Raw genomic sequence first — 51,207 nt, 5'->3', positions numbered from 1 at the left:
CCAGCTTTTTGGCGACCAGGGTCTCTCCCTTGTTCCCCCCTTCCCCCGTGTGCCCTTTGTCCCTTTGGGTGGCGCCGGCCCCGGTGTTCACCCCGGCACTGCCCCCGGTACAGGAGCCGGTGACCGCATTCGCCACCGCGCCGTCGTCACGGCTGCGGGGCACTGCGGAACCGGCGGGCCCCGCGGAAGGTGCCGAACGCGCCGGGCGTGCGGCCCCGTTGGTCTTCGGCCCTTCCTCCGCCGCACGCGCCATCGCCTTGCGCTGACGCGGCGGCACCGGGTCCTCCCCGCGCTTGATCCGCGCACGGACGTCCCAGACGGTGGAGATGGAGATACGGGCTTCCTGCGCTATCACCCGCAGCGGCATCTCGGGGCTGCGGATGAGCAGCTTGTGGGCGCGCAGCCGGCCGACGGCTCCGTCGAGCGGCCGGACCCGGCCGTCCTTGCCCAGCCTGCTGTTCGACTGCGGGTTCTCCTCGGTCGAACGCCTGCGCACCCCCGCGACCGTCTTGGCCGTGACGCCCACCGCATCCGCGATGACCCGGTCCGACCAGTGCGGATGCGTTCCGATGATGCGTCGGGCGGCCGCCGTGCGCTCGGCGGTCAACAGCGGAAGTCCATGGGTGATGTTCGACCGTACGGCGAGGACGAACGCGTCCTTGGCGTCCCCCTCGAAGTACCGGACATCGATGTCCGTCTCGCCGCGCAGCTGCGCCGCCCGCACCCGGTGCGTGCCGTCGATGACCCGCATGGTCTCGCGGTGCACGAGTATCGGGGGTAACTCGGCGTCGGTTCCCGCCAGCAGGCGTACGTGCTCCTCGCTGGTGCGCGTCAGCCGCGGCGAGTCGGCCATCCGGAGTGCTTGTACGGGGACTCTTTCCACCGGGGACTCCGGCAGCAGACCGGCCCAGCGCGACTGCTCCGCGCCGCCCGGTGCCTCCTGGATGCCGTCGGTCGAACTGTTCTGAAGTGGACTCCCCATGGCCTCTCCCCCGCGTGTCCCGATGTCCCGGTACTGGCATCCTTCCATCGCTTCGCGCGCGCCACACCCTACGAAAGGACGAGAGGAGGGGTAGTCAAGTGACTGAGCCGGGCCACGCTCCAAGGGAGTCATGCCCCACCACACCGGACCGGCTATCCTAGGAAAACCGCTGGTCAAAGCGGTGCCCAAGCGCGCTCACCGGCGGCGGAACGAATCGCTCCGGGCAGCCGGGCGGCGGCTTGGCCCCGCCCCGGGAGCCGGGCGGTGTGGGCCGATTAGGCCGTTCCCAGACGTAAATCGGCCTGAATGAGGCGTTCGTACGCCGGACGGCACTCTGTCCCCCGACCATGTTCTGCGTCGTAGCGACGTCGTGGGAGGGCACATGGGCAAGCAGGTCAAGTGCAAGTCGACCAGGACCGTGACCGGGAAGCCGTGCCAGAAGCCGGCGATGATCGGGTACTCCCGCTGCCAGAAGCACCGCGGGGAGTGGACGCCGCCGCAGAAGCGGAAGCAGAAGAAGCGCTGACCGAGGGGCCTGGGGTGGGGCTAGCCCCCCTTCCGATCGGCAGGGTCACACCATCCTCTTCGGGGCCCGGTTCCGGGATCGTTCTCGGTGACAGCACAGAACGTTGCGAGACGTCCCCACCGCGATGATTCGAGGCCCCGCCATGACCGCCACCGCCACCGCCACCACCGACTTCCGCACCCCGTCCGTCGGTTTCCTGCACGGGCCGTTCGCCTCGGCGACGTACCGGGAGATCGGCTACACGCTCACCTCGCTGCCGGTGGCGATCGTCGGATTCGTCTTCGCGGTGACGATGTTCTCGCTCGGCGCCGGGCTCGCGGTGACCGTGCTGGGGCTGCCGGTGCTGGCGGGAACCCTCGCCGCGGCGCGCGGGCTCGGGGCCGCCGAGCGCGGGCGGGCCAGGCACGGGCTCGGGCTGTACGTGGAGGGCCCCGGCCCGGTGGCGGACGACGACGGGCGGACCGGGTTCTGGGCGGCGATGTCGCGGCGGCTGACGGACTCGGCCGGGTGGAAGTCGCTGCTGTTCCAGGTCCTGATGTTCCCGTGGCGGGTGCTGAGCTTCGTGCTCTCGGTGACGTTCCTGACCGTGGGCTGGGTGGTCGCGCTGCTGCCCGCGTACAACTGGGTCTTCCCCCGGTTCGTGGACGGCTGGGCGGGCTACCGGGTCTTCGACTACACCTCGGGCGGTGTGCACCACGTCTACGAGATCACCTCGGCGACCCAGCTCGCGGCCGTGTCGCTGCTCGGCCTCGTGATCGTCTTCCTCACCCCGAAGCTGGTCCGCGCGCTGACGAACGTGGACCGGGCGGCGGTCCGGGGGCTGCTCGGGCGGTGAGCCCGTACCGTCATCGCGCCCGTCGCGTCGCGGGACAGACGCAGCAAGCGGGGCCCGTACCGGATCAACTCCGGTACGGGCCCCGCTCGTTGCCTTGCTCACTCAGTCAGGCGAGCATCAGCCCTGCTGGTCCGCCTTGCGACGGCGTACGACGAAGACCGCACCCGCGCCCAGGACGATCGCGGCACCGGCCGCGAGGCCGATCTGCGAGGTGCCGGAGGAACCGGTCGAGGCCAGGTTGCCGGAGGCGTCCGTGGTGACGGGGGTGGTGCCCGCGCCGCCCTGCGGGACCGGCACCTGGGTGGCGTCCTTCACCTTGGCGGGCTTGGAGTCGTCGACCTTGCCGGGCTTGCTGCCCGCGGCGAGGATCGAGAAGGCGTACTCCTTGAGGTCGTTGCCGCCGCAGGAGCCGTTGTCGTTCCAGTAGTCGCCGGCGATGAAGGCGATGCCGTCGGCGGCCGGGGTCTTCTTGTCGATGATCAGCCGCAGCTTCAGGTCGGCGGAGGCGCCGGCCTTCAGGTGGGTGATGGTGCCCGCGTACTCGTTGTCCTTGACGTCCTTGAAGGAGTTCGAGCCCGCCGGGGCCGACTGGAGGCGCAGCAGTCCGCTGATGTCCTTGTAGTCGCTGGCGGCGGTGCCGGCGCCGTAGACCGTGGCGAACGGCTTGACCTCGTCGATCTCCTTGCCGGTGCCGTTGGTCACCCGGAGCGTGAAGTCGACCGTGGTGCCCGCGACGACCTTGGACGGCAGGCCGTTCAGGGTCGTGGAGAGCGCCTCGTCCAGCTTGCACTCCTCGTCGACCGGCGGCTCGGTCGGGTCGACCGGCGGCTTGGTGGGGTCGACGGGGGGCTTGGTCGGGTCGACCGGCGGCTTGCTCGGGTCGGGCTTGGCCGCCTCGGCCTTCGCGTCGGCGAGTGCCTTGTCGGCGGCGGCCTTGGTGGCCTTGGCGTTGGCGACGGCGCCTTCCGCGGAGTGCAGCGCGCGGAACGCGTCGACCCGGGAGTCGTCGGACGCCTTGACGGCGGCCTGGTAGGCGCCGTCGGCCTCGGTCTTGGCGATGGCCTTGGCGGCGACGTCCGCCTCGGCGTCCGTGACGGCCTTCTCGGCGGCGGTCTTGGCCTCGGCGGGGGCGTCGGCGGGCAGCGCGGCGAGCGCGGCCTTCGCGTCGACGAGGGTCTTGTCCGCGGCGGCCTTCGCCGTACCTGCGGCCTCGGCGGTCTTCTTCGCCTCGTCGGCCTTCACCTTGAGCGGTGCGGTGGCCGACGTGGCGGCCTCGACGGCGGCGGTGGCGGCGGTGTGGGCGGCGACGGCGTCGTCGTACGCCTTCTTCGCGTCGGCGGCGGCCTTCGCCAGCGCCTCCAGCTGGGCCGGGGTCGGCTTGGCCTTCTGGCCCTGGACCTGGGCGCTCGGCGTCGGGTCGGCGGCGAACGCCGAACCGGCCGAGAGGAGGACGACGGGCGTGGTGACGGCGGCGGCAACAGCCGTCGCGAGCATGCGGCGAATTTTCACGCGAGCCCTTATCTGGGAGGAACGAGAAAACGAACGAAAAGAAAAAGCAGAAGGGGCGAGCCGCCGCGGAGCCCTGCCTCACGCGGGCGACTGCCCCGAGATCGTATGGCCGGAACACGAGCCGAAGAAGGGAGATTTTGCCGCCCGTAGGCCCGGCACCTTGATAAAGGGAAGGTAAAACGGGACATTATGGGGCAGTTGCCCATGGTTCCGATGTTTTCTCTGTGATCTAATTCATAGCCAATACGCAGGATGGGCACAGTGAACACACCGCATTCACAGGGCGGCGGACTTCCCCCGCGGAATCGCGGCCTTCGCGAGCCGCATCTCGGGCCGCGTCTCGGGCAGATTCCGCGCCACCTCCGCCGCCGTACGCGCGAAGGCCCGCAGCGCCGGTGTCTCGTCGCCCGCCCGCCACACCAGACCGTGCCCGACCGGCGCCGCGTCGTCGAGGGGTACGTAGGCCACGCCCGGCCTCCGGTAGTACGTCGCCGCGTGCGCGGGCGCGAGCAGGGCGCCCTTTCCGGCCGCCACCAGCACCAGCGCCTCCTGCATGTTGGTCACCGCGGGGCCGCGCGGGATCTCCCGCCCGGCGGGCGTACGCGTCGGCGCCAGGTATTCCTGCCAGTAATCCGGGAGCGTGCCGGTGGCGAGGACGGGCATCAGCGGGACGTCCGCCAGGTCTTCCAGCGAAAGGGAAGTACGGGCGGCCAGGGGATGCCCGGCGGTGACGGCGAGGACGCGTTCCTCGGTGAGCAGCGGCCCCTTGCTCGTACCCAAATCGGCTTCACGGGAGGGGAATTCCGTCAGCTGGACGTCGAATTGCCCGCTGCGCAACGATCCGTACGGGTCGGAAAGCGGAATTTCGCAGATTTCGACCGCCATTTCCGGATGGATTTCCCGTAGCGCATCTGCCGCTTTCAGGACGATTTCCCCGCCGAGCGGGCTGGAGAACCCGACGAGCAGCGTCGACTCGATCCCGCGCGCGGTCTCCACCGCCCTGACCAGCGCCGCGTCGATGGCCCGGTGGTGCGGCTCCAGGTCGGCGCGCAACTGCCTGCCGAGGGCGGTGAGCCCGACCCGGCGGCTGGTCCGTACGAAGAGGGGCGCGCCGACCCGGCGCTCCAGCCGCTGCACCAACTGGCTGACGCGGGCGCGGGAGAGCCGCATGCGGTCGGCGGTACGGCCGAAGTGGAGTTCGTCGGCGAGGAGGAGGAAGCACTCCAGTTCGTCGCGTTCCATCGTGCGTGCACCTCGGATGCGTCGGTATCGGTAAGCCCAGTTGAACGAACGTTGCGTTCTTCGCCGTTGTTCCGCCCCTGGCCCCGGACGAGGGTTGCCGCATGACCGAGCAACCTTCCGCACCCACCGCTTCAGGCATCCCCGGCTCCGGCATGACCGGCATGACGCTCCGCCAGTGGGGCGTCCTCCTCGTCCTCTGCGGCGCGATCTTCCTCGAAGGCATCGACATCGGCATGCTCAATGTCGCACTGCCCACCATCCGTACCGAACTCGGCCTGGAGACAGGTGAGTTGCAGTGGGTCGTGAGTGCGTACGTGCTCGGCTACGGCGGCTTCATGCTGCTCGGCGGACGGGCCGCCGACCTGCTGGGCCGACGCCGGATGTTCGTGCTCGCGCTCGCCGTCTTCATCGGCTTCTCCGGACTCGGCGGGTTCGCCACCGAGAGCTGGATGCTGCTCGTCTCGCGCTTCGTGACCGGCGTGTCGGCCGCCTTCATGACCCCGGCGGGGCTGTCCATCATCACCACCGGGTTCACCGAAGGGCCGCAGCGCACCCGGGCGTTGCTCTTCTACTCCGGCACCGGCGCGGCCGGATTCACGGTCGGCCTGGTGGCGGGCGGGCTGCTCACCTCGTTCGGCTGGCGCTGGGTGTTCTTCGCGCCCGTCGTGCTGGCGACGGTGATCCTCGTCGCGGCGCTCACCCTCGTACCGAAGACCGCCAGGCCCGACCGGACGGGGCAGCGGATGGACCTCGCGGGCAGTGCGGTGCTCACCACCGCGATCGTGCTGCTGGTGCTCGGCGTCGAGCGGGCCCCGCACGCGGGGGCGGCGGTCACGGTCGTGACGATCGGCGGCGCGCTCGCCCTGCTGGCCGTGTTCACCGTGGTCGAGCGCCGCCTGGAACGCCGTGGGGCGATGCCTCTCGTACGGCTCGGAATCCTCCGCTCCGCCTCGCTGATCAGGGCGAACGTCTCCGCGATGCTCTTCGTGGGCGGCTTCTTCGCCTTCCAGTTCCTGGTGGTGCTCTACCTCCAGGAGGTACGCGAGTGGTCCACCCTCACCACCAGCCTCACGATGCTCGCCACCGGCCTCGACGTCATCCTGGCCCCGACGCTGACCCCGCTCCTGGTGGCCCGGTTCGGCAACGCCCGGGTGATCCTCGGCGGACTGCTCTCGGCGGTCCTGGCGTACGCGCTCTTCCTGCCGCTCGGCGCCGACTGGGCGTACTTCGCGATGCTGCCGAGCCTGGTGCTGGTCGGCATCGCCTTCGCGCTGGCGTACGGCCCGCTGACGATCGCCGCGACGGAGGGCATCGCGGCGAAGGAACAGGGCCTGGCGGGCGGTCTGCTCTACACGAGCTCGCAGTTCGGTGCCGCCCTCGGCCTGTCGACCGCGAGCGCGGTCAACGTCGCCGCCACGCACGGCACTTCGACGGCCGCCCTCCTGGAGGGCTACCGCTCTGCCCTGTGGGTGCCGCTGGTGGCGGTGGTCCTGGCGGCCCTGGTCACCGGCTTCGGCCTGAGGCGTCGCGCAGCGGTACGGGGACACGGGACGGGCGGCTCCGTCGCGGGAGCACCGGCCACGGCACCGGGCACCGCACTCGACCCGCAGGCGGCCCAGGCCCCGGCCCAGGCCCCTGCCGCGGCTCCGACCCCGGCCACGACCCCGGCTACGACCCCTGCCCGCCACTGACCTCGCACCCCAACTCCCGGCACACACCCCCCGAGTGACACAAGAGCTCCATTCGGCCGCCTGCCCACGCCGCTGCGCTCACATCCCTCCACACTCGGTCACACGAGTTATGGCACAAGCATTCCCATAATCCTCGCGAGTCGCTAGTTTCCCCTCACATTTGTTCGCACCGAGAGGATCCCTGTGAACGCTTCATCCCGCAGTCGCAGAGCCATGGCCGCCGTCGCGTCCCTGGCCATCGCCACCCCGCTCCTGCTCGCCGCCGCCTCTCCGGCCACCGCGCAGCGCGCCGGGTCCGATCCGGCCAAGGACGCCGCCAAGCTGGCGAAGAAGCTGGTGCAGGATTCGTCCGGCGAGGGCGCCTACCAGCACCTGAAGCAGTTCCAGGCCATCGCGGACTCGGCCGGCGGCAACCGCGCCGCGGGCTCGCTGGGGCACGACGCGTCGGGGGCGTACGTCTTCAGCCTGCTGAAGAAGGCGGGCTACGACGTCCACTACGAGACGTTCGACTTCACGTACATCGAGACGCAGCACGAGACGCTCAAGGTGGTCTCGCCCGCGCCCCGGGACGTGAACATCATCGCGATGTCGTACACGAAATCCACGCCCGCCGGTGGCCTGAACGCGCCCCTCGCCGCCGTCCCGCTGGACGACACCACCGGTTGCGAGGCCGCCGACTACGCGGCCGGGTTCACCGGGAAGGTCGCGCTGATCAAGCGCGGCGGCTGCTCGTTCGCCCAGAAGCAGGCCACCGCCGCGGCGGCGGGCGCCGTGGGCGCGGTGATCTACAACAACGTGGACGGCGCCCTCAACGGCACCCTCAACTCCCCCGAGGAAGGCAAGATCCCCACCGGCGGCATCACCCAGGCCGACGGCGTGGCACTGGCCGCCGAGCTGGCCAAGGGCCCGGTGAACATCAACCTCGACATCCGCCAGCTCCAGCAGAAGAAGACCACCCGCAACGTCATCGCCGAGACCAAGGCGGGCAACGCCGCCAACACCGTGATGCTCGGTGCCCACCTGGACTCCGTCGCCGACGGCCCCGGCATCAACGACAACGCCTCAGGATCGGCCGGCCTGATCGAGGTCGCCCTCAAGCTGGCCAAGGCCACCAAGGAGGGCAAGAAGCCCGCCAACAAGGTGCGCTTCGCCTGGTGGTCGGCGGAGGAGCTGGGCCTGCTCGGCGCCAAGGACTACGTCGCCAAGCTCGCCCCCGACAAGCTCAAGCAGATCAAGCTCTACCTGAACTTCGACATGATCGCCTCGCCGAACTTCGGTCAGTTCGTGTACGACGGCGACAACTCGGACGGCGTCGGCGCGGGCGCGGGCCCGGAGGGCTCCGCCCAACTGGAGAAGGGCATCAACGACTTCCTCGACAGCCGGAACTTCCCGCACGAGGGAACGGACTTCGACGGCCGCTCGGACTACGGCCCGTTCATCGCGGTCGGCGTCCCGTCGGGCGGTACGTTCACCGGCGCCGAGGGCGTCAAGACCGCCGCCCAGGCCGCCAAGTTCGGCGGCACGGCGGGCGTCGCGTACGACAAGTGCTACCACTCCAAGTGCGACGACCTCTCCAACGTCAACAAGAAGGCGCTGGACATCAACGTCGACGTGATCGCCCACTCGGTCGGCATCTACGCCCACGACCTCTCGTCGCTGACCAAGCCGGTCGTCTCGAAGCCGACCACCGGCGGCGACAGCGGCACCGGCGGCATGCACGGCCACGACGACGCCCTGAAGTCGTAACGGTCACAGCCCCGTTGGAGGGTGGCGCGGTCCCGCACAGCCCGGGCCGCGCCACCCTCCCCTTAATTCCACCATACGGAAACACCTTTCCGCCTGTCGGTACTATGATCACTGCCTGCACCACCGCAGTGACCACACACGCCCCAGGAGGACCCCATGAGCGAGAGCCGCGTCGCCCTGATCACCGGATCGTCGTCGGGCATCGGTGCCGCCATCGCCAGACGGCTCGCCTCGGAGGGCCTGCGCATCGTCCTCAACTCGGCGCGCAGCGAGGCCGCGGGCCTGGAGCTGGCGGCCGAACTCCCGGACGCCGTCTACGTGAAGGGCGATGTGTCCGACGCCCAGGACGTCCAGCGGATCGCGCGGTGCGCGATCGACACCTACGGGCGGCTGGACGTGCTCGTGAACAACGCCGGCACCACCCGGTTCATCCCGCTCGACAACCTGGAGGCCGCCGACGCCGAGGTCTGGCGGGAGATCTTCGAGGTCAATGTGATCGGCGCCTGGCAGATGATCACGGCCGCCACCCCGTACCTGCGGGACTCCGGGGCCGCGTCCATCGTCAACATCTCGTCGGTCTCCGGCTCCCGGGCCATGGGGAGTTCCGTCCCGTACGCCGTCAGCAAGGCGTCGCTGAACCACATGACCCGGCTGCTGGCCGCCCAGCTCGGCCCCGCGATCCGGGTGAACGCCGTCGCCCCCGGCCTCATCGACACCCCCTGGTACCAGGACGCCGAACAGGCCTGGGAGAGCTCCCGGGAGTGGATCACCGCCCACACCCCGCTGCGCCGGGTGGGCACGCCCGAGGACGTGGCCGAGGCGGCGCTCTACCTGGTCAACGGCGCCGCCTACACGACCGGCGAGGTACTGACCGTGGACGGCGGCCGCCACCTCGTCTGACCGGCCGCCGCGCCGTCCCGTGCCCTCCCGCGCCGTCCCGTCCCTCAGGCAGCCAGGCCCAGCGCCAGCGCCCCCACCACCGGTGCCGCGTACACCAGCGGGAACGGGATGTGCGCGTACCAGCGGGCCCGGACCACGGTGACCACCGCACCGGTGAAGTACAGGACCAGGGCGACGGCGGCCACCGTCCCGACCACCGGCAGGAACAGCCCCGCCAGCAGCCCCAGCGCCCCCAGCGCCTTCGCCGTGCCGAGCCACGGCATCCAGGCCTGCGGCACGCCGTAGTCCTTCATCGGCTCGACCGCCCACTTGGCACCCAGCAGTGCCGAGGCCGCCGAGAAGGCGGTCATGGCGGCGGCTACGGCGGTGACGACGACATGGGTGGTCGACATGGCAGGACTCCTCATCAGGCGTGTCCGGGACGGATCCGGTCCGCTCCGGGGGCCCTTCCGGGCCCGTCACCCCTATGACGCGCGGGCCGGCGGAAGTGTGACCGCCTCCCGCGAAGGAATTCCGGAGCGCGCCGGACACAGGTCGAAGTGGCTGATGCGGCAGGTGTCGGCCGGTATCGCCGACCCCAGGTTGACCGCCGTACCGTCCCCCGCGATCCGCCACCGCTTCCCCGCCGGTACGGACCCCACCGCCCGCTCCCCCGGTTCGATCAGGATCCACTTCCCGCGCACCGTGCGGTGCCACTCCGCCGACGCACCGCACCTCTTGCACGACGTACCGCCGGCCGGCGCACGCGGATCGGGCACCGCCCGCAACTGCCTTGCCGCCGAACCCAGTTCGATGGCGGTGCTCGCCAGCACCTCCGCGAGCTGCACCGGCTCCCGCCCGCCGTCGGCCCGCTCGCAGGACGCGCACACCACGCGGCCCAGCACCGATCGCCACCTGCCGTGCGGCCCGCCGCACGCGTCACATCCGTACGAAGCAATCATGACCCCCACCCGCAAACCACGTCGTTTACAGCTGACACCCAGAATGCTTCCACAGGGGTCTGACAATCACTCCTGACGCCGCCATCCCCGCAGGTCAGGCCCCTCCAGCCGGGCTCCTCGACCCTCCTGACAACTCCACGAACCACTCCCGTCCCAACACCGCCGCGAACACCCGCACCGGCATCCGCACCAGCGCCCGGAACGCCCCCGCACTGCCGCCCGTCCCCCACACCTGCGACCGGTGCGCCGCCAGCGCGGCCTGTTTCCGGGCCGCGTAGCGCCGCCCGTCGATCGCGTGCGTGATCGCGGAGCGCGGCGTGTACGTGACCTTCAGCTGCGCCGACCGCCAAGCCCCCGGCTTCAGCAGTACGCCGGGGCGCCGCAGCAGCGCGGACAGCCGGAGCACCCTGATCGGCGCCCTGCGCGCGATGGCCGCCACCAACACCCTTCGTACGCCCGCCAGTTCGGCCGCCCGTACGCCCACCTCATGGGCCCGCACATGGTCCCGGTGCCCGTACCCGCCCGCCGCGTCGTGCGTCACCAGCAGGGCCGCGTGCTCCTCCCGCAGCACCGCCGCCAGCCGCTCGGCCGCCTCGTCGAACGGCGCCCGCATGAAGCGCACCCGGTCCGGCGGGTCCGGGTAGAGGTCCCGGCCGTGCCCACTGTCCGCATACCCGAGGTGTACGACCCGGGAGGCACGCAATTCCCTTGCAGCGGACCGCAGTTCGGTGATGCGGTGGGGTTCGCCGGGCCCGGCGGGACCCATCTCCCCGTCGGTCGCGGTCACGAGCACCACCCGGTGCCCCTCGGCCGCCGTACGGGCCAGGGTCGCCCCGGCGTGCAGGACCTCGTCGTCGGGATGCGCGAAGAAAGCCACCAAAGTTGCCATGCCACCGGAGTGAACCACCAGGGCCCTGATTCACGTCAGACACTGTGGACGGCTTTATGCGGACCCTACCGACCGGCACAGACCAAAGTCGTTCCGCCGACGACTGTCGGCCGATACCTCCCGGAGCGCCCGGTTACTAGGCTCCGAACCTGACCGGCCAGGACCACCGGTCACTCCAGCCACCGACCGACCCGCGGGGGACACAGAAATGAGCGACCACACACCGTCGAACTCGACGCACGCGCCGGACGCGACGCACGCGAAGCACAGCACCCACGCGACCGTGCTGGGCTACCCCCGCACCCGCCTCCTGCGCATCCTCCTCGGCTTCCCCGCCCTGGGCCTGGCCCTCGGGTTCGCGCTGCCGCCGGTCGCCCGCCGGCTGGACGGGATGTCGGTGCTGCCGCTTCGCAACGTGTTCGCGTTCGTCGGTGACATGGAGGCCACCTGGCAGACCGTGTCGTTCGCCTCGGCCGTGACGCTGCTCGGGCTGCTCGCCGCGTTCGTCGCCGTGGCCGACTCGGTGAAGGTGACGGTCGACGACGACACGCTGGGCATCGAGTTCGGCGACCGGCAGAAGCCGCTGTCGCTGCGCAGGGAGCGGGTGGCCGCCGTGTTCGTCGAAGGCAAGGACCTCGTCGTACTGGACTCGGCGGGCCGGCCGCTGGCCCTCGCCCCGCACCGCGCGTCCCGCGCCGCCCTCGCGCAGGCGTTCCGCGCGCACGGCTACCCGTGGCGCGACTCCCGCGCGCAGGCGGGCCCGGCCGCTCGTACCGCCGAAGCGGCAGTCGCCGCCGCTGCCGCTGCCGTCGCCGCTCAGTCCTCCGCGAGCGCTTCCGCGACCGCCTCCGCACCCCTGTCGGCCTCCGCCGCGTAACCCCGCGCCCACGCCGTCAGCAGCGCCTCGAACTCCCGCGCCGCCGCGCTCCGGTAGGCCGACTCGCGGCACAGCAATGCCGCCGTCCGCACCGGCAGCGCGGGTTCGACCGGTACCCGCCGCAGCCGCTCCTGCCCGGCGGCGATGGGCTCCGGGAGCACGGTCACCGGACCGCCCCGCCCGACCACTTCCGCCAGCACGCCGATCGAGTTCGCGGCGAGGGCGACGGCGGGCCGCACCCCGTTCTCCCGCAGGTACGCGTCAATGTGGCGGCGGGTCGCGAAGTCCCCGCTGAGCAGCGCCAGCCGCTGCCCGGCCAGCTCGCCCACACGCACCGGATCCGCCGCGTCCCCCCGCTCCGCCCACGCGTGCCCTGCCCCCACCACCAGTGCCAGCGCCTCCTCGAAGAGCGGCACCGCCACCACTCCCGCCGCGCCGCGCTCCCCCGCGAAGGCGATGCCCAGGTCCAGCCGGTCCGCGAGGAGTTCGGCCTCGATACGGTCCTGGGTCAGCTCGCTCACCTCGACGGTGATGCCGGGGTGGCGGGCATGGAAGTCCGCGACCAGCGGCCCCACCAGGTACGTCGTGAAGGTCGGCGTCATCGCCACCCGCAGCGTCCCGCGCGACAGGTCCCCCACGTCCAGCACCGCCCGCTCGCCGGCCGCCAGGTCCTGGAGCGCACGGCGCGCGTACGCCACGTAGGCCTCGCCCGCGTCCGTCAGCCGCACTGACCGCCCCGACCGGTCGAGCAATTGCACCTTCAGCCCCCGCTCCAGCTGCTTGACCTGCTGGGACAGCGTCGGCTGCGAGATGTGCAGGGCCTCGGCGGCGCGGGTGAAGCTGGCGTGCTCGGCGACGGCGAGCAGATAGCGGAGATGCCGGAGTTCCAGAGCCATGCCGCCAACTATAGATGAGCTCAATAAAAGGTATCGAAACCAACTCTTGGACTCTATAGACCCAGGTCATGCATGGTGAATCCAAGGCACCGGACCGTCCGGTCCGGCCGTAAGGAGTGCTCACATGGAACTGGAACTCTCAGCAGGAATCACGCGCTTCCGGCGCGAGGCCTTCCCGCCCAGAGCCGAGCTCTTCCGCCGGCTGGCCACCACCCACGCCCCGGACGCCCTGTTCATCGGGTGCTCAGACGCCCGGGTCGTACCGGAGCTGATCACGCAGCGGGAGCCCGGCGAGCTGTTCGTGATCCGTACGGCAGGAAACCTCGTCCCGCCGTACGGGCAGAACGCGGACGGCATCGCCGCCAGCATCGAGTACGCGGTGAACGCCCTGGGGGTCGCCGACATCGTCGTCTGCGGCCACTCCGCCTGCGGCGCGATGACGGCGCTGGCCTCCGGCACCGACATGTCGTCGCTGCCCGCCACCGCCAACTGGCTGCGCCACGCGGACGCCTCCCAGGCCCTGCTCGACGCCACGGCCCCGGACTCGGCCTCCTCCGAGGACCGCCTCTCCACCCTCATCCGCCACAACGTCGCCACCCAGCTCACCAACCTCCGCACCCACCCCTCGGTGGCCCGCGCCCTGGCCCGCCAGGCACTCACCCTCCACGGCTGGATCTACGACATCGGCTCCGGCCACATCACCAAGACCACTGACCACTGACCACTCACTCACTCACTGAACGGATCTCCCATGAACCACCTCCACGCCCAGGCCGACCAGTCCTCGCGCCAGCAGCTGACCCTCACGGCCATCGAGGCCAAGACCCGCCGCGACCTCTCCTGGAAGGAGATCGCCGAACCGACCGGCCTCTCCGTCGCCTTCGTGACGGCGGCCCTGCTCGGCCAGCACCCGCTGCCGGCGGACGCCGCCCGCACGGTCGCGAACCTGCTCGGCCTCGACGACGATGCCGTACTCCTCCTCCAGACCGTCCCGATGCGAGGCAGCATCGTCGGCAACGGCGGCATCCCCACCGACCCGACCATCTACCGCTTCTACGAGATGCTCCAGGTCTACGGCACCACCCTGAAGGCCCTGGTCCACGAGGAGTTCGGCGACGGCATCATCTCCGCCATCAACTTCAAGCTGAACGTGGAAAAAGTCGCCGACCCCGAAGGCGGCCACCGAGCCGTCATCACCCTGAACGGCAAATACCTCCCCACCAAGCCCTTCTAATCCCCCCCCGCCCCCTCGGACGCGGGGCTACGCCCCCGAGCCCCCTTGGGCGGCGGGGCCGCCCCCCGGGGGCGGAACGGGCGGGCAAGGGGGCGGCCCCCGGCGGAGCCGCACCCCTCGCCCCTGCCCCAGCTCCGCCATGGCCCCCGCTCCACTCACGAGTGGTCCGCTGCGCGGGGCTTCACCCCACCCCGCCCCTTCCCGAAACCGGGGCTCCGCCCCGGACCCCGGGCCCGTGTGGGCGGGCAGGGGGTGGGTGGGTTGCCGGGGCTGCGCCCCGGGCCCCGGGGTGGCAGCCCGGTTGGGGTGGGTGGGGGAGGTGCGGGTGCGTCGTGGCTGGCCGCGCAGTTCCCCGCGCCCCTAACGGGGCGCACCCCCGCGCGGGGGTGGGCGGGGACGCGGTACCCCTGCGAGGAGGGAGCTGGTCGCGCCCGCGCGGCGGAGCCGCACAGCGTTACAGCCCCGCGCCCCTGAAGGGGCGCACCCCTGCGCGGGGGTGGGTGGGGGCGAGGTACCCCTGTGAGGGGGGAGCTGGTCGTGCCCGCGCGGCGGAGCCGCACAGTGTCACAGCCCCGCGCCCCTGACGGGGCGGTCAGGAACGACGGACCCCATCCAAGGTGGGTGGGGCACGCAAGGCCGACCGCGACCGCGCGGCACGTTGCACGACCGGTCAGGCCCACCTTCCTCCGCCCCCGGAACTCATCGCCGCCGCCGCGAAGTCCCGAAGATCGATCGGCTGATCTCCCGCCCCAGCTGCGTCCCGATCGACCGCGCCAGCGACTTGAACATCCCGCTCCCCACCACCTGCTCCACCAGCGACGGGTCGTCCCTCTCCGCCTTCTCCGGCGCGGCCGCCGCCTCCGCCTCCGACGCCACCTGCAACTTCTCGTACGCCGACTCCCGGTCCACCGCATCCGCGTACCGCCCGTACAGCAGCGACGCCTTGACCGCCCGGTCCAGCACCTCCTCCCCCACCGGACCCATCAGCGACTCCGGCGCCCTCAGCCGGGTGGCCGCCACCGGGGTCGGCGCGCCTGTCTCGCTCAGCACCGTGACCACCGCCTCGCCCGTCCCGAGCGCGGTCAGCAGTTCCTCCAGGTCGTACGGCGAGTGCGGGAAGGTCTTCACGGTCGCCTTCAGCGCCTTCGCGTCGTCCGGGGTGAACGCCCGCAGCGCGTGCTGCACCCGGTTGCCGAGCTGGGCCAGCACATCCGCCGGCACGTCCTTCGGCGTCTGCGTCACGAAGAAGATGCCGACCCCTTTCGAGCGAATCAGCCGCACGGTCTGCGTGATCGACTCCAGGAAGGCCTTCGACGCCCCGCTGAACAGCAGATGGGCCTCGTCGAAGAAGAAGACCAGCTTGGGCCGGTCGAGATCGCCCACCTCGGGAAGGTCGTTGAAGAGGTCGGCGAGCAGCCACATCAGGAAGGTCGAGAAGAGCTGCGGCTTCTGCTGTACGGCGGGCAGCTCCAGCACCGACACCAGCCCGCGCCCGTCCGGCGCCTGCCGCAGCAGCTCGCTCGTGTCGAACTCCGGCTCCCCGAAGAACTCCCCCGCCCCCTGCTGCTCGAAGGCGGTCAGCGCCCGCAGGATCACCCCCGCCGTCACCGAGGACAGCCCGCCGATCCCCTTCAGCTCGGGCTTGCCCACGTCCGACGTCAGGAAGGCGACCACCGCTCGCAGGTCCTTCAGATCCACCAGCTCCAGGCCCTTGGAGTCCGCGTAGTGGAAGATCAGGCCGAGCGACTGCTCCTGCGTCTGGTTGAGCTGGAGGACCTTCGCCAGGAGTACGGGGCCGAAACTGGTCACCGTCGCCCGCAGCGGAATGCCGGGGCCGATCCCGCCCAGTGCGTAGAACTCGCACGGGAAACCCCGCCCCTCCCACTCCTGCCCGACCGCCGCCGCCCGCTCCCGGACCTTCTCGCTGTCCTCGCCCGGCGCGGAGATGCCCGAGACGTCGCCCTTGATGTCGGCGAGGAAGACGGGGACGCCCTGCGCGGACAGCTGCTCGGCGATCAGTTGCAGGGTCTTGGTCTTTCCGGTGCCCGTCGCACCCGCGACGAGCCCGTGCCGGTTCAGTACGGCGAGGGGGATGCGGATCTGCGCCCCGGGCAGACAGGTGCCGTCCCACAGCAGCGCACCAAGATCCAGAGCGGGCCCGGTGAAGGCGTACCCGTCCGCAATCGTCGCCGCGGCGTCACTCATGTCACCGGAGGGGGTACTTCCGCTCATCGTTTGCTCCCGTTCTGGCGCTGAATACGACCTTTGCATCCCTGCCTCATGGCTGCGCCCGGAGCCCCATGCCCGGTAGGCTTTCCGTGTGATCTTCAAGCGCATCGGAAACGGCCGGCCGTATCCCGACCACGGCCGGGAAAGCACCCGGCAGTGGGCGGATGTCGCGCCGCGCCCGGTCCGCCTCGATCAGCTCGTCACCACCAAGGGCCAGCTGGATCTAGAGACCCTCCTCGCCGAGGACTCCACCTTCTACGGCGACCTCTTCGCGCACGTCGTGAAGTGGCAGGGCGACCTCTACCTGGAGGACGGACTGCACCGCGCGGTCCGCGCCGCCCTCCAGCAGCGCCAGGTGCTGCACGCCCGCGTCCTCGAACTGGGCTGACCCACCGGGCCCACCCCGACGACCGGTCCGTGACCGAGGGCTTCGTACCTCAATGTCCCATTGACCCTTTCGGGTTGGGCATGGCCGGTCATTGACCCATTCGTTGATCATTTAGTACGCATTGCTGCCGGTCGGCACTACGCTGCGCCCATGAGCATGCTGACTCCCCCCGGCATGGGCGGAAAGTACCGCATCACGGGTAACGCCTACCCTCGGATGCGCCGTCCCCGTAACCGCCGCCGGATCATCCTCCTGGCGACGGCCTGCATCGTCGCCCTGGGCCTGGTCGGCTGGGGAACGCTGCAGCTCATCGACGTCTTCACGGGCGGTGAGAAGAAGGCCGTGGCGGGCGGCAAACAGCCCGACTGCAAGCCCGCGCCGACCACTCCTCCGGTCGCCGCGGGCAAGCTCCCCAAGCCCGCGACGATCAAGGTCAACGTCTACAACGCGACCGCCCGCAGCGGCCTCGCCAGGCAGGTCGGCGACGAGCTGAAGAAGCGCGGCTTCCAGGTCGTGAAGTTCACCAACGCGCCCAAGGAGTACGACAAGAAGGTCAAGGGGGCCGCCCTGCTGGTCGGCGCCCCCAAGTCCCTCGACAGCTCGCTCCCGGTCCTCGGCACGCAGGTCAAGGGCGCCGAGAAGAAGGCCGACACCCGCGCGGGCCAGGACGTCGACCTGATCATCGGCAACGCCTTCAAGTCCCTGGACACGAAGAAGGACGCGGACACGGCCCTGGCCTCCCTGGCCAAGCCCGCACCCGCGCCCTCCGGCGACAAGTGCTGATGACGGACTGCTACTCCGCGGTGCCGTACATCCGGTCGCCCGCGTCGCCCAGACCCGGCACGATGTAGCCGTTCTCGTTGAGCCGCTCGTCGACCGAGGCCGTCACCACCGTCACCGGCGTACCGGCGAGCTCGCGCTCCATCACCTCGACGCCCTCCGGCGCGGCCAGCAGCACGACCGCGGTGACGTCGTCCGCACCGCGCTTGATGAGCTCCTGGATGGCCGCGACCAGCGTGCCGCCGGTCGCCAGCATCGGGTCAAGCACGTACACCTGGCGGCCGGAGAGGTCCTCGGGCATCCGGGTCGCGTACGTCTCCGCCTGGAGGGTCTCCTCGTTGCGGATCATGCCGAGGAAGCCCACTTCGGCGGTCGGCAGCAGCCGGACCATGCCGTCGAGCATGCCCAGACCGGCCCGCAGGATCGGGACGACCAGGGGGCGCGGGTAGGACAGCTTGACGCCCGTGGTCGGGGTGACCGGCGTCTCGATGTCGACCTGTTCGGTGCGCACGTCCCGGGTGGCCTCGTACGCGAGCAGGGTGACCAGCTCGTCGGCGAGGCGACGGAAAGTAGGGGAATCGGTGCGCTTGTCGCGCAGCGTGGTGAGTTTGTGCGCCACCAGCGGGTGGTCGACGACGTGTATCCGCATGTTTCCACAGTAACCGGGCGCGGCCTCCGGCTGCCCGCCGCAGGCCCCCGCACGGCAGCCACCGGCGCTCCGCTCGCATCATCCCGGCGACCGGAGGGAAGGTGAAGACGTATCCATCCGCCTCTTCAGGACGGTGCGGCCCATGACGCAGCAGCCAGAACAGGACACCGCCGGTCAGCAGGCGGCGGAGAGCGACGCGGCCCGCAGGCGACGACGCGCCCAGTTCCTGCGCGAACTGAACGAGGCCAAGGAGCTGCGGGACCGCGTCCAGCCGAGGCGGGCCAGGGCCGCCAGAATGCGCCAGCAGATGCGGATGCGGACCTTCCGTTGGTAGCCCCGACAGCGCTTCTCGGCCACTGCCGAACATCTCACCCACCGGACTGATGCACGACGCAAGAGCGGAAGACCTCTCGCTCGGCCCAGGTTTCTGCCACGATTCCGAGTGGGCGGGGCCGAGCGGAGCACCGCTGAATCGTCACACCTCTGATCAGTGGGAGAGTCACGGTGTACATCGCCGCACTGCTCGCGCGCACCGAAGACGGTTGGCAAGCGAGCGACACAGAGCTCGACGACGTGGAAACCCTGTCGGACCTCGTCGAACTGGCCCGTGAGGGCTCGGTGGACGACGACACTGTCCTCGTCTTCATCGAGCAGGAGGACGCCTGGTTCGGCGTCGTCCGCGTGGAGGACCTGGAGGACCCGCGGATCTACGTCTCCGACGCAGCCGCCGCGGCCCGCTCCAGCTACGGAGAGATCCTCACCAACGAACTGCTCGGCGGGGAGGGCGACGACCTCGCCGCCGACCTGGACTCGCTGGACCTCGACGGCACCGAGGACGGCGAGGACGAGGAGAACAGCGACAACGGCGACCTGGCCGAAGACCTGGGACCCGACCCCGGCACGAAGACCGCCGCCCCGGCGGGCCCGGCGGGCGACCGGCTGATCCTGGCCGACCTGGGCATGAGCGAGAAGGAGCTGCTGGCGCTCGGCGGTGAGGCACTCTCGGAGATCACGGACGCGCTGGGCGCCGCGGAGATCCTGGAGGCAGTCCGCTAGTGCACCACCAGCACCACCAGCACCACCAGCACCCCCGACAACAGCCTCCACAGCAGGACCCGCCGGATCCCCGGGGCCCGGTGGCTCACACCTACGACCTCGTACGGGAGCCGTGGCAGCCGGCCATGGTTCTCGCCCTGGCCGAGGCAGCCGCGGCGGCGGCGGCCGGCGACGTGCCGGTCGGCGCCGTGCTGCTGTCCCCTGCCCGGGAGGTGCTCGCGCTCGGCCACAACGAGCGGGAGCTGCACGGCGACCCGACCGCGCACGCCGAGGTGCTGGCGATCCGGCGGGGGGCCGAGAAGCTGGGGCAGTGGCGGCTGACCGGCTGCACGCTGGTGGTCACCCTGGAGCCGTGCGTGATGTGCGCGGGCGCGATCGTCCAGTCGCGGATCGAGCGGGTCGTGTACGGGGCGCGCGACGAGAAGGCCGGGGCGGCGGGCTCGCTCTGGGACCTCGTGAGGGACCGGCGGCTCAATCACCGGCCCGAGGTGATCGCGGGCGTGCGCGAGGAGGAGTGCGCGGCGCAGCTGTCCGCGTTCTTCCGCGACCGGTAGCGCTGTCCTGCGGCTTATCGGTTTCGGAGCACTGCCCGGCGTGGGCTAGACTCTGTCTCGGTAGCGTGTCCGAGTGGCCTAAGGAGCACGCCTCGAAAGCGTGTGATGGTGCAAGCTATCCGTGGGTTCAAATCCCACCGCTACCGCCATCGGAAAGCCCCCGCCGGATCACCGGCGGGGGCTTTCCTCATGTCCGGCCGCTGCGCCCGCGCCGTACGGTGCCCGCAAAGGCCAGTAGCCCCGGGCTGGGGGAGACCGGGGCTACTGGCGGCACGGGAAAGGGTGAGGCCGGGGGAAGCGGCATCGGGGGGACAAGCCGCTTCCCCCGATGAGAACGGACCTCGAAGTCCGAGCCGCAGTCAGGGGGGATCGCGCGGCGCGGACCCCGCAGCGAGGTCCCGTTCCTCGCCCGGTGGATTCCTGCCAGATCCCTCCGGGCTCAGGGACAATCCTGCTCCCCCTGACGGCACGGCAGTGACGCCAAAGGGCCTTCATGGGCGGGCCCTTGGTCCTTAAAGGAGGAGTGAAGGACTCCGGAAGGACTCGCTGAGTGATCGGATACGGCCACTTGAGTTGTCCGGTCGTACGGTTAGACTCTCGCGACTGCTCGGCGGGCCACAGGGGAGGGTCTGGACGTGGACATCAAGAAGGCCATCCTTTACATCTTGATCGTTTTCGTGCTGTACACGATCATCGTCTCCCCCGAGAAGGCGGCGAACATGGTGGGGCTAGGCTTCCAGGGCCTGTCCGACGCGGCCCGGGGCATCGGTTCGTTCATGACCAACCTCGTGAACTGACCTGCCGGCAGGCAAACCCGCAGGGCCGGCAGAGCCCGCGGCAGGGCCGCTTCCTCTTCCCCAAGGAGTGCCCGTGATCCGCCATCTGGTCCTCTTCAAGCTCAACGAGGGCGTCGACCGCGACGAGCCCCGCGTCCAGGCTGCCGCGAAGGCCTTCTTCGAGCTCGGGGACCTCGTCCCGGAGCTGGAGTTCTGGGAGTGCGCCTGGAACATCACGGACCGTCCGATCGCGTACGACTTCGCCATCAACTCCGCCGTCGCGGACACCGATTCGCTGAAGCGGTACATCGAGCACCCGGCCCACCAGGCGGCGGCGGGACAGTGGCGCGAGTTCGCCACCTGGGTCATCGCCGACTACCCCTTCTAGTCCGGCCCCCGCAGCGAAGAAACGCCCGGCCCCGCATCTCATCGATGCGGGGTTTTTGCATCCTTATGCCCCAACTTGCCCTCAACACGGCGTTATACGGTGCTTGCACACAGTGCACATGTCTTGTGATGCTATGACCGCTTTTGACAGATGAGTGAGCGAAGTGTCCATATAGCGACTGAAAAAGGGGTGGCGTGACCGTGCCGGCCAGTACTGCTCCACAAGCGCCGCCCTCGCAGGGGACCTCCCCCGAGGGCCTGCCCGGCGGGGTCCCCCCGCTCACCGAGGCGCCGCTCACCGAGACCCCCGAGCGGATCCCCGGCGCCCCCGCCGCCCGTACCCGTGGCGCGGACACCCGGGCCCTCACCCAGGTCCTGTTCGGCGAGCTCAAAGGGCTCACCCCCGGCGACCGCGAGCACTCCCGGGTGCGGGCCGCACTCATCGAGGCCAATCTGCCGCTGGTGCGGTACGCGGCGGCCCGGTTCCGCTCGCGCAACGAGCCGATGGAGGACGTCGTCCAGGTCGGCACGATCGGGCTGATCAACGCGATCGACCGGTTCGACCCGGACCGGGGCGTGCAGTTCCCGACCTTCGCGATGCCGACCGTGGTCGGCGAGATCAAGCGGTACTTCCGCGACAACGTGCGCACCGTGCACGTACCCAGGCGCCTGCACGAGCTGTGGGTGCAGGTCAACGGGGCGACCGAGGACCTCACCACCGCCCACGGCCGCTCCCCCACGACCGCCGAGATCGCCGAGCGGCTGCGGATCACCGAGGAGGAGGTGCTCGCCTGCATCGAGGCGGGGCGCTCCTACCACGCGACGTCGCTCGAAGCGGCCCAGGAGGGCGACGGACTGCCGGGGCTGCTCGACCGGCTCGGGTACGAGGATCCGGCGCTGGCCGGGGTCGAGCACCGGGACCTGGTCCGCCACCTCCTCGTCCAGCTCCCGGAGCGTGAGCAGCGGATCCTGATGCTGCGTTACTACAGCAATCTGACGCAGTCCCAGATCAGCGCGGAGCTGGGAGTTTCCCAGATGCACGTGTCACGGTTGCTTGCCAGGAGCTTCGCGCGGCTGAGGTCCGCAAATCGGATCGAAGCGTAACCCTCGCGGGTGGAACCTGCGGGGGGCAGAAAAGCCGCACACCCCCTCTTTCCTGCATGTATTTGTCGACTTGGCGCTACAGCGTGTTGCCGACATGTGACATTCTGCTGGAACCGCGTTTGCCGCAGCTCCGCCTCCGGTATTCAGGTGGAGGCTGCTTCCTCCGACGGGAAGCGTCTGCCGCTACCGTCCGCGACCCTAAGAGGGGGTGGCATGTCCGTAGAACAGGGCAGTTCGAAGGTGCTCATCAAGGATGCGCCCGACATGCTCGACCGTGCTCCGGCGATCCAGATCCCGGTGCAGCCGGGGCCCGAGCAGGAGGCGCCCGTCCAGGCACCGCCGATCGTTTCCCAGCCGGAAGCACTCGACACCCGCACACTGTCCCGCTCCCTGTTCCTGCGGCTCGCCGTCCTTGAGAAGGACAGCCCGGAGCGCACGTACGTCCGCGACACCCTCATCGAGCTCAACCTGCCGCTGGTGCGGTACGCGGCGGCCCGCTTCCGCTCGCGCAACGAGCCGATGGAGGACATCGTCCAGGTCGGCACGATCGGCCTGATCAAGGCGATCGACCGGTTCGACTGCCACCGCGGGGTGGAGTTCCCGACCTTCGCGATGCCGACCGTGGTCGGCGAGATCAAGCGCTTCTTCCGCGACACCTCGTGGTCGGTGCGGGTGCCGCGCCGGCTCCAGGAGCTGCGGCTCGCGCTGACCAAGGCCAGTGACGAGCTCGCCCAGAAGCTGGACCGCTCGCCCACCGTGCCCGAACTGGCCGCCGTGCTCGGGGTGTCCGAGGACGACGTGGTCGACGGCCTCGCGGTGGGGAACGCGTACACCGCCTCCTCACTGGACTCGCCCTCCCCGGAGGACGACGGCGGCGAGGGTTCCCTCGCGGACCGGCTCGGCTACGAGGACACGGCGCTGGAGGGCGTCGAGTACCGCGAGTCGCTGAAGCCGCTGCTGGCCAAACTGCCGCCGCGCGAGCGCCAGATCATCATGCTGCGCTTCTTCGCGAACATGACGCAGTCGCAGATCGGCGAGGAGGTCGGCATCTCCCAGATGCATGTCTCCCGGCTGCTGACCCGCACCCTGGCGCAGCTCAGGGAAGGGCTCATCGCCGACTGAGGCGAGGGCCGAGGAAGCATCAAGGGCGGCCCGGACGGGCCGCCAAATACCGCTGTGCACTGGTCAATTGACGGTGCGTCAGACACACTGGCGCGATGCGACGTCAGCGGGTGGCAGTGGGTACCGGTGCGGTCGTGCTGTGCCTGGGCGGTCTGCTGGCCACCCTGGGCGACGGCGGCGGCGAGGACGGCTTTGTCGCGGTGGGTGCGGCCGGAGCGGGGCCCGAGGGGGCTCCGACGAGGGCCGTACCGCCCGAGGGCGGCGTCGAGTTCGTGCCGCTGGACTCACCCCGGCCGCAGGACCCGCCCGGGCCTTCCGGCTCCGCCGGGACTCCCGGTGCGACGGGGCGCGGCTCCGAGGCGCCCAACTCACCTGCCGGTACGCCGGGTTCGACGTCCGGCGGTACGCGGACCGGCTCCGCGCCGGATGGCGACGCCCTTCCCCCTCGTACCCCTGCGGGGAACTCCGGCAGCGGCGGCAGTACTCCCGGCCGGACCACTCCCCCGCCCGGCTCCGACTCCGGCCCGGGCCCCGGCTCGTCCGCACCCGCGCCCGGGCCCGCCAAGCTGTCGGTGGGCTCGCCCGTGCGCGCCAAGACGGACCGGCGGTGGTGCGAGAAGGTCACCGTGGGGCTGCGCAACTCCGGCGGGACCGCGGTGCGTTCGGGCACCGTGACGTTCGCGACGCACATCATCGGCGCGCTGGGGGTCGACTGGGGAGCACGCCTGTCCACGCACCCTCTCCCGGGCCGGATCGACCCAGGAGAGAGCAGGAGCGCGACGTACACCGTCTGCGTGGATGCCTGGCGGGTGCCACTGGGCATGCACGTGGAGACCCGATTGCGATCCTCGGCCGTCACATAGAACGGCCGCCACTAGTTGCGGACAGGGGTTAGCCGAGGGCGAGCCAAGCCACCGCGGCCAGCACGACCACGACGGCGACGATGCCGATGATCAGTCCGGTCTTCGGACCCGACGACTGCGCGGCAGGCTGCGAGCGGCGCTGCTGCTGCGCGGGCTCCTCGTCCACGAACGCGCGGAACATCTGGGTGCTGCCCGCCGGGTCGTAGTTGCCCTCGGGACCTTGGCCTTGGGGGGCGTGGGGGTTGTGTGCCATGCGCGAGACCCTAGCGAAGGTGGCCCCCCGAGCGACACCCCAGGGCCCGATCCACCGCTGAGCTGGGGCTTTACCGGGGGTACCCAGGCCCTTGACCGGCCGATCACAGAGCCTTTTGGATTCCTTTGCCCGAGAGGCCCGAAATTAATTTGTCTGAAGCAACCATCTACTCATATGGTTGCCCTAAGCAACAAGATGTCCGTGAAGGCTTCAGAAGGTTCGGGTTCAAGGAGGTGCCGTGGCCGCGAAAAGCAGTTACGAGGAACTGGCCCGCCAGCTCAGCGCCTTCGGAGCGGTGAAGCGAGGGCTGGCCCGCATCCTGCCCCTGGAGTGCCCGCCCGCTTCCGCCGCCGTACTCACCCTGCTCGACCGGAAGGGCGAGATGCGGCTCAGCCGGCTCGCCGAGCTGATGGCCATCGACATGTCGGTGACCAGCCGCCATGTCGCCCATGTCGCCGAACGCGGCTGGATCGACCGCTCGCCCGACCCGGGTGACAAGCGGTCCCGGATCCTCCGCCTGACCCCGGCCGGCAAGTCCGTCCTGGACGAGCTCTCCGGGCACACCACAGATTTCCTCGCCGACACCCTCGGCGACTGGTCCGACGAAGAGGTCGGCCGGCTCAACGCGATGCTCGCCCGCCTGCGCGACAGCTTCGGCGACTGCCGTTCCTGGACGCCCGTGCCGTTCGACTGCACCGCATCCACCGCAGCGGGCGGCCCGTCCGGCTCCCCGGACGCCGCACCCACGACTTCCGCGATACCCGCAACACCTGCGTAAAGGACAAGGATTCAATTGGCTACGACCACACCAACCGGTGTGCGGGGCGGCCACGCCAAGCACGGGGCGCCCACGTCCCCCGGCTCCGACAGTGCCGCACCGATGACGCACCGCCAGATCATGGAGGCCCTGGCCGGCCTGCTGCTCGGCATGTTCGTCGCGATGCTGTCGTCGACCATCGTGTCGAACGCCCTTCCCGAGATCATCCGTGACCTCGACGGCACCCAGTCCGCGTACACCTGGGTCGTCACCGCGGCCATGCTGTCGATGGCCGTCACCACCCCCATCTGGGGCAAGATGGCGGACCTCTTCAGCAAGAAGCTGCTGGTCCAGATATCCCTGGTGATCTTCGTGCTCGGTTCGGCGCTCGCCGGACTCTCGCAGAACACCGGCACCCTGATCGCCTTCCGTGTCCTCCAGGGCATCGGCACCGGTGGTCTGGTGGCGCTCTCCCAGATCGTGATCGCAGCGATGATCCCGCCGCGCGAGCGCGGCCGGTACTCCGGCTACATCGGCGCCACCTTCGCGGTGGCCACCGTCGGCGGCCCGCTGCTCGGCGGTGTCATCACCGACACCTCGTGGCTCGGCTGGCGCTGGTGCTTCTACGTGGGTGTGCCGTTCGCGGCCATCGCGCTGATCATCCTGCAGAAGACGCTCCACCTCCCGGTGGTCAAGCGCAAGGCGAAGATCGACTGGTTCGGCGCGTTCTTCCTGGCCTCCTCGGCCGCGCTGCTGATGATCTGGGTGACCCTCGCGGGTGACAACTACGACTGGATCTCCTGGCAGACGTACGCCATGGTCGGCGGCTCGATCGTGCTCGGCGCGATCTTCATCGTCGTCGAGACCAAGGCCGCCGAGCCGCTGATCCCGCTGCGCTTCTTCAAGAACCGCACCATCGCGCTGACCGCCGCGGCGAGCCTGTTCGTCGGTGTCGCGATGTTCGGCTCGACGGTCTTCATGAGCCAGTACTTCCAGCTCGCCCGGGACAAGTCGCCGACGATGTCCGGCGTCATGACCATCCCGATGATCGCGGGCCTGTTCATCTCGTCCACGGTCTCCGGCGCGGTCATCACCAAGACCGGCCGCTGGAAGGGCTTCCTGGTCGGCGGTGGCGTCGGTCTGGTCGCGGGCCTCGGTCTGCTCTCCACCATGGCGTACGACACCGACTACTGGCAGGTCGCCGTCTACATGGCGGTGCTGGGCCTCGGTCTCGGCATGATGATGCAGAACCTGGTCCTCGCCTCGCAGAACCAGGTCAAGCCGCAGGACCTCGGCGCGGCCAGCTCGCTGATCACCTTCACCCGCACCCTGGGCGGCACGCTCGGCGTCTCCGCACTCGGCGCGGTGCTCTCCACCCGGATCACGCACTACGTCGAAGAGGGCCTGGAGAAGGCGCACATCCAGCTCCCGCCCGGCTCCGGCACCGGCTCCGGCTCCGGCTCCGGCATCCCGGACATGGACAAGCTCCCGGCCCCGCTGCGGACCGTCATGGAGAGCGCGTACGGCGACGGCATCGCGGACCTCTTCCTGTACGCCGCTCCGATCGCCCTGGTGGGCCTGATCATGGTGCTCTTCGTCAAGGAGGTCGCCCTGAAGACCTCGCACGACGACGAGATCCCGGACTCGGCCGCCACGGCCGCCGTCCCGGCCGGCACCCCGGCCGCCGCCTCGGCCCCGGCCCCCGCGGCGACGGGTGTCGAGGGTGCTGCCGAAGGCCTCGCCGGAGTCACCGTCGGTGTCGAGGAGGCTCCCGTGACGCAGCCGCTGCCGCTGACCCCGCCCACCGGGCGGACGCTGCACGGCTCCGTCCGCACCGCCGAAGGCGTTTCGGTACGGGGAGCGGCGGTCACGCTGATCTCGCTGGCCGGCCGCCAGCTGGGCCGCTCGGTGGCCCGGCCCGACGGGCGCTACCAGGTGGACGCCCCGGCAGCGGGCTCGTACGTCCTGATCGCCTCGGCCGACGGCTTCCAGCCGCAGGCGTCGACGGTGACCGTCGGCGACGAGCCGGTCGTCTACGACATCCTGCTCTCGGGCACCAGCGGCCTCAGCGGCGCCGTGCGCAGCGCGGCCGACGGGACGGGTGTCGAGGACGCGATGGTCATCGTGACCGACGTCCGCGGCGATGTGCTGGCTACGGGCAAGTCGGGCGTGGGCGGCGAGTTCGTCTTCGGCGAGCTGGTCCCCGGCACGGTCACCGTCGCGGTCAACGCGGCCGGGTTCCGGCCGATGGCCCTTCCGGTGGAGATCGGCGGTACGGGTGTCACCCGCATCGAGGCGGTCCTGGCGGCCGGTGCGCTGGTCCAGGGCACCGTACGGGCGGGCAGCGCACGCCGTCCGCTGCCGGACGCCCGCGTCACGCTCATGGACGCGGCGGGCAACGTGGTCGCCACCTCCACCACCGGTGAGGACGGCGCGTACGCCTTCACCGACCTCGACGCGGGCGAGTACACGGTCATCGCGACCGGCTACCCGCCGGTCGCGGGCAGTCTGACGGTGGCCGGGCGCGGCGTGGACGCGCACGACATCGAGCTCGCCCACCCGGGCGAGTAACCGGAAACCTCCGGAAACCGGGCGCGTTCCGAGCGGAGGCGCTGCCCGGTTCCGGGGCTCAGGGGGGCGGCAGGCAGGGGACGGCCTGCCGCCCCCCTTCTTTTCTTTGAGCTTTCCCTTGAGCACGTACGAGAGATGCAGGCAGGTATCGGTATGGGACTTCGCGCACAGGTACGGACCCGGGACGGCTGGGCCGTGCAGCACGCGGTGGTGACCGTCACCGACATGACCGGCACGCAGGTGCTGCGGGCGGCCGCGGACGGCGACGGAGCCGTCAGCGACCCGACCGCGCTGGCGGCCGGTCCGTACACGGTCATCGTGACCGCGGTGGGCTACGCACCCGTCGCACAGACCGCGCTGGTCACGGCCTCGGGCCGGATCGAGGCGGGCAACGTGACGCTGCTGCGGCAGGGCGGCGTGGAACTGCCGCCGCCGGGCGTGTGGACCATCGACCCGGTGCACTCGACGGTCGGCGCGGTGGCGCAGCACCTGGGGATCTCCAGTGTGCGCGGGCGGTTCACCGAGTTCGGCGGGCGCATCGAGATCGCCGAGGACGTGGCGAAGTCCCGGGTGGAGGCGGTGATCTCGGCGGGCACCATCGACACCGGCAACGGCATGCGCGACGGGCACCTCAAGTCGCCGGACTTCCTGGACGTCGGGACGTACCCGGAGATCAGCTACCGCAGTACGGGACTGGAGCCCGCGGGCCCCGACCGCTGGACCGTGAAGGGCGAGCTGTCGCTGCACGGAGTGGTGCGCGAGGTCGACCTCGACCTGAGCTACCTGGGTACCGGCCCCGACCCGTGGGGCGGGGTGCGGGCCGCCTTCCGCGCCACGGCCGACCTGCGGCGCGACGACTTCGCGATGAACTACAACCAGGTCGTCCAGGCGGGCATCTCGGCGATCGGCGCGACGCTGCGGGTGGAGCTGGACGTGCAGGCGGTGCAGGGGGAGTCGCTGCCGCAGGGGTAGCGGGGTGCGGGTCGTGGTGGGGGGGGGGGGGGGGGGGGGGGGGGGGGGGGGGGGGGGGGGGGAGGGGGGGGGGGGGGGGGGGGGTGTGGTGGGTGGGGGGTTGCCTTCCCCCCCCCCCCCCCCCCCCCCCCCGCCCGCTCGTGCTAGGGACGCCGGCTGAAGTTCCCCGGGGACGGCGGGCGTCCGCCGGTCTCCAGGACCAGCTCGTGGCAGATGTCGCGGAGCTTGATGTTCCGGCCCTGGGAGGCCCGGCGCAGCAGCTCCAGGGCCTGGTCGGCCGGGCACCGGCGGCGGGCCATCACGATGCCTATCGCCTGGTCGATGACATAGCGGGAGTCCATCGCCGCCCGCAGGTCCGCGGCGGCGGCCGACTCGCGCTCGATGCGCTCGGCGACCGCGACCGCTCCGGAGGCCTGCTCGGAGAGGCGGCGGGCCAGCTCCCGTTCGTGCTGGAAGGCCTTCGGCTTCTGGGAGTAGAGGTTGAGGGCGCCGACGGTGTCGCGGCGGGACGGGGCGCGCGTGGAGGACGGGGCGCGCACCGTGACCGACAGGGGGGCCGCGAGGACGGAGCGGATGCCCTGGGCCGCGGCGAGCGAGGGGTAGGGGCCCCAGCGCTGCTCGCCGATGGTGTCGGCGACGTACTCCTCGACGCCGTTCTCCAGGCTGCAGACGCACGGCCCTGCCTCGACCTCGTACTGCATCGCGTCGAGCAGCAGCGCCTCGGTGTCGCTGCTGGCGGTCGTCACCAGCCGTCCCTTCCTGCGCATCGTGACGCTGCACGAGTCGGCACTGTCCAGCGCCGACACCGCGTACACGGTCAGTTCCTGGAGGAAGGAATCGAGTCCCCTCCAGTCGGTCAGTGCGTCGTGCACCGAGCCGAAGTCGAATCCGAGGGGTCCCCGACCGGCTCCTGTGTTCGCGTCCGTCGTCTCGGTCATGTCTCCGCTGATGCCCCCGATCGGGCCGTACACGCGGTGTGCACCGGGCGCGCGGGTGCGTGCGCCGCCGCGCACGCGGGTGTCCTTCACTCCCTCGACCGGCGGACGGAGCCGTGCTCCAATGGAGGACCGGTCAGGAAACGGCCCCACCGATCACGACGCGCACCCGCTGCCGTCGCCCTCGGACAGGTGACACCGTGCCCTTTCGCTTGACGCTCTGCGACCTCCCCCACGCCCCGCGCCGCTGCCTGGTGCTCGTCATGCCGTACGAGATCGATCTGGCCAACTACCGGGAGCTGTACGAGGCGGTGCGCGGTGCGCTGGACCGGCGGCGGGGCCGGTTAGATGTGCTCGTGCTGGACTTCACCACGACGGCCTTCGCGGACAGCCGTGGCGCCCGGCTGGTCTCCGCGACGCGGGAGTACGCGGGGCGGTCGGGCGTCACGGTGCGGGTGGCCGCGGGCGAGCACCGGCAGGAGGGCGGGGTGGTGCGGCGGGTGCTGGCGCTGACCGGGGTGCGACGGGACGTACCGCTGTACGCGACGGTGCCGGAGGCGGTGAGCGGCGTGGACGAAACGGTGTCGCGGATCGTGGAGTTCGGGGCGTGAGGGGGCGCGGGGGCGGTTACTCGGGGTGCGGGGGACGGTGGGGGGCGTCGGGGGTCTTCGTGCCGGTGGCCGGGGCCTGGGAGGTGCCTGTGGCCTGGGCGGTGCTCGCGGCCTGGGCGGTGCCTGCGGCTTCGGCGGTGCCCGCGGCCGTTGCCTCGATTCCTGCGATCAGGACGTCCAGCGCATAGGTGAAGTCGCGGCCGTACATCTCCGCCACCGTGTCGCCGCCGCGTGCCTCCATGACCGCCGCCGCGTCGCGGAACGTCTGGGAGTCCTTGATCTCGTCGGCGATCAGCCCCATCGACTGCCGGTAGAACTCGTCGGCGCCCAGTCCCGCCTCCGCCGCGCGCGCGTTGAACTGGCTCTCTCCGGTGGCGAACCCGAAGACGAACTGGAAGACGGCGGACATCACTCCACCGTGCCGCTCCATCGGCACCCCGGTCCTGCGCATCACCCCCAGCGTGGCGCTGGAGAACTCCATGAAGCGCGGCCCGATGTTGAGGAAGCGCCCCATGAGACCGGTTGCCCACGGATGGCTGACCAGCAAATCCCGGTAGCTCTGGGCGAGTTGACGCAGCTGATCCTGCCAGGCGGTGTCGTCGTCGGGGTCCGGCAGGGAGAGCTCACCGGCCACCTGGTCCAGGGCGAGTTCGAGGAGGTCGTCCTTGGTGGCGACGTACCAGTAGACGGACATCGCGGTGACGTTCAGCTCGGTGGCCAGCCGCCGCATGGAGAACTTGTCGAGGCCCTCCGCGTCGAGCAGCGCGACGGTCGCGGCGGTGATCTTCTCGCGGTCGAGGCCGGCGGCGGCGCCCGCCGTGGACCCTGCCGTCCCCGCTGCGGCGCCCGAGCCCGAGCCCGAGCCCGAGGAGGTGCCCGAACCCGAGGAGGTGCTCCCGCGCGCCTTCCGCGCGTCCATCCATACGCTGCCCCGTCCGGGCTTCTTGACGCGGTCGGCCGCCGGCACCATGGGGCACTCTCCTCGGTTCTGCTCGGTCCAGCTCCGTCGAGCGGGACGGACCGTGTTGTTCCGGTTCGTCCCGTCGATGGTATGCCGCGGGTTACTCCTGCGGTACGGGTACGGAGTGCCCGACCTGCTGGTCCTACACCTTTTCCAGTTGCTCCGCCCGCTCGGCCTCCCGCGCCTCCGTCCGCTCGGCCCGCCACAGCAGCAGTGCCGAGAGCAGTCCGCCCACCAGCACCGCGACCGCGCCGACGAGCTGGCTGGTCTCCAGGCCCGAGGCGAACGCCTCCCGGATCGCGTCCCGTTCGCCCTCGCTGCCCGCCGACGCCATCGCCGCGGGCAGCGACACCGCCCCGACGGCGGCCGGGAAGAGCGCGGCGAAGCGGGAGTTGAGCACCGCGCCCAGGACCGCGACGCCGAGCCCGTTGCCGAACTCCGCCATGGTGCCGTTGACCCCGGCCCCGACCCCGGCCTTCTCCGGCGGGATGGCGCTCATGATCGCGTTGGCCATGGCGGGCCCCGAGAGCGCGATGCCCGAGCCCATCACCACGAGGCCCAGCAGCATCCCCCCGTAACTGTGGCCCCCCAGGATCGCGATACTCGCGAGTCCGGCGGCGATCAGCGTCATACCGAGCGCGATCGTCCTCGGCGTACCGAGCTTCATCAGCAGCCGCGCCCCGACACCCGCCAGGTTGAGTACGACGACGGCCACGGCGAGCGGCGCCGTCCGCAGACCGGCGTCCAACGGCGCGTACCCGAGCACGAATTGCAGGTGCTGGGTCAGCAGGTAGAGCGAGCCGCCCATGCCGAAGGCCACCAGGATCGAGCCCGCGACGGCCCCGATGAAGCGCTGGTTGCGGAAGAAGTGCATGTCGAGCATCGGATGCGGGGCCCGCGTCTCCCACCAGGCGAACGCGGCCAGGACCACGGCGCCGACCCCGGCCGCGAGCAGCACCTGACCGGACGTCCAGCCGTGCTCGGGGCCGGAGATGATCGCGTACACGACCGAGGCCATGCCGATGGTGGAGAGCAGCGCGCCGGGCAGGTCGGGGCGGTCTCCGGCCGGATTCTTGGACTCGGGGACCAGGGTCACGACCGCGACCAGCGCGAGCACCGCCACCGGGATGTTGATCAGGAAGATCGCGCCCCACCAGAAGTGGTCGAGCATGAATCCGCCGAGCAGCGGACCGGTGGCGAACCCGAGCGAGCCGACGGTCGACCACAGGGCGATCGCCTTGACGCGCTCGCTCTCGTCGAAGATCTGCATGATCACGGCCAGCGTGGTCGTCATCAGCAGCGCCCCGCCGACGCCCATCCCCGCGCGGGCGGCGATGAGCTGGGCGGAGGACTCGGCGAGCCCGGCGACCAGCGAGCCGATCCCGAACAGGGCGAGCCCCGCCACCAGCATCTTCTTGCGCCCGTACCGGTCGGCGGAACTGCCCGCGGTGAGCAGCAGCCCGGACTGGACGAGTGAGTACGCGTTGATCATCCACTGGATGTCGGCGCTGGAGGCGTCGAGCTCGGTGGTGAGGGAGGGGATGGCGACGTTGAGGACGGTGTTGTCGAGGAGCACCGTGAGCTGGGCGAGGCAGATGACACCGAGGATCAGCCAGCGTTGGGGGTGCCTTGTGGGGTGAGGGGCGGGTGGATGCATGGCGTGAAACTCCTATACGGCGTACAGCTGGATTGCTGTACACCGTAGAGGAGTTTCTTGTACGCCGTAAAGGCGATTACTTGGCCAGGGGCTTCGTGAGGTCGTAAAGGGTGGCCTGACCTGCGGAAACCTTGGTGAAGTTGGCTTTCACCCAGGTGGCGATGGAGCTGCTGGTGCCGCCTCCGGGGCCGCCGGTGACGAGGCGGAGGCCTTCGCCCTCGGGGCCTGCTGCTCGGCCGTCGCCGCTGTCGCCGTCGATGAAGTAGTGGATCTTGCCTGCCTTCACGTACTCCTTGAACCGGGCCAGGGTCGGCGACGGATCGCTGCCGTTGAACCCGCCGATGGCCATCACGGGCTTCTCGGTGGCGAGTTGGTAGCTTGCCGCGTTCTGGGAGCCGGTGGCGGCGGCTGCCCAGGTGTACTTGTCGGCGTCGGCGGCGATGCGGGCCTTGGCGGTGGCGTCGACGCGCCGGCCGTCGAGGAGGCCGTTCATGGGGGGTTTGGCGGTGCCGTTGGGGGTGCCCTTGGGGGTGCCCTTTGCGTTGCCGTCCGTTCCCGGGCCGCCGATCCAGAGGCGGGGGCGTGGGCCGCGTTCCATGCGCAGGCCGTCCGGGCCGCCGAGGCCGCCCCGGGTGGACGGGCCCGCCGTCACGATCGAGCCCGTGTGGGCGGAGCCGACCGTCTGGGCCGCGTACGCCGCCGGGCCCGCGAGCCCGGTGGCGAGGCCCAGTGCGGCCGCGCCCACGGCCACGTACCGCACGAGCCGTCCACCGGTAAGCCGGTCCGGCAGCAGGCCGGTCGCGAGCAGCCCGAGCGCGGCGAGCGCGCCGGTCACGAGCAACGCCCAGCGCAGCCACGGAAGATGGTCGGGGGTGCGGCCCAGCAGTACGAACGCCCAGTACGCGGTGATCCCGACCGTCCCCGCCAGGGTCACGGCGGCGGCCGGGGTGCGGCGCTCCTCCCACAGGACGCTCGCGCCCATGCCGACGAGGGCGGCAACGTACGGGGCGAGGGCCACCGTGTAGTACTCGTGGAAGATCCCCGCCATGAAGCTGAAGACCGCGGCGGTCGCCAGCAGCGCCCCGCCCCAGGCCAGGAACGCGGCCCGCGCGGTGTCCGTGCGGCGGGCCCGCCAGGTCACCACGAGCCCGGCGGCCAGCAGGATCAGTGCGGCGGGCAGCAGCCAGGAGATCTGGCCGCCGACGCTCGTACCGAACATGCGGAAGACACCGGACTCGCCCCACATGCCGCCACCGGGCCCGCCCGGGCCACCGCCGCCGACGCTGCCGGCCTCGTTGCCGTTGATGCGGCCGAGGCCGTTGTAGCCGAAGGTCAGCTCCAGGAAGGAGTTGGTCTGGGAGCCGCCGATGTACGGGCGTGAAGCGGCCGGCCAGAGCTCGACGAGGGCCACCCACCATCCGGCGGACACGATCACCGCCAGCCCGGACAAGGCGAGTTGGGCAAAGCGGCGGGCCGGGCGGGTGGGCGCGCAGACCGCGTACAGCACGGCCAGCGGCGGCAGGATCAGGAACGCCTGGAGGGTCTTGGTCAGGAACGCGAACCCGACCGCGACCCCCGCCCACACCAGCCACTTCGTCCGCCCGTCCTCCAGCGCGCGCAGCACGAGGTGGACGGTGACGGTCATCAGGAGGGTGAGCAGCGCGTCCGGGTTGTTGAAGCGGAACATCAGCGCGGCGACGGGCGTGAGCGCCAGCACCGTACCGGCGATGATTCCGGCGGCGTACGAGAAGCGACGGCGGACGGCCGCGTACAGGACGGCGACCGTACCGACGCCCATCAGCACCTCGGGGACGAGGATCTGCCAGGAGCCGAGCCCGAAGAGCCGCACGGAGAGAGCCATCGGCCAGAGGGCGGCCGGGGGCTTGTCGACGGTGATGGAGTTCGCGGCGTCGGAGGACCCGAAGAAGAACGCCTTCCAGCTCTCGCTGCCGGCCTGGACGGCGGCGGAGTAGAAGGAGTTGGCGTAGCCGGATGAGGAGAGGTTCCAGAGGTAGAGGGCGGCGGTGGCGAGGAGCAGGAGGAGGAGCCCCAGGGGCACCTTGGCAGAGCTGGACCTGCCGAACTGTGCGATCTTCACGGCGAGTTGAGTTCCTCTCGGTCCTGCGGTCGGTCCTGTTGCGGGGTCTGTGGTGGGTCCTGCGGGACCCTGTGGGGCCTGCTCTTCTCCGGGAAGACCCAGGCGCGCAGCAGCAGGAAGCGCAGGACGGTGGCGGCGAGGTTGGCGACGACGAGGACGGCCAGCTCGCTGTGGTGCGAGACGCCCCCGCCCTCGGCTCCGCCGACCGTGCCGAGGGCGGCCAGGGAGCCGCTGGTCAGGGCGAGTCCGATGCCGAAGACGACCAGCCCCTGGGCCTGCTGGCGGACGGCCCTGCGGCGGCCCCGTACGCGGAAGGTGAAGCGGCGGTTGGCCGCGGTGTTGGCGACGGCGGACAGCAAGAGGGCTGTGGCGTTGGCCAGTTGAGGGCCGGAGACGTTACGCGCGAGGGAGTACAGCGCGAGGTAGAGCAGCGTACTGAGGACGCCGACGCAGCAGAATCCGATCAACTGGCGGGCCAGCCCGCGCGGTACGGCGTTGGTGCCGCCGATCTCGCGGTCCCTGGGGTCGTCGCCGAAGGGCCGGGCCAGCCGGTCCAGCGGGAGCACGCCGACCGCGAGCGCCCGCCCCACCCGCCACACCCCTTTCAGGTCCTCGACGGCGGTACGGAAGATCCGCACGCTGGAGCGGGGGTCGTCGACCCAGTCGACCGGCACCTCGTGGATACGCAGCCCGGCCCGCTCGGCGAGCACCAGCATCTCGGTGTCGAAGAACCACCCGGTGTCCTCGACCATCGGCAGCAGCCGCCGCGCCACGTCAGCCCGGATGGCCTTGAACCCGCACTGGGCGTCGCTGAAACGGGCGGCCAGGGACGACCGCAGGATGAGGTTGTACGTCCGGGACACGAACTCGCGGCGCGGCCCGCGCACCACCCGGGAACCGCCCGCGAGGCGGGTGCCGATGGCGAGGTCGGAGTGCCCGGAGACGAGGGGGGCGACGAGGGGGAGCAGCGCGTTGAGGTCCGTGGACAGATCCACGTCCAGGTACGCGAGCACGGGCGAGTCCGAACCCTCCCAGACGGCCCGCAGTGCCCTCCCCCGCCCCTTCTCCCCCATCCGCACCGACCGCACGGCGGGCAACTCGGCGGCGAGCGCGGCGGCGACGGCGGGCGTGCGGTCGGTGCTGGCGTTGTCGGCGACGGTGATGCGGAAGGTGTACGGGAAGTCCCGCACCAGATGCGCGTGCAACCGCCGCACACAAGGGCCGAGGTCGTCCTGCTCGTTGAACACGGGGACGACGAGATCGAGGAGGGGCGCACCGTGGGGCACGACGGTGGTGGGACGCCGGAAGGGAAGCGGATCGTCCCGCAAAGCGTCCCCGGACACCGCCCGGAGGGAACTTTCGGAGGTTGGCCTCATGCGAACGACGGTGCCGAAGGAGGCTGTTGGAGGGGTGTGGTGAGGCTGTGGGCGAGCTGTGAGGTGGGGTGCCCTGTCCGCCGACGGACCGGCCGCTAGCTTCCCGCTCCCGGCAAGCGCACCGTGAACGTCGTGCGGCCCGGGGTGCTTTCCACTCCTACCGTTCCGTCGTGTGCCGTCACCACCGCCCGGACGATCGCCAGGCCCAGGCCGGTCGACGCGACCGCCGTTCCCGGCGGGGCCTTGGTCAGGACGGTCGAGCCCGTTTCCCGGGTCGCCCCACCGACGCGTGTCCGTGCCACGTCCCCTCGGGCGAAGCGTTCGAAGACCCGCCCCACCAGCTCCGGCGGGATCCCCGGCCCGTCGTCGCGGACCTCGACCACGGCGTCACCGGTACCGTCACCGGCACCGCTCCCGGCCGCCTCGTCGATCCGTACGCTCGCCGTCACCCGTGTGCCCGGTGGCGTGTGCGTACGGGCGTTGCCCAGCAGGTTGACCAGGACCTGTTGGAGCCGTGCCGGGTCGCCCCGTACGACCACGGGTGCAGCGGGGAGCTCCAGCCGCCACACGTGGTCCTGTCCCGCCGCCCGTGCGTCGCTCACCGCGTCCAGTACCAGCGGCAGCAGATCAGTGCTCTCCCACGAGAGCAGCGCTCCACCGGCCGGGGCCGCGCCCGCGTCCAGCCTCGCCAGCAGCAACAGGTCCTCCACCAGGCCCGTCATCCGCGTCGCCTCGGACTCGATCCGCCCCAGCGCATGCCGCGTGTCGGGCCCGGTGGCCGCCGCCTCCTCGCCCCGCCGGGTGAGCTCGGCGTACCCCCGTATCGACGCCAGCGGCGTCCGCAGCTCATGGCTGGCGTCCGCGACGAAGCGCCGTACCTGCATCTCGCTCTCCTGCCGGGCGGCCAGCGCGGAACCCACGTGTCCCAGCATCCGGTTCAGCGCCGCACCCACCTGTCCCACCTCGCTGCGCGCACCCGCCTGCGCCTGCGGTACGCGCTCGTGGAGCGCCACCTCGCCCCGGTCCAGCGGCAGTTCGGACACCCGCGTCGCGGTCGCCGCGATCCGCCGCAACGGCCGCAGCGCCGCCCCCACCAGGGCGTGCCCGGCGAGCCCGGCGGCCACCAGGGCCGCGAGCGTCACGCAGACGACGACCACGACGAGGGTGTGGACGGTGTCCTGGACGTCCGTGAGCGGGAAGCCGAGAACGACCGGGCCGCCGGTGCCGGTGCCAGCGCCGGTGCCGGTTCCGGTTCCCGTTCCGGTGACGTTGCCCGAACCACCGCCCGGCCCCGGCCCCGGCAGCGGACCCGGAAAGTCCCCCGGCCCGACCGTCCCCAGCCTGGTGTCCCCGTTCCCCGCCTGGACCCGGTACTCGCCCAGCCCCGGCACCGTCACCGTGTGCGGCTCGCCGTCCTTGGCGACCGACTCCAGCGCCTTCACCTGCGCCGGATCCAGCGCTTTCAGGTGCGCCCTGAAACGCTGCCCCGTCCCGTCGCCGTCGTCCGTCACGTTCACGCTGGTCACACCGGAGCCGTCACGTACGCCCACGGCATCGATCGGATTCCCCGGCGCGGCCACGAAGTCCAGCCCCCGCCCGTGGGCCCGGGCCACCCCCTCGCTCAGCCGCACGTCCACCTGCCGTTCCAGGTACGACTGCAACGCGACGGAGCTCACGGCACCCACCACCACCGTCACCACGGCAACGAGCGCCACACAGCACACCACCAGCCGCGCCCGCAACGACAGCTTCCGCACCTCACCCACCAGGCTTGATCAAATACCCTGCCCCGCGCCGCGTGTGGATCATCGGCGTACGCCCCGCGTCGATCTTCTTCCGCAGGTACGAGATGTACAGCTCGACCACATTGGCCTGGCCGCCGAAGTCGTAGTTCCACACCCGGTCGAGGATCTGCGCCTTGCTGAGCACCCGCTTCGGGTTGCGCATCAGGAAGCGCAGCAGCTCGAACTCGGTCGCCGTCAGCCGCACCTCCGTCTCGCCCCGCCACACCTCGTGGCTGTCCTCGTCGAGCCGCAGGTCCCCCACGACCAGCTCCGACGCGGCCCGCGCGAGCACACCGGCACCACCGCCCGCACCACCACCCGCACTGGCCCCGCCGCCCCCACTGCGCCGGATCAGCCCGCGCAGCCGCGCCACGACCTCCTCCAGGCTGAACGGCTTGGTCACGTAGTCGTCGCCGCCCGCCGTCAGCCCGGCGATCCGGTCCTCGACCGCGTCCTTCGCCGTCAGGAACAGCACCGGCACCTCGGGCAGGTCCTCGCGCACCCGCCGCAGTACCGCAAGCCCGTCCATGTCCGGAAGCATCACGTCCAGTACGACGGCGTCCGGCCGGAACTCCCGCGCCGCCCGCACCGCCGCCGCGCCGTCACTCGCGCTCCGCGTCTGCCAGCCCTCGTACCGCAGGGCCATGCACAGCAGCTCGGCGAGCGGCGCCTCGTCGTCCACCACCAGGACGCGTACGGTGCCACCGTCGCCGGCCCCGCCCGCAGCCGCGCCCGCCCCCGTGCCGCCGCCCGCCCGGGGAGTGCTCTGCGCCGTACGCACCGGCTGGGCGATCGGCCGGGGCATCGGCCGGTCCGTCCCCTGGGGCATCGTCTGGGCAATCTCTGTCGTCCGCATGCGGCCAGCCTCGCGGGGACCCGTGAGAGCTCTCTTTCCCATTCCTGTGAATCGCCTGAGAAGACGGGCCCTCAATCGGCCGTGGCGCGGAATAGCCACAGCCACCCGCTCGTTGCTCTCCACATGACTTCCGACGCCACTCCCGCCCCGACCCTCTCCGCCACGTACGGCCGCCTCGGGATCTGGAGCAGCGCCCTCCGCGCCACCACCCCCGAGCAGCATCTCGAACTCACCGACGCGGTAACCGAGTTGGAGGACCTGGGATACGGAACACTGTGGTCCGGCGGCAGTCCCTCCCTGGACGACGTCGCTCCGCTCCTCCAGGCCACCCGCCGCATCACGGTCGCGACGGGCATCCTCAGCCTCTGGGAACACACGGCCGAGTCGGTCGCCGCGCAGTACGCCCGCTTCGAGGAGCAGTACCCGGGCCGCTTCGTGCTCGGCCTCGGAGTGAGCCACGGCGCACGCACTCCGCAGTACGCCCGCCCGTACTCGGCGATGGTCGCCTACCTGGACGCCCTCGACGCAGCCCCGGTCCCGCTCCCGGCCGGCCGCCGGGTGCTGGCGGCGCTAGGCCCGAAGATGCTGAAGCTGTCCGCGAGCCGGGCCGCGGGCGCACACCCGTACCTGGTGACCCCCGAGCACACGGCCCAGGCGCGCGAGGCGCTCGGCCCGGACGCCTTCCTCGCCCCCGAGCTCACGGTCGTACTGAACCCGGACCTGGAGCAGGCCCGTACCACCGCCCGCGACATGCTGACCATGTACCTCCAGCTCCCCAACTACACCGACAACCTCCTGCGCCTCGGCTTCACCGAGACCGACTTCGCGGACGGCGGCAGCAACCGCCTGCTGGACGCGCTCTTCGCACTCGGCGACATCGACCGCGTACGGACGAAGGCGGAGGAGTTCTACGAGGCGGGCGCCGACCACCTCGCCCTCCAGGCGCTGCCCCCGGGCGGCCGGGCGGCGGCACTGCCCCGGGACGAGTGGCGCCTGCTGGCCAAGGCGCTGCTGTGAGCTAGGCGCGGGCAGGGGGAGGTGCGCCTCCCCCCCTGCGCCCCGCCCCGCCCGCTCACAGCCCGAAGAGCTCCACCCCGTTCCCGTAACAGACCGCCCGCAGCCAGTCCTCCCCCAGCCCCAGCCTCTCCAGCGACTCCAGCTGGTGCAGATAGCCGTACGGGATGTTGGGGAAGTCGCTCCCCAGCAGCACCCGCCCGCCCAGGTCCCCCAGCCGCCCCAACTCCCCCACCGGGAAGGGCGACATCGCCTCACTGAAGTCCGTGAAGGCCATCGTCGTGTCGAGCCGGACCTCCGGGTACCGCTCCGCCAGATCCAGGAAGTCGGCGTACTCCGGCATCCCCATGTGCGCCACCACCAGCCGCAGCCGGGGATGCCGCGCCAGCAGCTCGCCCATCGGCCCCGGCCCGGTGAACTTCCCCGGCACCGGCCCCGAACCGCAGTGCGTCACCACCGGAATCCCGGCCTCCGCGAGCAGCCCCCAAGCCCCGTCCAGCTCACGGGCGTTGGGGTCGTACGCCCCCACCTGGAGGTGCGCCTTGAAGACCCGCGCACCCCCTTCGACGGCTTCGCGCACGTACGCCTCCACCCCCGGCTCCGGATAGAGGGTCGCCGTACGCAGACACCCCTCGGCCCGCCGGGCGAATTCCTCGCCCCACCCGTTGAGCCACTCGGCCATGCCCGCCTTGTGCGGATAGATCATCGAGGTGAACCCCAGCACCCCGAACTCCCGCAGGAGCGCGATCCGCCGCTCCTCCTCGAGCCGGTAGGTGATCGGCCACTCGACCCCGGTCATGGGCCCCACGGCGTCGAAGTAGTCCCACACCTTCGTGAGCACCCGCTCCGGCATGAAGTGCGTGTGCACATCCACCAGACCGGGGATCCCGAGCCTCCCCCACCAGGCCCGCACCCCGGCAGCCTCGTCGGCCCCACCCGCGCCGGCGCCCGCACCAGCACCCGCACCCGTCCTCGAACCCATTCCCGTACCAGTCCCCATATCCATGCGCGCACGCTACGTGCAGCCGCCACACACCGGAATCCCCCTCAGAACAGCCCCTCCTGCTCCACCTCCGCCACCCCTGGCCCCACCGCCCGGACCGGCACACTCACCGCGTCCGCCACATCCGCCACGTCCACCCCCGCCAACTCCCACCCCACCAGCAACCGCGTATCCACGACGAGCAACCGCCCGTCCCGCCCGCCGCCCGTCTCCAGATACAGATCCGGCCCGGCAGCCGCCACCAGCGTCCCGGCGACCACCCCGTCCCCGACCAGCTCGACGACGCTGTCCACAGCCCCGGGAGCGGAGGACGCGCGACCGGCCGGACCCCTCTCCAGGGCGTGGAGCCCGAAGGCTCCCGCGTGGTCCACCACCCCCCACTCCACCCGCTCCAAGGTCTCGGGCCACCCCGCGAGCCCGACCGCCGCCCGCCACAGCGCCTCCACCTCGGCAGCCCGTTCCGCCGCCCCCGGCAGCGCACCCCGCACGACCCGCTTCTTCTCGTACGAGATCCGGTCCGGCACCCCCAGGGCTGCCCGCAGCACCTCCTCGGTGCGCCGCGCCGCCATCAGCGGCCCCCGCCCCAGCCAGGCGTAGGTCACCGCGCCCTGCTCCAACAGCCGTACGCCGCCCCGCTCTTCGGCCGTGATCCCGACCTTGACCATCCCGGTCCCGAACCACGCCAGGTACACCCGGTACGTACGCGGATCGTCGGGCACCCCGTCCGCCGCCACGGACCCCACCCGGTCGAGCCGCGCACACTCCCCGCACCGCGCCCGCGCGGTGTGCCCCGGCACGGCGGCCCCGTACGGACACGGACAGTCCCGCGCCCCCACGCACCGCCGCACCCCCACGGCCCGGAACGCGACCCCCTGCCCGTACGCCAGCGGACTGACCCGCCCCCCGACCCACCGAAGCCCCGGCGACCCGCCGCCCCAGCCCAACCCCGCACTGCGCCATTCCATGGCAGCCAGTCTTCCGTACACTCACGGAGCGTCTCCAGTACGCCTCCTGCGCCGGTAGTACGCGACCGCCACCACCGCGAGCAGCGGACCCCAGAGGAGCAGCGGCGCGTAGGCGAAGGTCATGAGCCACCACTTGCCCCCGTCCGGGGCCTCCGGTGCGCCCATGTTCTCGGCGTTCCCCCACTCCATCGCCCCCAGAACGGTGACCAAGGTGACCGCGGCCGCCCCCAGCAGCGCCGGCACCGTCGCCAGCAGCACCGGTATCCGCCGTCCCCCCAGCCCCGGCACCCACGCGGGAAGCACCTCGCCCCACCGGTACACCAGCCCCAGCGTGAGCAGCCCGAGCAACTCCGCGAGCAGGCTCAGCCCGATCAGATAGAAGGAAGCCACCCCCGGGAAGTTCTCCGGTCCGAGCAGCCCGTCGAACCCCGAGTCCCAACCGAAGGCGATGGCGATCCGCCACAGCCCGGTCGGCAGCACCGCAAGCGCCGCAGCGTGCGCCGCCCACCGGATGCCCCGCGAAACCTCAGGGCTCCGGGGCGTCCCGGGAACGTCGGCCCGCCCGCCGACTCCGTACCGCTCCCCGTCCACCATCACGTCAGCCACGACGCCCCTCCGCTCCACCGTTCGCCGCTTTCGCCGCCTTCGGCGTCTTCCGCAGCTCCGCGTGCACGACCTTGAACCCACCCGTCCGTACGGTCGTGAACGGCGCGGGCGCCATGCAGGTCCCCACCTTCCCGAGGGTCACCTCGCCCTTCTCGTCCAGCACTTCGGGAGCGACGTTCACCGCGCCCCACGAGAACCCGAGCCGGTCCTTCTCGCCCTTGGCCCTGTCGCCCTGCTGCACGCTGAACCCGAGGCGCTGCCCGGCCTTGAAGGCGGCTCCGGACTTGGTGATGACGGCGGTGAGCGTCGCCGTCCTGCCACTGGTCACGAGGCAGTCCACCCGTGCCTCGGCCTTCATGGGCTCGGGCATCCCCGCCGCACCGTGACTGAACTTCACGATGCCCGTGGCGTCGGTCGCCATCCCGGTGGGAATGCCGGGCACCGGCCGCGAGAAGGGCTTCGACTCGGCGTGCACGGTGAAGCGGATGTCGTCGTCAAGCGATTCGACGTAATCGATCCGCCCCGCCCCGTGCACACTCGCAGCCACCGACGCTACAGAACCCGAACCCGCCCCGCCCCCGGCCTCCACGGCACGCGGGTTCGCGGCACCGGTGTTCGCGGCACCCGGGCTCGCAGCACCGGGACTCACAGCACCGGGATTCACGGCACGGGGATTCACGGCACCGGGACTCGCAGCACCGGGACTCGCAGCACCGGGGTTCACGGCACCGGCCTTCACGGCCCCGGGCTCGTCGGGGCCGATCGCCCCGTGCCCCGCCCCCATCAACGCGGTGAGCATCACGGCAGCCGCCCCAGACGCACCCATCACAGCAACACGCACGACGAACTCCTCTGTCAGAAGGGCCACTCAGGGCCTCAACACCGGAGCCGCTCGCAGCCTCTCCCAGCCGCTCACCGCTCCTTCAGGAACGGCTCCAGCCTCGCCCGCCACCCCCACCCCCGCCCATCCGCCGATCGGCAGAACCGCTGCCCCCACTCACCGCCCGGCCTCTGCCGATCGGCATACTCCGCCGCCCCGCACCCCGCCCGTACGCTGCCCCCATGCCACCACCAACCACCCCGCCCACCAGCGCACTTGCCCTACTGGAGACCCTCGCCCCCATAACCCAGCCCCTCACCACCCTGACCTGCGCCACCCTCCTCGCCTGGTCCCTACTCCCAAGCCGCACCCCCAGGAACACCCGCACCACTCCCCCCACCAACCCCAGCGACTCACGGACGAACCCACCGACCAACTCACCGCCCAACGAACCCACTTACACCCCCACCCACCCCCGCCACTTCCCCCACCTCACCCGCCTCGCCCTCCCCACCACCCTCTGCGCCGCCCTCTCCCTCCTCACCACCTTCACCGGCCCGCCCACCACCACGGCCTCGCACTGGAAGGTCGCCGAAGCCGCTCTGCTCTCGCTGCTCATTGCTGCCCTGACCCGCTGGTCACCCCTCCGCGAACTCCGCTTCGCGCTCCCCCTGACCGCCGCCGCCATCTCCCTCTGGCCGGTCCGCTTCGCCGCCGGCCGATCCGTACTGGAGGACGCGGGAATCGCCACCTTCTGGCTGCTCCCCGCCCTCGCCGCGGCAGCCGTCGGCACCTACCTGCGCCAGGCCGAAGCCCGCCGCCGGAAGGCCGTCACCGAGGCGCGCCGCACCCAGCGGCTGCAACTCTCCCGGGACCTCCACGACTTCGTCGCGCACGACATCAGCGGCATAGTCGTCCAGGCCCAAGCGGCCCGTTTCGTGGCCGCCACGGACCCCACCCAGGCGGTCCTGGCCCTGGAACGCATCGAAAAGGCCGGCCTGAACGCCCTGGCCGCCATGGACCGCACCATCCAGATGCTGCACGGCCCGGAACAGGCCGCCACCACCGCACTCCCGGGCCTGGACCAACTCCCCACCCTGATAGCCGACTTCACCTCAGCAGGCACCACCAAGGCCCACCTCGAAGCTCCAACCACCCACCCTGCCCTCTCCCGCGAGTCCGGCGCGGCGGTCTACCGGATCACGGCCGAGGCCCTCACCAACATCCGCCGCCACGCCCCGACCGCCCCACAAGCCACCGTCACCCTCACGGAAACCCCCACCACCGTGGAACTCCGCATCACCAACCCCACACCCCCCACCCGTACAAAAAGAACCGAACGAACCGAGAGGACCGACCGAACCGAACGAACCGGCGGCCTGGGCATCCCCTCCCTCACCGAACACGCCGAAGCCCTCGGCGGCACCCTCACCGCAGGCCCGCACCCCACCGGCGGCTGGCAGCTCACCGCCGTACTCCCGAAGGACCACACCCGATGAATGGCCCGATGACAGGTCCCACCCGCATCCTCATCGCCGACGACCAGGCGGACATCCGCACCGGCTTCCGCCTGATCCTCGACTCCCAGCCGGACATGACGGTGGTCGCCGAGGCCGCCGACGGCACCACCGCAGTCGACCTGGCCCGCTCGCTCCGCCCCGACCTGGTCCTGGCGGACATCCGCATGCCGGGCCTGGACGGTCTGGAAGTCACCCGCCGCCTGACCGGCCCGGACGTCCCCGACCCCATCCCGGTCCTGGTCGTCACGACCTTCGACCACGACGACTACGTCCGTACGGCGCTCCGCGACGGCGCCTGCGGATTCCTGCTGAAACGCTCGGGCCCGACGCTCCTGATCGAGGGCGTACGCGCCGCCATGTCCGGCGACGTCCTGATCAGCCCCCAAATCACCGTCCGCCTGCTCCAGTCCCTCACCCCAACACCCCCACCAAAAGCCACTCCCCACCCCACTCGCCCCACCCGCCCCTCCCCCCTCTCCCCCCGAGAGGAGGAGATAGCCCTCCTGGTGGCCGACGGCCTCACCAACGCCGAAATTGGCGCCCGCCTCTTCATCTCGGCCGGCACGGCCAAGACCCACATCGCCAACATCCAGTCCAAGCTCAAGGCCCGGAACCGGGTGGGAATCGCCGCCTGGACCTGGCAGTCCGGCCTCCCCACCCCCCGAAACGAGTAACCGGCGCCCAAGCCCCTCAACAACTCACCAACAACTCAGCACCCACTCAGCCAGAAAATGAGTACGAGCCCCCTCATGGGTACGGACGAGCCCGGCAATGCTCGTACCCATGAGCCCAGAACCGCGGAAGCCCCTCCACCCACTCCTGTCGACCCTCGCCCTGGCCCTGATCGCGCTGGGGGCCTGGGCCGCCTGGCTCGGCTGGGACCAGCACCGCGACGTACACCCCGACGGCTCGACGACCGGTCCGTACGAGGCCTGGCAGGTGATCGGCCTGGTCCTGACCCTGCTTGCCCCGCTCTACTGGGCCGCCTCCCGCCGCCACCTGGTGGCCGCCGTACTGGGCATCCCCCTCGGTCTCACCATCGCCGCGTACGTCGACTGGTCCGACGACGCCAGCGGCCTCTTCATGATCGGCACCCTGCTGACCCTCCTCGGCAGCCTGGCCGCCACGGGAATCACCACCGCGGTCATCACCGCGGCAACCAAGAACCGCCCCCACACCCGAACCGGCCCCTGACGCCCCTGCCCCGCCCCCGCCCTTCGCAGGGCGGGCACAACGCAAGAGGCCCCGGACGCAATGTCCGGGGCCTCTCACCTATGTGCACTCGGCAGGATTCGAACCTGCAACCTTCTGATCCGTAGTCAGATGCTCTATCCGTTAAGCTACGAGTGCTTGTCGCTGTGCTTCCGGGCCGTTTTCCGCCCCGTCGGCGTTGCAAGAAGAACATTACATGACCTGCGCCGTCATGCGAAATCCATTGCGCGCACCCTGCCTGAGCTGGGAAAACACCCAGACGAGTGACGCCGGGGTCCGGGAACGGCGGAAGCCCCGGTCCTGGTGGACCGGGGCTTCCTGGTGCTGGCGGAGGCGGAGGGATTTGAACCCTCGATGGGCTTTAAGACCCAAACCGCATTAGCAGTGCGGCGCCATAGACCGGACTAGGCGACGCCTCCAGCACGACCCCAACCGCCATCGCCTGCGCGATCGCGAGTAGGTGCGTTGCAGATGATGACACAGCATTGCGCGGTGTCACCAATCGCCCCCCACGGTACTAGGCGACGGGGCCACAGAGCAAAGCACTTCACGCCCGCGCTCCGCACCAACGGGCACAGGTGTGCGGGAGTACGCGGGAAGGAGGGGGAGTGGCCGGGCAGGACACGGGTATGCGCCGGAGGTACGTGCCCGTCGCACCCGTTCTTCGTACGCGTCCGGGATCTCCCGCAAGATCCACTTCGGGTGGTTCCGGTCCTCAGGCTCATCCGCCGTCACGCCCGTATCCCCAACCTTTAGACTCCTTGCAGTGACAACGCGCGGCCCGCGGGGAAAAATTGGGGGCGCCGGCGGGTCACCGACTGGGCAAGTTGCAGTAATCAGGGAGGAACCGTCGTCGTGAGCAGCAGGCCATCCCGAGGCGCTGCTCGCCTCGCAGCGATACTCGACGCTCTCCCTGACGGGCTGCTGCTCGTCAATTGCAACGGGACCGTCGTCAACGCCAACACCATCGCCCTGGAGACGTTCGAGACCCCGGGCACCGCCCTGGTGGGGCGTGGACTGCTCGACCTGTTGCCGGAGTTCGACTCCAAGCTGATCCCCGGCTCGATGCGCCGTCCGGCCAACGCCGACCCGCAGGGACGCACCAAGCCGACCCGGATGATCGCGCGGCGGACCGACGGGACCGAGTTCCCCGTCGAGGTGACTAGCGCGAACCTGGAGGACGGGCGGGACGCGTTCAGCGTCGACCGGCCGGCCGGGGCCACCTCGCTGACCGGGGACGAGCTGCTGATGCTCGTCGTACGGGACCTTTCGGGCACCGTCGACACCGAGGCCGAGCTGGCCCGTTCGCAGCGGCAGACCGAGATGATCCTGCGGGCCGCTTCCGAGGGTGTGGTGGGCACGGACACCGACGGGCGCATCGTGCTCGCCAACCCGGCCGCCGCGCAGATCCTCGGCTTCCGGGCCAGCGACCTGGGCGGCAAGTCGCTGCACGAGCTGGCCGTGCACTCGCGGGCCGACGGGACGCCGTTCCCGTACGAGGAGTCGCCGCTCGCCGACACCCTGAAGTCCGGGCGCAAGCACCGGGTGCGCGGACAGGTGCTGTGGGCCAAGAGCGGCAAGGCGGTGCCGGTCGACATGACGACCGCGCCCGTGCGCGACGGGGAGCAACTGGTCGGCGCGGTGATGACCTTCACCGACCGCCGCCCGTACGACGAGCTGGTCACCCAGCACGCCGAGGAACTGGCCGCGATCACCGCCCGGCACACCGAGGAACTGGCCACCACCCGCGAGCGGTACGACGCCGAGGTCGCGATGGGCCGGGAGCGGTACGAGGAACTGGCCGCCCAGCACGCGCAGTTGAGTGCCGTGCTCGGCGGCTCGCTGCGCGGTCCGCTCCAGGAGCTGCGCGGTGAGCTGGGCACGCTGGCCGCCGACCCGGCGGGCCAGCTGTGGCCCGAGGCCAACCAGGTGCTGCACCACCTGTCCGCCGGATACGCCCGGATGACGACGCTGGTCGACAACGTGCTGGGCTACCAGCGGCTGGCGGCCGGCATCGAGCCGTTGGTCAAGGCGAACGTGCTGGTGGACGGGGTCGTCGCGGCGGCCGTGGAGGGTGCGGTCGAGCTGATCGGGCCGGGGCGCGCCCAGTTCGCCGTACACGCGCCGCCGATCGAGGCCGAGGTGGACGGGGTACGGCTGGCGACCGCGCTGGCGCACCTGGTGGCCGATGTGGCCGGGGTGGACTCGACGGGCAAGGCACCGGCGGCTTCGGCCGGTGGGGGTTACGTCGACTCGACGATCGTGGTGGCGGCGGCGCAGCGCGGCGAGGTGGTGCGCTTCGAGGTGCGCGGCCCGTACGCGGGCGGCGACCCGGTGCACGAGCCGATCGTGCGGGGCATCGTGCGGGCGCACGGCGGTGTGCTCCAGACGCACGAGGTGCCCGGGATGAGCGGCAGCGCGTACGTGCTGGAGGTGCCGTTGGGCGCGGGCTCGGGAGCGGTCGAGGCTCCGGCTCCCGATGCCGCCCGGGCTCCGGAGGAGGCTGCGGCGTCGGCTTCGGCGGCCGAGGAGGCTCCGGGGGTGCCCCCGCAGCAGGGCGGCGGGCGGCGGGGCCGACGGTCCTCCACCGACGCGTTCCTGGACGGGGGTGCGGAGGAAGGCGCGAGTGCTGGTGGGGCTGGGGCCGGTGCTGGGGCTGGATCCGGCGATGAGGGTACGGCGGCCGGGGTCGCGCCCAGCGGGCGGCGGCGGGCCCGGCGCGGTCCGGTGGACGAGCAGCAGGAACTGATTCCGGCGCAGGGCACGGGCGAGGGAGCCGGTGGCGCGGGTGGCGGAACGGGCCGTCGGCGCGGGCGGCCGAGCCCTGCCGAGGAGCCGGGGACCGGCGGCGGGACCGGTGGCGGCGACAGTGCCGGCGAGGGTGGGCATGCCCTGGCGCTGCCCGCTCCGGCACGGTCCGCCGAGAGTTCCGGCAAGCAGTCCGGCGAGCGGTCCGGCGGTCCGGCCGAGGGGGCCGTGGTGACGGCCGGTGAGGGTGCGGCCGGGCGGGCGGCGCTCGGTGACACCGTTCCCCCGCAGGGAGTGCCGCAGGAGGCCCCGGTCTCCCAGGAAGTGCCGCAGAGCGTTCCGCCCCAGGGGCTCTCGGGTCCGGCGGCAGAGCAGGCACAAGCGCAGGCTCAGACGCCGACGGGCCGCCGTGCCCGCCGTGCGGGAAGCCCCATGCCGGCGCTGCCGCCCGCGGGTGGCGGCTCCTCGGCACCGGACGGCTCCGGCGGTTCCGGCGCGCCCGTGGATGCCGGGGCGGCGGCCGATACCGACACCTCCGGCCAGGGGCAGGTCCTCGCTTCCGCGGGGGCAGTGGTCGCTGGGGCGGCTGGAGCCGCGCAGCAGCGTGGCCAGGGGCAGAGCCAGGCCCAAGCCCAGTCGCAGGCCCAGTCGCAGGCCCAGGGCACTTCCGGCGGCAGGCGGGCGCGGCGGGCGTTGGCCACCGCTCCGGCGGCCGAGGCCGAGAACGCGCGCAGTCCGTTCGCGCTGCCTCCCGCCGAGGCGGACCGCGCCCCCGGCCACGTAGCGGAAGCAGCCGCTGAGCAGCAGGCACCGGTCACTGCGGCGAACGGCGGCTGGCCCACGCCCCACGCCCAGGTGGCAAACCCGGCCCAGCCCCAGGCCCAGGCGCAGCCGCAGCCCTTGCCGCTGCCGCAGGCTTCGCCGCACACGCAGTCCCAGCCCCTGCCGCCCACGGAGTCGACGCACTCGACCCAGGGGCGTGCCTTCAGCGTGCGTACGCTCGGGCAGGGCATGCCGTTCGCGCAGCAGATCGCCCAGCAGCAGAACCAGACGCTGGGTTCCGGGCGGCGCCGGAAGCTGGCGACGCCGTCCGAGGACGAGCGTCCGGCGGCTGCGGCGCTCGCGCCCCCGGCCGAGCAGCCCGCCCGCCCGCACCCGCAGCCGAACGCCCAGCCCCACCCCCACGGCAGCCCTCAGCAGGGCCCGATCGGCGAACCGCAGCCGGGTACGCAGGGCGGTTCCCCGCAGCCGGGCGCTCCGGGCGCTCCGAGCGGTCCCGCCGGTGTGCAGCTGCCGCACCAGCAGCTCATCTCGACGCCGTCCGAGGGGCGTGCGTACGCGATAGACGCACCCGACGAGGGCAGCGAGGGTCCCGAGCCGCTGGACGGCCCGAACGGCGCCGTGGAGGTCGCCAACCGGCCCGTGCCGCAGCCCGTTGACGACGAGCTGCCCCCGGAGCCGCTGGACAACCCGCGCAGGCTGCTGGTGTGGCCCGCGCCGGACGTCTCCACGGAGCAGGCGCTCAGCGAGCGCGGCTACCGGCCGGTGATCGTGCACTCCCGCGAGGAGGTCGACGCGCAGATCGCCGCCTTCCCGGCAGCGCTGTTCGTCGACCCGCTGACCGGACCGATCACCCGTACCGCGCTCCAGTCGCTGCGGCAGGCGGCCGTGGCCGCCGAGGTCCCGGTGCTGGTCACGGCCGGACTGGGGCAGGCGACCCGGGAGGCCGCGTACGGCGCCGATCCGGCCGTGCTCCTCAAGGCACTCGCCCCGCGCGACAGCGAGCAGCACCCGCCGAGGGTGCTGCTGATCGAGGAGCACGAGGAAATCGCACTCGCCCTCAACGCCACGCTGGAGCGGCGCGGCATGCAGGTCATGCGCGCCGCCGACGACAACGAGGCGGTGGCCCTCGCCACCCAGATGCGCCCGAATCTGGTGGTCATGGATCTGATGCTGGTACGTCGCCGGAGGGCGGGCATCGTCGACTGGCTGCGGGCGAACGGCCAGTTGAACCGGACCCCGCTGGTCGTCTACACCTCCGCCGGACTCGACCAGGCCCAGCTGCCCAAGCTGTCCTCGGGCGAGACGGTCCTCTTCCTCGCGGAGCGCTCGACGAGCACGGAGGTGCAGGGGCGGATCGTGGATCTGCTGGCGAAGATCGGCACCAACTGACGTACGGGTTGCGGTGTTTCACGTGAAACACGCAAGGGGCCGGGGGGGTGGTTTGCGTTGAAGAACCCACCTGCCCCCTTCGTCGGGTGCTCCTTAGCCCGTGGGGCTCCCAGCCCCCCTTCCCATGGATCTTTTTGACG

Annotated in this window: 48 protein-coding genes and 3 tRNA genes; 28 read left to right on the top strand and 23 right to left on the bottom strand. The window is 71.3% G+C overall.

What is annotated here, in order from left to right; genetic code table 11:
* The coding region (locus ACZ5PB_RS34460) for a ParB/RepB/Spo0J family partition protein (RefSeq protein ID WP_468696731.1) at positions 1 to 982 on the bottom strand (982 nt) is incomplete at its 3' end.
* A gap of 382 nt (positions 983 to 1,364) precedes the next feature.
* Between ACZ5PB_RS34460 and ACZ5PB_RS34455 the strand changes: the two genes are divergently transcribed.
* Complete coding sequence (locus ACZ5PB_RS34455; RefSeq protein ID WP_468696730.1) at positions 1,365 to 1,508, top strand: HGGxSTG domain-containing protein; 144 nt, start codon at positions 1,365 to 1,367, stop codon at positions 1,506 to 1,508.
* A gap of 142 nt (positions 1,509 to 1,650) precedes the next feature.
* Positions 1,651 to 2,343 (top strand): sensor domain-containing protein, encoded by a 693-nt coding sequence (locus ACZ5PB_RS34450; RefSeq protein WP_468696728.1) that lies wholly within the window; start codon positions 1,651 to 1,653, stop codon positions 2,341 to 2,343.
* A 117-nt stretch (positions 2,344 to 2,460) separates the two neighbouring features.
* Here ACZ5PB_RS34450 and ACZ5PB_RS34445 read toward each other — a convergent pair whose 3' ends face one another.
* Both ACZ5PB_RS34445 and ACZ5PB_RS34440 read right to left on the bottom strand, forming a co-directional pair.
* Positions 2,461 to 3,837, bottom strand: coding sequence for an LPXTG cell wall anchor domain-containing protein (locus ACZ5PB_RS34445; RefSeq protein WP_468696726.1), 1,377 nt, complete (start codon positions 3,835 to 3,837; stop codon positions 2,461 to 2,463).
* Positions 3,838 to 4,128: 291 nt separating this feature from the next.
* Positions 4,129 to 5,094 (bottom strand): LysR family transcriptional regulator, encoded by a 966-nt coding sequence (locus ACZ5PB_RS34440; RefSeq protein WP_468696725.1) that lies wholly within the window; start codon positions 5,092 to 5,094, stop codon positions 4,129 to 4,131.
* A 161-nt stretch (positions 5,095 to 5,255) separates the two neighbouring features.
* On the opposite strand from ACZ5PB_RS34440, the gene ACZ5PB_RS34435 reads away from it, so the two are divergent.
* The 3 genes from ACZ5PB_RS34435 (at position 5,256) to ACZ5PB_RS34425 (ending at position 9,431) form a co-directional block, all read left to right on the top strand.
* Positions 5,256 to 6,785 (top strand): MFS transporter, encoded by a 1,530-nt coding sequence (locus ACZ5PB_RS34435; RefSeq protein WP_468696865.1) that lies wholly within the window; start codon positions 5,256 to 5,258, stop codon positions 6,783 to 6,785.
* Positions 6,786 to 6,998: 213 nt separating this feature from the next.
* The gene (locus ACZ5PB_RS34430; protein WP_468696864.1) at positions 6,999 to 8,531 is read left to right on the top strand and encodes a M28 family metallopeptidase; all 1,533 of its coding nucleotides are present in this window, start codon (positions 6,999 to 7,001) and stop codon (positions 8,529 to 8,531) included.
* Between the two features lie 156 nt (positions 8,532 to 8,687).
* Positions 8,688 to 9,431 carry an SDR family NAD(P)-dependent oxidoreductase gene (locus tag ACZ5PB_RS34425; protein ID WP_468696723.1) on the top strand — a complete coding sequence of 248 codons (744 nt, stop codon included), beginning with the start codon at positions 8,688 to 8,690 and terminating at the stop codon, positions 9,429 to 9,431.
* Between the two features lie 44 nt (positions 9,432 to 9,475).
* Here the strand turns inward: ACZ5PB_RS34425 and ACZ5PB_RS34420 are convergent, their stop codons facing one another.
* The 3 genes from ACZ5PB_RS34420 to ACZ5PB_RS34410 all read right to left on the bottom strand — a co-directional run bounded on the left by ACZ5PB_RS34420 (position 9,476) and on the right by ACZ5PB_RS34410 (position 11,261).
* Positions 9,476 to 9,823 (bottom strand): DoxX family protein, encoded by a 348-nt coding sequence (locus tag ACZ5PB_RS34420; RefSeq protein WP_468696722.1) that lies wholly within the window; start codon positions 9,821 to 9,823, stop codon positions 9,476 to 9,478.
* Positions 9,824 to 9,895: 72 nt separating this feature from the next.
* Entirely contained in the window at positions 9,896 to 10,315 is a 420-nt protein-coding gene (locus ACZ5PB_RS34415) for a DUF6083 domain-containing protein (protein WP_468696721.1), read from the bottom strand.
* 151 nt (positions 10,316 to 10,466) lie between these two features.
* Entirely contained in the window at positions 10,467 to 11,261 is a 795-nt protein-coding gene (locus tag ACZ5PB_RS34410; RefSeq protein WP_468696720.1) for a PIG-L deacetylase family protein, read from the bottom strand.
* Between the two features lie 208 nt (positions 11,262 to 11,469).
* Between ACZ5PB_RS34410 and ACZ5PB_RS34405 the strand changes: the two genes are divergently transcribed.
* Positions 11,470 to 12,138 (top strand): YqeB family protein, encoded by a 669-nt coding sequence (locus tag ACZ5PB_RS34405; RefSeq protein WP_468696718.1) that lies wholly within the window; start codon positions 11,470 to 11,472, stop codon positions 12,136 to 12,138.
* On the opposite strand, the gene cynR is transcribed toward ACZ5PB_RS34405, so the two are convergent.
* On the bottom strand, positions 12,078 to 13,034 hold the full coding sequence (gene cynR, locus ACZ5PB_RS34400) for a transcriptional regulator CynR (RefSeq protein WP_468696717.1): 957 nt from the start codon (positions 13,032 to 13,034) through the stop codon (positions 12,078 to 12,080). The two genes, ACZ5PB_RS34405 and cynR, sit on opposite strands and share 61 nt — an antisense overlap.
* A 124-nt stretch (positions 13,035 to 13,158) precedes the next feature.
* Between cynR and ACZ5PB_RS34395 the strand changes: the two genes are divergently transcribed.
* Together ACZ5PB_RS34395 and cynS are read left to right on the top strand one after the other, a co-directional pair.
* Entirely contained in the window at positions 13,159 to 13,755 is a 597-nt protein-coding gene (locus ACZ5PB_RS34395) for a carbonic anhydrase (protein ID WP_468696715.1), read from the top strand.
* Between the two features lie 30 nt (positions 13,756 to 13,785).
* The gene (gene cynS / locus ACZ5PB_RS34390; RefSeq protein ID WP_468696713.1) at positions 13,786 to 14,268 is read left to right on the top strand and encodes a cyanase; all 483 of its coding nucleotides are present in this window, start codon (positions 13,786 to 13,788) and stop codon (positions 14,266 to 14,268) included.
* Positions 14,269 to 14,967: 699 nt separating this feature from the next.
* Here the strand turns inward: cynS and ACZ5PB_RS34385 are convergent.
* Positions 14,968 to 16,500 carry a helicase HerA-like domain-containing protein gene (locus ACZ5PB_RS34385; RefSeq protein WP_468696711.1) on the bottom strand — a complete coding sequence of 511 codons (1,533 nt, stop codon included), beginning with the start codon at positions 16,498 to 16,500 and terminating at the stop codon, positions 14,968 to 14,970.
* A gap of 88 nt (positions 16,501 to 16,588) precedes the next feature.
* On the opposite strand from ACZ5PB_RS34385, the gene ACZ5PB_RS34380 reads away from it, so the two are divergent.
* Complete coding sequence (locus ACZ5PB_RS34380) at positions 16,589 to 16,885, top strand: type II toxin-antitoxin system VapB family antitoxin (protein WP_003955420.1); 297 nt, start codon at positions 16,589 to 16,591, stop codon at positions 16,883 to 16,885.
* 150 nt (positions 16,886 to 17,035) lie between these two features.
* Positions 17,036 to 17,668, top strand: a complete 633-nt coding sequence (locus tag ACZ5PB_RS34375) for a LytR C-terminal domain-containing protein (RefSeq protein WP_468696709.1) — start codon at positions 17,036 to 17,038, stop codon at positions 17,666 to 17,668.
* 10 nt (positions 17,669 to 17,678) lie between these two features.
* On the opposite strand, the gene upp is transcribed toward ACZ5PB_RS34375, so the two are convergent.
* Entirely contained in the window at positions 17,679 to 18,314 is a 636-nt protein-coding gene (gene upp, locus ACZ5PB_RS34370; protein WP_189822642.1) for a uracil phosphoribosyltransferase, read from the bottom strand.
* A gap of 142 nt (positions 18,315 to 18,456) precedes the next feature.
* Between upp and ACZ5PB_RS34365 the strand changes: the two genes are divergently transcribed.
* The 9 genes from ACZ5PB_RS34365 to ACZ5PB_RS34325 all read left to right on the top strand — a co-directional run bounded on the left by ACZ5PB_RS34365 (position 18,457) and on the right by ACZ5PB_RS34325 (position 24,176).
* Positions 18,457 to 18,648 carry a hypothetical protein gene (locus ACZ5PB_RS34365; RefSeq protein WP_468696707.1) on the top strand — a complete coding sequence of 64 codons (192 nt, stop codon included), beginning with the start codon at positions 18,457 to 18,459 and terminating at the stop codon, positions 18,646 to 18,648.
* Between the two features lie 170 nt (positions 18,649 to 18,818).
* Positions 18,819 to 19,370 carry a tRNA adenosine deaminase-associated protein gene (locus ACZ5PB_RS34360; RefSeq protein WP_468696706.1) on the top strand — a complete coding sequence of 184 codons (552 nt, stop codon included), beginning with the start codon at positions 18,819 to 18,821 and terminating at the stop codon, positions 19,368 to 19,370.
* A gap of 125 nt (positions 19,371 to 19,495) precedes the next feature.
* The gene (tadA, locus tag ACZ5PB_RS34355; protein ID WP_468696862.1) at positions 19,496 to 19,924 is read left to right on the top strand and encodes a tRNA adenosine(34) deaminase TadA; all 429 of its coding nucleotides are present in this window, start codon (positions 19,496 to 19,498) and stop codon (positions 19,922 to 19,924) included.
* 59 nt (positions 19,925 to 19,983) lie between these two features.
* Positions 19,984 to 20,073, top strand: a tRNA-Ser gene (locus tag ACZ5PB_RS34350).
* A gap of 486 nt (positions 20,074 to 20,559) precedes the next feature.
* A complete protein-coding gene (locus ACZ5PB_RS34345) occupies positions 20,560 to 20,721 on the top strand; it encodes a hypothetical protein (protein ID WP_468696704.1) in 162 nt (53 codons plus the stop codon).
* Between the two features lie 73 nt (positions 20,722 to 20,794).
* Positions 20,795 to 21,088 (top strand): Dabb family protein, encoded by a 294-nt coding sequence (locus ACZ5PB_RS34340; protein ID WP_468696702.1) that lies wholly within the window; start codon positions 20,795 to 20,797, stop codon positions 21,086 to 21,088.
* Positions 21,089 to 21,288: 200 nt separating this feature from the next.
* Positions 21,289 to 22,191, top strand: a complete 903-nt coding sequence (locus tag ACZ5PB_RS34335) for an RNA polymerase sigma factor SigF (RefSeq protein WP_468696700.1) — start codon at positions 21,289 to 21,291, stop codon at positions 22,189 to 22,191.
* Between the two features lie 213 nt (positions 22,192 to 22,404).
* Complete coding sequence (locus tag ACZ5PB_RS34330) at positions 22,405 to 23,313, top strand: RNA polymerase sigma factor SigF (RefSeq protein ID WP_468696698.1); 909 nt, start codon at positions 22,405 to 22,407, stop codon at positions 23,311 to 23,313.
* A 95-nt stretch (positions 23,314 to 23,408) separates the two neighbouring features.
* Positions 23,409 to 24,176, top strand: a complete 768-nt coding sequence (locus ACZ5PB_RS34325; protein WP_468696696.1) for a hypothetical protein — start codon at positions 23,409 to 23,411, stop codon at positions 24,174 to 24,176.
* A 28-nt stretch (positions 24,177 to 24,204) separates the two neighbouring features.
* Here ACZ5PB_RS34325 and ACZ5PB_RS34320 read toward each other — a convergent pair whose 3' ends face one another.
* A complete protein-coding gene (locus tag ACZ5PB_RS34320; RefSeq protein ID WP_468696695.1) occupies positions 24,205 to 24,429 on the bottom strand; it encodes a hypothetical protein in 225 nt (74 codons plus the stop codon).
* 238 nt (positions 24,430 to 24,667) lie between these two features.
* Between ACZ5PB_RS34320 and ACZ5PB_RS34315 the strand changes: the two genes are divergently transcribed.
* The 3 genes from ACZ5PB_RS34315 (at position 24,668) to ACZ5PB_RS34305 (ending at position 28,729) form a co-directional block, all read left to right on the top strand.
* Positions 24,668 to 25,207, top strand: a complete 540-nt coding sequence (locus tag ACZ5PB_RS34315; RefSeq protein WP_468696694.1) for a MarR family winged helix-turn-helix transcriptional regulator — start codon at positions 24,668 to 24,670, stop codon at positions 25,205 to 25,207.
* A gap of 102 nt (positions 25,208 to 25,309) precedes the next feature.
* Positions 25,310 to 27,757, top strand: coding sequence for an MFS transporter (locus ACZ5PB_RS34310; RefSeq protein WP_468696861.1), 2,448 nt, complete (start codon positions 25,310 to 25,312; stop codon positions 27,755 to 27,757).
* Between the two features lie 153 nt (positions 27,758 to 27,910).
* Positions 27,911 to 28,729: a YceI family protein gene (locus ACZ5PB_RS34305; RefSeq protein ID WP_468696692.1), complete on the top strand. Its 819-nt coding sequence runs from the start codon at positions 27,911 to 27,913 to the stop codon at positions 28,727 to 28,729.
* 143 nt (positions 28,730 to 28,872) lie between these two features.
* Here ACZ5PB_RS34305 and ACZ5PB_RS34300 read toward each other — a convergent pair whose 3' ends face one another.
* Complete coding sequence (locus ACZ5PB_RS34300) at positions 28,873 to 29,667, bottom strand: GAF and ANTAR domain-containing protein (RefSeq protein WP_468696690.1); 795 nt, start codon at positions 29,665 to 29,667, stop codon at positions 28,873 to 28,875.
* A 197-nt stretch (positions 29,668 to 29,864) separates the two neighbouring features.
* Between ACZ5PB_RS34300 and ACZ5PB_RS34295 the strand changes: the two genes are divergently transcribed.
* Entirely contained in the window at positions 29,865 to 30,275 is a 411-nt protein-coding gene (locus ACZ5PB_RS34295) for an STAS domain-containing protein (protein ID WP_468696688.1), read from the top strand.
* Between the two features lie 16 nt (positions 30,276 to 30,291).
* Here the strand turns inward: ACZ5PB_RS34295 and ACZ5PB_RS34290 are convergent, their stop codons facing one another.
* The 6 genes from ACZ5PB_RS34290 to ACZ5PB_RS34265 form a co-directional block, all read right to left on the bottom strand.
* Positions 30,292 to 31,245: a TetR/AcrR family transcriptional regulator gene (locus tag ACZ5PB_RS34290; RefSeq protein ID WP_468696685.1), complete on the bottom strand. Its 954-nt coding sequence runs from the start codon at positions 31,243 to 31,245 to the stop codon at positions 30,292 to 30,294.
* Positions 31,246 to 31,378: 133 nt separating this feature from the next.
* Complete coding sequence (locus ACZ5PB_RS34285) at positions 31,379 to 32,893, bottom strand: MFS transporter (RefSeq protein ID WP_468696684.1); 1,515 nt, start codon at positions 32,891 to 32,893, stop codon at positions 31,379 to 31,381.
* Between the two features lie 76 nt (positions 32,894 to 32,969).
* On the bottom strand, positions 32,970 to 35,093 hold the full coding sequence (locus ACZ5PB_RS34280; RefSeq protein WP_468696859.1) for an ArnT family glycosyltransferase: 2,124 nt from the start codon (positions 35,091 to 35,093) through the stop codon (positions 32,970 to 32,972).
* The gene (locus ACZ5PB_RS34275; RefSeq protein WP_468696683.1) at positions 34,988 to 36,367 is read right to left on the bottom strand and encodes a bifunctional glycosyltransferase family 2/GtrA family protein; all 1,380 of its coding nucleotides are present in this window, start codon (positions 36,365 to 36,367) and stop codon (positions 34,988 to 34,990) included. Before ACZ5PB_RS34275 ends, ACZ5PB_RS34280 begins: the two co-directional genes overlap by 106 nt.
* Positions 36,368 to 36,462: 95 nt before the next feature.
* The gene (locus tag ACZ5PB_RS34270; RefSeq protein ID WP_468696681.1) at positions 36,463 to 38,133 is read right to left on the bottom strand and encodes a sensor histidine kinase; all 1,671 of its coding nucleotides are present in this window, start codon (positions 38,131 to 38,133) and stop codon (positions 36,463 to 36,465) included.
* Complete coding sequence (locus ACZ5PB_RS34265) at positions 38,126 to 39,007, bottom strand: response regulator transcription factor (protein WP_468696679.1); 882 nt, start codon at positions 39,005 to 39,007, stop codon at positions 38,126 to 38,128. The genes ACZ5PB_RS34270 and ACZ5PB_RS34265 overlap by 8 nt, the downstream gene beginning before the upstream one ends.
* 123 nt (positions 39,008 to 39,130) lie before the next feature.
* On the opposite strand from ACZ5PB_RS34265, the gene ACZ5PB_RS34260 reads away from it, so the two are divergent.
* Positions 39,131 to 40,024 (top strand): LLM class F420-dependent oxidoreductase, encoded by an 894-nt coding sequence (locus tag ACZ5PB_RS34260; protein ID WP_468696677.1) that lies wholly within the window; start codon positions 39,131 to 39,133, stop codon positions 40,022 to 40,024.
* A 55-nt stretch (positions 40,025 to 40,079) separates the two neighbouring features.
* On the opposite strand, the gene ACZ5PB_RS34255 is transcribed toward ACZ5PB_RS34260, so the two are convergent.
* The 4 genes from ACZ5PB_RS34255 to ACZ5PB_RS34240 form a co-directional block, all read right to left on the bottom strand.
* Positions 40,080 to 41,003 (bottom strand): amidohydrolase family protein, encoded by a 924-nt coding sequence (locus tag ACZ5PB_RS34255; RefSeq protein ID WP_468696857.1) that lies wholly within the window; start codon positions 41,001 to 41,003, stop codon positions 40,080 to 40,082.
* Between the two features lie 65 nt (positions 41,004 to 41,068).
* Entirely contained in the window at positions 41,069 to 41,989 is a 921-nt protein-coding gene (locus tag ACZ5PB_RS34250) for a DUF2797 domain-containing protein (RefSeq protein ID WP_468696675.1), read from the bottom strand.
* 21 nt (positions 41,990 to 42,010) lie between these two features.
* Entirely contained in the window at positions 42,011 to 42,595 is a 585-nt protein-coding gene (locus ACZ5PB_RS34245) for a hypothetical protein (RefSeq protein ID WP_468696674.1), read from the bottom strand.
* The gene (locus ACZ5PB_RS34240; protein ID WP_468696672.1) at positions 42,588 to 43,142 is read right to left on the bottom strand and encodes a hypothetical protein; all 555 of its coding nucleotides are present in this window, start codon (positions 43,140 to 43,142) and stop codon (positions 42,588 to 42,590) included. The genes ACZ5PB_RS34245 and ACZ5PB_RS34240 overlap by 8 nt, the downstream gene beginning before the upstream one ends.
* Positions 43,143 to 43,657: 515 nt before the next feature.
* Here ACZ5PB_RS34240 and ACZ5PB_RS34235 point away from each other — a divergent pair.
* The 3 genes from ACZ5PB_RS34235 (at position 43,658) to ACZ5PB_RS34225 (ending at position 46,129) form a co-directional block, all read left to right on the top strand.
* Positions 43,658 to 44,914 carry a sensor histidine kinase gene (locus ACZ5PB_RS34235; RefSeq protein WP_468696670.1) on the top strand — a complete coding sequence of 419 codons (1,257 nt, stop codon included), beginning with the start codon at positions 43,658 to 43,660 and terminating at the stop codon, positions 44,912 to 44,914.
* An 8-nt stretch (positions 44,915 to 44,922) separates the two neighbouring features.
* Entirely contained in the window at positions 44,923 to 45,609 is a 687-nt protein-coding gene (locus ACZ5PB_RS34230; RefSeq protein WP_468696669.1) for a response regulator, read from the top strand.
* A gap of 109 nt (positions 45,610 to 45,718) precedes the next feature.
* A complete protein-coding gene (locus ACZ5PB_RS34225) occupies positions 45,719 to 46,129 on the top strand; it encodes a hypothetical protein (protein WP_468696667.1) in 411 nt (136 codons plus the stop codon).
* Positions 46,130 to 46,212: 83 nt separating this feature from the next.
* On the opposite strand, the gene ACZ5PB_RS34220 is transcribed toward ACZ5PB_RS34225, so the two are convergent.
* Both ACZ5PB_RS34220 and ACZ5PB_RS34215 read right to left on the bottom strand, forming a co-directional pair.
* A tRNA-Arg gene (locus ACZ5PB_RS34220) sits at positions 46,213 to 46,285 on the bottom strand.
* A gap of 187 nt (positions 46,286 to 46,472) precedes the next feature.
* A tRNA-Ser gene (locus ACZ5PB_RS34215) sits at positions 46,473 to 46,566 on the bottom strand.
* A gap of 436 nt (positions 46,567 to 47,002) precedes the next feature.
* Between ACZ5PB_RS34215 and ACZ5PB_RS34210 the strand changes: the two genes are divergently transcribed.
* Positions 47,003 to 51,067: a PAS domain-containing protein gene (locus ACZ5PB_RS34210; protein WP_468696665.1), complete on the top strand. Its 4,065-nt coding sequence runs from the start codon at positions 47,003 to 47,005 to the stop codon at positions 51,065 to 51,067.
* Positions 51,068 to 51,207: the final 140 nt, after the last annotated feature.

This window comes from Streptomyces sp. NPDC032721 (assembly GCF_055579625.1).
The sequence above is the reverse complement of the archived record's forward strand: the minus strand, read 5'-3'. Positions and strand labels throughout refer to the sequence as shown.

Excerpts from the sequence above, each read along its gene's own strand:
- ACZ5PB_RS34275 (WP_468696683.1), bottom strand. The coding sequence starts at position 36,367 with ATGAGGCCAACCTCCGAAAGTTCCCTCCGGGCGGTGTCCGGGGACGCT.
- ACZ5PB_RS34260 (WP_468696677.1), top strand. The coding sequence starts at position 39,131 with ATGACTTCCGACGCCACTCCCGCCCCGACCCTCTCCGCCACGTACGGC.
- ACZ5PB_RS34420 (WP_468696722.1), bottom strand. The coding sequence starts at position 9,823 with ATGTCGACCACCCATGTCGTCGTCACCGCCGTAGCCGCCGCCATGACC.
- ACZ5PB_RS34435 (WP_468696865.1), top strand. The coding sequence starts at position 5,256 with ATGACGCTCCGCCAGTGGGGCGTCCTCCTCGTCCTCTGCGGCGCGATC.
- ACZ5PB_RS34405 (WP_468696718.1), top strand. The coding sequence starts at position 11,470 with ATGAGCGACCACACACCGTCGAACTCGACGCACGCGCCGGACGCGACG.
- ACZ5PB_RS34250 (WP_468696675.1), bottom strand. The coding sequence starts at position 41,989 with ATGGAATGGCGCAGTGCGGGGTTGGGCTGGGGCGGCGGGTCGCCGGGG.
- ACZ5PB_RS34385 (WP_468696711.1), bottom strand. The coding sequence starts at position 16,500 with ATGAGCGGAAGTACCCCCTCCGGTGACATGAGTGACGCCGCGGCGACG.
- ACZ5PB_RS34230 (WP_468696669.1), top strand. The coding sequence starts at position 44,923 with ATGACAGGTCCCACCCGCATCCTCATCGCCGACGACCAGGCGGACATC.
- ACZ5PB_RS34425 (WP_468696723.1), top strand. The coding sequence starts at position 8,688 with ATGAGCGAGAGCCGCGTCGCCCTGATCACCGGATCGTCGTCGGGCATC.
- ACZ5PB_RS34440 (WP_468696725.1), bottom strand. The coding sequence starts at position 5,094 with ATGGAACGCGACGAACTGGAGTGCTTCCTCCTCCTCGCCGACGAACTC.
- cynS (WP_468696713.1), top strand. The coding sequence starts at position 13,786 with ATGAACCACCTCCACGCCCAGGCCGACCAGTCCTCGCGCCAGCAGCTG.
- ACZ5PB_RS34265 (WP_468696679.1), bottom strand. The coding sequence starts at position 39,007 with ATGCGGACGACAGAGATTGCCCAGACGATGCCCCAGGGGACGGACCGG.
- ACZ5PB_RS34430 (WP_468696864.1), top strand. The coding sequence starts at position 6,999 with ATGGCCGCCGTCGCGTCCCTGGCCATCGCCACCCCGCTCCTGCTCGCC.
- upp (WP_189822642.1), bottom strand. The coding sequence starts at position 18,314 with ATGCGGATACACGTCGTCGACCACCCGCTGGTGGCGCACAAACTCACC.
- ACZ5PB_RS34320 (WP_468696695.1), bottom strand. The coding sequence starts at position 24,429 with ATGGCACACAACCCCCACGCCCCCCAAGGCCAAGGTCCCGAGGGCAAC.
- ACZ5PB_RS34330 (WP_468696698.1), top strand. The coding sequence starts at position 22,405 with ATGTCCGTAGAACAGGGCAGTTCGAAGGTGCTCATCAAGGATGCGCCC.
- ACZ5PB_RS34450 (WP_468696728.1), top strand. The coding sequence starts at position 1,651 with ATGACCGCCACCGCCACCGCCACCACCGACTTCCGCACCCCGTCCGTC.
- ACZ5PB_RS34310 (WP_468696861.1), top strand. The coding sequence starts at position 25,310 with ATGACGCACCGCCAGATCATGGAGGCCCTGGCCGGCCTGCTGCTCGGC.
- ACZ5PB_RS34300 (WP_468696690.1), bottom strand. The coding sequence starts at position 29,667 with ATGACCGAGACGACGGACGCGAACACAGGAGCCGGTCGGGGACCCCTC.
- tadA (WP_468696862.1), top strand. The coding sequence starts at position 19,496 with ATGGTTCTCGCCCTGGCCGAGGCAGCCGCGGCGGCGGCGGCCGGCGAC.
- ACZ5PB_RS34305 (WP_468696692.1), top strand. The coding sequence starts at position 27,911 with ATGGGACTTCGCGCACAGGTACGGACCCGGGACGGCTGGGCCGTGCAG.
- ACZ5PB_RS34455 (WP_468696730.1), top strand. The coding sequence starts at position 1,365 with ATGGGCAAGCAGGTCAAGTGCAAGTCGACCAGGACCGTGACCGGGAAG.
- ACZ5PB_RS34325 (WP_468696696.1), top strand. The coding sequence starts at position 23,409 with ATGCGACGTCAGCGGGTGGCAGTGGGTACCGGTGCGGTCGTGCTGTGC.
- ACZ5PB_RS34285 (WP_468696684.1), bottom strand. The coding sequence starts at position 32,893 with ATGCATCCACCCGCCCCTCACCCCACAAGGCACCCCCAACGCTGGCTG.
- ACZ5PB_RS34235 (WP_468696670.1), top strand. The coding sequence starts at position 43,658 with ATGCCACCACCAACCACCCCGCCCACCAGCGCACTTGCCCTACTGGAG.
- ACZ5PB_RS34225 (WP_468696667.1), top strand. The coding sequence starts at position 45,719 with ATGAGCCCAGAACCGCGGAAGCCCCTCCACCCACTCCTGTCGACCCTC.
- ACZ5PB_RS34445 (WP_468696726.1), bottom strand. The coding sequence starts at position 3,837 with ATGCTCGCGACGGCTGTTGCCGCCGCCGTCACCACGCCCGTCGTCCTC.
- ACZ5PB_RS34375 (WP_468696709.1), top strand. The coding sequence starts at position 17,036 with ATGAGCATGCTGACTCCCCCCGGCATGGGCGGAAAGTACCGCATCACG.
- ACZ5PB_RS34395 (WP_468696715.1), top strand. The coding sequence starts at position 13,159 with ATGGAACTGGAACTCTCAGCAGGAATCACGCGCTTCCGGCGCGAGGCC.
- ACZ5PB_RS34365 (WP_468696707.1), top strand. The coding sequence starts at position 18,457 with ATGACGCAGCAGCCAGAACAGGACACCGCCGGTCAGCAGGCGGCGGAG.
- ACZ5PB_RS34255 (WP_468696857.1), bottom strand. The coding sequence starts at position 41,003 with ATGGGTTCGAGGACGGGTGCGGGTGCTGGTGCGGGCGCCGGCGCGGGT.
- ACZ5PB_RS34410 (WP_468696720.1), bottom strand. The coding sequence starts at position 11,261 with ATGGCAACTTTGGTGGCTTTCTTCGCGCATCCCGACGACGAGGTCCTG.
- ACZ5PB_RS34290 (WP_468696685.1), bottom strand. The coding sequence starts at position 31,245 with ATGGTGCCGGCGGCCGACCGCGTCAAGAAGCCCGGACGGGGCAGCGTA.
- cynR (WP_468696717.1), bottom strand. The coding sequence starts at position 13,034 with ATGGCTCTGGAACTCCGGCATCTCCGCTATCTGCTCGCCGTCGCCGAG.